General features: G+C 40.1%; 47 protein-coding genes and 7 tRNA genes. 18 read left to right on the top strand and 36 right to left on the bottom strand.

Annotation, left to right across the window (positions count from 1 at the left end):
* Window positions 1-341 precede the first annotated feature (341 nt).
* The 7 genes from WCS89_03780 to WCS89_03810 all read left to right on the top strand — a co-directional run bounded on the left by WCS89_03780 (window position 342) and on the right by WCS89_03810 (window position 6,943).
* Entirely contained in the window at window positions 342-1,289 is a 948-nt protein-coding gene (locus WCS89_03780; GenBank protein ID MFA6554599.1) for an ABC transporter substrate-binding protein, read from the top strand.
* A gap of 10 nt (window positions 1,290-1,299) precedes the next feature.
* Window positions 1,300-1,947 carry an ATP-binding cassette domain-containing protein gene (locus tag WCS89_03785; GenBank protein MFA6554600.1) on the top strand — a complete coding sequence of 216 codons (648 nt, stop codon included), beginning with the start codon at window positions 1,300-1,302 and terminating at the stop codon, window positions 1,945-1,947.
* Window positions 1,944-2,756, top strand: a complete 813-nt coding sequence (locus WCS89_03790; GenBank protein ID MFA6554601.1) for an ABC transporter permease — start codon at window positions 1,944-1,946, stop codon at window positions 2,754-2,756. Before WCS89_03785 ends, WCS89_03790 begins: the two co-directional genes overlap by 4 nt.
* Before the next feature lies 1 nt (window position 2,757).
* A complete protein-coding gene (locus WCS89_03795) occupies window positions 2,758-3,240 on the top strand; it encodes a GNAT family N-acetyltransferase (protein ID MFA6554602.1) in 483 nt (160 codons plus the stop codon).
* Entirely contained in the window at window positions 3,237-3,692 is a 456-nt protein-coding gene (locus tag WCS89_03800) for a hypothetical protein (GenBank protein ID MFA6554603.1), read from the top strand. Before WCS89_03795 ends, WCS89_03800 begins: the two co-directional genes overlap by 4 nt.
* Window positions 3,693-3,708: 16 nt before the next feature.
* Window positions 3,709-6,168: a hypothetical protein gene (locus WCS89_03805; protein MFA6554604.1), complete on the top strand. Its 2,460-nt coding sequence runs from the start codon at window positions 3,709-3,711 to the stop codon at window positions 6,166-6,168.
* 70 nt (window positions 6,169-6,238) lie between these two features.
* Complete coding sequence (locus WCS89_03810; protein MFA6554605.1) at window positions 6,239-6,943, top strand: tripartite tricarboxylate transporter TctB family protein; 705 nt, start codon at window positions 6,239-6,241, stop codon at window positions 6,941-6,943.
* Between the two features lie 499 nt (window positions 6,944-7,442).
* Here the strand turns inward: WCS89_03810 and WCS89_03815 are convergent, their stop codons facing one another.
* Window positions 7,443-7,976 carry a hypothetical protein gene (locus WCS89_03815; protein ID MFA6554606.1) on the bottom strand — a complete coding sequence of 178 codons (534 nt, stop codon included), beginning with the start codon at window positions 7,974-7,976 and terminating at the stop codon, window positions 7,443-7,445.
* Window positions 7,967-8,212: a hypothetical protein gene (locus tag WCS89_03820; GenBank protein ID MFA6554607.1), complete on the bottom strand. Its 246-nt coding sequence runs from the start codon at window positions 8,210-8,212 to the stop codon at window positions 7,967-7,969. Before WCS89_03820 ends, WCS89_03815 begins: the two co-directional genes overlap by 10 nt.
* A gap of 59 nt (window positions 8,213-8,271) precedes the next feature.
* Between WCS89_03820 and WCS89_03825 the strand changes: the two genes are divergently transcribed.
* From WCS89_03825 to WCS89_03845, 5 genes are all read left to right on the top strand, one after another.
* Window positions 8,272-9,528: a recombinase family protein gene (locus WCS89_03825; GenBank protein ID MFA6554608.1), complete on the top strand. Its 1,257-nt coding sequence runs from the start codon at window positions 8,272-8,274 to the stop codon at window positions 9,526-9,528.
* A gap of 100 nt (window positions 9,529-9,628) precedes the next feature.
* Window positions 9,629-10,726: an STAS domain-containing protein gene (locus WCS89_03830; GenBank protein ID MFA6554609.1), complete on the top strand. Its 1,098-nt coding sequence runs from the start codon at window positions 9,629-9,631 to the stop codon at window positions 10,724-10,726.
* On the top strand, window positions 10,716-11,054 hold the full coding sequence (locus WCS89_03835) for an STAS-like domain-containing protein (GenBank protein ID MFA6554610.1): 339 nt from the start codon (window positions 10,716-10,718) through the stop codon (window positions 11,052-11,054). Before WCS89_03830 ends, WCS89_03835 begins: the two co-directional genes overlap by 11 nt.
* A complete protein-coding gene (locus WCS89_03840; protein ID MFA6554611.1) occupies window positions 11,054-11,665 on the top strand; it encodes a hypothetical protein in 612 nt (203 codons plus the stop codon). The genes WCS89_03835 and WCS89_03840 overlap by 1 nt, the downstream gene beginning before the upstream one ends.
* Before the next feature lie 436 nt (window positions 11,666-12,101).
* Complete coding sequence (locus WCS89_03845; GenBank protein ID MFA6554612.1) at window positions 12,102-12,272, top strand: hypothetical protein; 171 nt, start codon at window positions 12,102-12,104, stop codon at window positions 12,270-12,272.
* Between the two features lie 901 nt (window positions 12,273-13,173).
* On the opposite strand, the gene WCS89_03850 is transcribed toward WCS89_03845, so the two are convergent.
* A complete protein-coding gene (locus WCS89_03850) occupies window positions 13,174-13,392 on the bottom strand; it encodes a hypothetical protein (protein ID MFA6554613.1) in 219 nt (72 codons plus the stop codon).
* Window positions 13,393-14,052: 660 nt separating this feature from the next.
* Window positions 14,053-14,123 (bottom strand) — tRNA-Gln (locus WCS89_03855).
* Window positions 14,124-14,357: 234 nt separating this feature from the next.
* Between WCS89_03855 and WCS89_03860 the strand changes: the two genes are divergently transcribed.
* Window positions 14,358-14,969, top strand: a complete 612-nt coding sequence (locus WCS89_03860; protein ID MFA6554614.1) for a hypothetical protein — start codon at window positions 14,358-14,360, stop codon at window positions 14,967-14,969.
* Between the two features lie 54 nt (window positions 14,970-15,023).
* On the opposite strand, the gene WCS89_03865 is transcribed toward WCS89_03860, so the two are convergent.
* The 10 genes from WCS89_03865 to WCS89_03910 all read right to left on the bottom strand — a co-directional run bounded on the left by WCS89_03865 (window position 15,024) and on the right by WCS89_03910 (window position 21,333).
* Window positions 15,024-16,799: a CTP synthase gene (locus WCS89_03865; protein MFA6554615.1), complete on the bottom strand. Its 1,776-nt coding sequence runs from the start codon at window positions 16,797-16,799 to the stop codon at window positions 15,024-15,026.
* A 152-nt stretch (window positions 16,800-16,951) separates the two neighbouring features.
* Window positions 16,952-17,128, bottom strand: coding sequence for a hypothetical protein (locus tag WCS89_03870; GenBank protein ID MFA6554616.1), 177 nt, complete (start codon window positions 17,126-17,128; stop codon window positions 16,952-16,954).
* A 199-nt stretch (window positions 17,129-17,327) separates the two neighbouring features.
* The gene (locus WCS89_03875; protein MFA6554617.1) at window positions 17,328-18,284 is read right to left on the bottom strand and encodes a permease-like cell division protein FtsX; all 957 of its coding nucleotides are present in this window, start codon (window positions 18,282-18,284) and stop codon (window positions 17,328-17,330) included.
* A gap of 157 nt (window positions 18,285-18,441) precedes the next feature.
* The gene (locus WCS89_03880) at window positions 18,442-19,113 is read right to left on the bottom strand and encodes an ATP-binding cassette domain-containing protein (GenBank protein ID MFA6554618.1); all 672 of its coding nucleotides are present in this window, start codon (window positions 19,111-19,113) and stop codon (window positions 18,442-18,444) included.
* A 122-nt stretch (window positions 19,114-19,235) separates the two neighbouring features.
* Window positions 19,236-20,159 carry a PCRF domain-containing protein gene (locus WCS89_03885; protein MFA6554619.1) on the bottom strand — a complete coding sequence of 308 codons (924 nt, stop codon included), beginning with the start codon at window positions 20,157-20,159 and terminating at the stop codon, window positions 19,236-19,238.
* 5 nt (window positions 20,160-20,164) lie between these two features.
* Window positions 20,165-20,240 (bottom strand) — tRNA-Thr (locus tag WCS89_03890).
* Between the two features lie 111 nt (window positions 20,241-20,351).
* Window positions 20,352-20,424 (bottom strand) — tRNA-Thr (locus tag WCS89_03895).
* Window positions 20,425-20,489: 65 nt separating this feature from the next.
* A tRNA-Asp gene (locus tag WCS89_03900) sits at window positions 20,490-20,563 on the bottom strand.
* The gene (locus WCS89_03905) at window positions 20,554-21,216 is read right to left on the bottom strand and encodes an LAGLIDADG family homing endonuclease (protein MFA6554620.1); all 663 of its coding nucleotides are present in this window, start codon (window positions 21,214-21,216) and stop codon (window positions 20,554-20,556) included. The genes WCS89_03900 and WCS89_03905 overlap by 10 nt, the downstream gene beginning before the upstream one ends.
* A gap of 43 nt (window positions 21,217-21,259) precedes the next feature.
* Window positions 21,260-21,333 (bottom strand) — tRNA-Met (locus WCS89_03910).
* 149 nt (window positions 21,334-21,482) lie between these two features.
* Between WCS89_03910 and WCS89_03915 the strand changes: the two genes are divergently transcribed.
* Both WCS89_03915 and WCS89_03920 read left to right on the top strand, forming a co-directional pair.
* Window positions 21,483-21,554: transfer RNA gene (locus tag WCS89_03915), tRNA-Met, on the top strand.
* Window positions 21,555-21,750: 196 nt separating this feature from the next.
* Complete coding sequence (locus WCS89_03920; GenBank protein ID MFA6554621.1) at window positions 21,751-22,140, top strand: hypothetical protein; 390 nt, start codon at window positions 21,751-21,753, stop codon at window positions 22,138-22,140.
* Window positions 22,141-22,233: 93 nt separating this feature from the next.
* On the opposite strand, the gene WCS89_03925 is transcribed toward WCS89_03920, so the two are convergent.
* From WCS89_03925 to WCS89_03970, 10 genes are all read right to left on the bottom strand, one after another.
* Window positions 22,234-22,830: a hypothetical protein gene (locus WCS89_03925; GenBank protein ID MFA6554622.1), complete on the bottom strand. Its 597-nt coding sequence runs from the start codon at window positions 22,828-22,830 to the stop codon at window positions 22,234-22,236.
* 267 nt (window positions 22,831-23,097) lie between these two features.
* Window positions 23,098-24,552 (bottom strand): Asp-tRNA(Asn)/Glu-tRNA(Gln) amidotransferase subunit GatA, encoded by a 1,455-nt coding sequence (gene gatA, locus WCS89_03930; protein ID MFA6554623.1) that lies wholly within the window; start codon window positions 24,550-24,552, stop codon window positions 23,098-23,100.
* 42 nt (window positions 24,553-24,594) lie between these two features.
* Complete coding sequence (gene gatC / locus WCS89_03935; protein MFA6554624.1) at window positions 24,595-24,882, bottom strand: Asp-tRNA(Asn)/Glu-tRNA(Gln) amidotransferase subunit GatC; 288 nt, start codon at window positions 24,880-24,882, stop codon at window positions 24,595-24,597.
* A gap of 207 nt (window positions 24,883-25,089) precedes the next feature.
* Entirely contained in the window at window positions 25,090-27,231 is a 2,142-nt protein-coding gene (gene ligA / locus WCS89_03940) for an NAD-dependent DNA ligase LigA (GenBank protein ID MFA6554625.1), read from the bottom strand.
* A gap of 38 nt (window positions 27,232-27,269) precedes the next feature.
* Window positions 27,270-27,833: a hypothetical protein gene (locus WCS89_03945; GenBank protein MFA6554626.1), complete on the bottom strand. Its 564-nt coding sequence runs from the start codon at window positions 27,831-27,833 to the stop codon at window positions 27,270-27,272.
* 1 nt (window position 27,834) lies between these two features.
* Window positions 27,835-28,299: a prepilin-type N-terminal cleavage/methylation domain-containing protein gene (locus tag WCS89_03950; protein MFA6554627.1), complete on the bottom strand. Its 465-nt coding sequence runs from the start codon at window positions 28,297-28,299 to the stop codon at window positions 27,835-27,837.
* Window positions 28,300-28,305: 6 nt separating this feature from the next.
* On the bottom strand, window positions 28,306-28,995 hold the full coding sequence (locus WCS89_03955) for a type II secretion system protein (GenBank protein ID MFA6554628.1): 690 nt from the start codon (window positions 28,993-28,995) through the stop codon (window positions 28,306-28,308).
* A 14-nt stretch (window positions 28,996-29,009) separates the two neighbouring features.
* The gene (locus WCS89_03960) at window positions 29,010-29,606 is read right to left on the bottom strand and encodes a prepilin-type N-terminal cleavage/methylation domain-containing protein (protein MFA6554629.1); all 597 of its coding nucleotides are present in this window, start codon (window positions 29,604-29,606) and stop codon (window positions 29,010-29,012) included.
* Between the two features lie 48 nt (window positions 29,607-29,654).
* Window positions 29,655-30,458 carry a prepilin peptidase gene (locus WCS89_03965; GenBank protein MFA6554630.1) on the bottom strand — a complete coding sequence of 268 codons (804 nt, stop codon included), beginning with the start codon at window positions 30,456-30,458 and terminating at the stop codon, window positions 29,655-29,657.
* Window positions 30,459-30,461: 3 nt separating this feature from the next.
* Entirely contained in the window at window positions 30,462-30,929 is a 468-nt protein-coding gene (locus WCS89_03970; GenBank protein ID MFA6554631.1) for a type II secretion system protein, read from the bottom strand.
* 139 nt (window positions 30,930-31,068) lie between these two features.
* On the opposite strand from WCS89_03970, the gene WCS89_03975 reads away from it, so the two are divergent.
* Window positions 31,069-31,602 carry an NYN domain-containing protein gene (locus WCS89_03975; GenBank protein MFA6554632.1) on the top strand — a complete coding sequence of 178 codons (534 nt, stop codon included), beginning with the start codon at window positions 31,069-31,071 and terminating at the stop codon, window positions 31,600-31,602.
* 193 nt (window positions 31,603-31,795) lie between these two features.
* On the opposite strand, the gene WCS89_03980 is transcribed toward WCS89_03975, so the two are convergent.
* The 9 genes from WCS89_03980 to pilM all read right to left on the bottom strand — a co-directional run bounded on the left by WCS89_03980 (window position 31,796) and on the right by pilM (window position 39,802).
* Window positions 31,796-32,320 (bottom strand): type II secretion system protein, encoded by a 525-nt coding sequence (locus WCS89_03980; GenBank protein MFA6554633.1) that lies wholly within the window; start codon window positions 32,318-32,320, stop codon window positions 31,796-31,798.
* A 144-nt stretch (window positions 32,321-32,464) separates the two neighbouring features.
* Window positions 32,465-33,676, bottom strand: a complete 1,212-nt coding sequence (locus WCS89_03985) for a type II secretion system F family protein (GenBank protein MFA6554634.1) — start codon at window positions 33,674-33,676, stop codon at window positions 32,465-32,467.
* A gap of 54 nt (window positions 33,677-33,730) precedes the next feature.
* The gene (locus WCS89_03990; GenBank protein ID MFA6554635.1) at window positions 33,731-34,789 is read right to left on the bottom strand and encodes a PilT/PilU family type 4a pilus ATPase; all 1,059 of its coding nucleotides are present in this window, start codon (window positions 34,787-34,789) and stop codon (window positions 33,731-33,733) included.
* A gap of 35 nt (window positions 34,790-34,824) precedes the next feature.
* Complete coding sequence (locus WCS89_03995) at window positions 34,825-35,226, bottom strand: response regulator (protein MFA6554636.1); 402 nt, start codon at window positions 35,224-35,226, stop codon at window positions 34,825-34,827.
* A gap of 43 nt (window positions 35,227-35,269) precedes the next feature.
* Window positions 35,270-37,003: a GspE/PulE family protein gene (locus WCS89_04000; GenBank protein ID MFA6554637.1), complete on the bottom strand. Its 1,734-nt coding sequence runs from the start codon at window positions 37,001-37,003 to the stop codon at window positions 35,270-35,272.
* A 13-nt stretch (window positions 37,004-37,016) separates the two neighbouring features.
* A complete protein-coding gene (locus tag WCS89_04005) occupies window positions 37,017-37,349 on the bottom strand; it encodes a hypothetical protein (protein MFA6554638.1) in 333 nt (110 codons plus the stop codon).
* Between the two features lie 5 nt (window positions 37,350-37,354).
* Entirely contained in the window at window positions 37,355-37,960 is a 606-nt protein-coding gene (locus WCS89_04010) for a hypothetical protein (GenBank protein ID MFA6554639.1), read from the bottom strand.
* 4 nt (window positions 37,961-37,964) lie between these two features.
* Window positions 37,965-38,648 carry a hypothetical protein gene (locus WCS89_04015; protein ID MFA6554640.1) on the bottom strand — a complete coding sequence of 228 codons (684 nt, stop codon included), beginning with the start codon at window positions 38,646-38,648 and terminating at the stop codon, window positions 37,965-37,967.
* Window positions 38,649-38,704: 56 nt separating this feature from the next.
* The gene (gene pilM / locus WCS89_04020; GenBank protein ID MFA6554641.1) at window positions 38,705-39,802 is read right to left on the bottom strand and encodes a type IV pilus assembly protein PilM; all 1,098 of its coding nucleotides are present in this window, start codon (window positions 39,800-39,802) and stop codon (window positions 38,705-38,707) included.
* A gap of 65 nt (window positions 39,803-39,867) precedes the next feature.
* Between pilM and WCS89_04025 the strand changes: the two genes are divergently transcribed.
* Complete coding sequence (locus WCS89_04025) at window positions 39,868-40,593, top strand: phosphoribosyltransferase family protein (protein ID MFA6554642.1); 726 nt, start codon at window positions 39,868-39,870, stop codon at window positions 40,591-40,593.
* A 137-nt stretch (window positions 40,594-40,730) separates the two neighbouring features.
* Here the strand turns inward: WCS89_04025 and tyrS are convergent, their stop codons facing one another.
* The 3 genes from tyrS to WCS89_04040 are packed head-to-tail and all read right to left on the bottom strand — an operon-like array spanning window position 40,731 to window position 43,312.
* The gene (tyrS, locus tag WCS89_04030) at window positions 40,731-41,927 is read right to left on the bottom strand and encodes a tyrosine--tRNA ligase (GenBank protein ID MFA6554643.1); all 1,197 of its coding nucleotides are present in this window, start codon (window positions 41,925-41,927) and stop codon (window positions 40,731-40,733) included.
* A 17-nt stretch (window positions 41,928-41,944) separates the two neighbouring features.
* Window positions 41,945-42,223: a DUF5652 family protein gene (locus tag WCS89_04035; GenBank protein MFA6554644.1), complete on the bottom strand. Its 279-nt coding sequence runs from the start codon at window positions 42,221-42,223 to the stop codon at window positions 41,945-41,947.
* Window positions 42,224-42,283: 60 nt separating this feature from the next.
* The gene (locus WCS89_04040) at window positions 42,284-43,312 is read right to left on the bottom strand and encodes an RDD family protein (protein MFA6554645.1); all 1,029 of its coding nucleotides are present in this window, start codon (window positions 43,310-43,312) and stop codon (window positions 42,284-42,286) included.
* A gap of 148 nt (window positions 43,313-43,460) precedes the next feature.
* On the opposite strand from WCS89_04040, the gene WCS89_04045 reads away from it, so the two are divergent.
* A tRNA-Ser gene (locus WCS89_04045) sits at window positions 43,461-43,547 on the top strand.
* The last annotated feature ends 125 nt before the right edge of the window (window positions 43,548-43,672 follow it).

Here is a 43,672-nt window from a genome sequence, read left to right on the forward strand (position 1 = left end):
ATATCCCTGAGCTTCAGAAGACTATGTACGCAACTATTATCAGCTAATGATTTTACAACACGCTAAATCGTGGCAAGAGAATGGAGCTCGCTCTGCAACCTCAGCAGATTGCCCAAAGAGTATTATTGCCCATTATCTCACGTGCAAGACCATAAGTGTCCGGCTTGTAGCTTGGCCGCCCTTTGTTTGGCTAACCGTTCTGCGTGGCGCATGCAATCCGATTCTTCCCGGTATCGGGAGCTTAACCATATAAAAACCTTGGAAATTCTTGAAGTACAGCGCGTAGCCTATCAAAAGCTTAGGCCTTTACACTAAGGCGATATCTTGCTAACATAATTAATATGAAAAAGACAATTTTCACAAATAAATACGTGTGGCTTTTATTGTTAGGGACTTTATTACTTTTACCTGTTTTGATAATGTCCATCAATAATTCAAAAAAAGCATCTCCTTCTCAATTGTTAAAAGTAAGGATTGGCTACATTCCAATTTTGGACTGTTCTCAGATCTACGTAGCTAAACAACAAAATTATTTTTCTCAAAACGAACTTGATGTCGAGTTAGTTCCTTTATCAAGCGGACCAGCAATTATTCAAGCGTTGTCGTCAGGGGCCATCGATATTGGCTTTGCAAACTTGGCAACCATTGTGTTTTACGAACAAACATCACCGCGTTTGAACCGTTTGTCCGGAGGGACACGAATGGATAAATATTATTCGGAAGCTGGGTTGGTTGTTTTAACTGATTCTGGAATTGAAAAGATTGCTGACTTAAAAGGAAAAACAATCGCTGTAAATAGCCGTCGCAACATTGTTGACCTAGCCGTATTGAAAGCAATAAAATCTGCTAGGTTGTCTGCAAATGATATCACGTTAGTAGAAATTCCTTTCAAAGATATGGAAACAGCCATTCGAGCTAAAAGAATTGATGCTGCAACTTTGCCGGAACCCTTTCTTTCGGTTGCTTTAAAAGGTTCCGGTCTGCGGAATCTCGGTGATCACTTTGCAATCGCATTTGGTGAACTCTATTCAACCGGTTACTACGCATTGCCTAACTCACGAATAATAACGCCTGAAGTTATCAGAAAATATGATCTTGCTATTGCAAAAGCTACAAGTGATTTAAACAATCCAACAGATAAAACTTATGAGGCTATATCGGCTGTCACAAAACTTCCACCTGATATCTTAAAATCGTCTGGTAAACCCGAATATGTTATAAACGTGCCCGAGATTGCGTATGAGAAAATGAAAACATGGCTAAAGGAAGAGAAACTTCTAGGAAATTAAACTATCACCTATGATTCTGAGTTTTAAAAATGTTTCATTTGGTTATACCACTCAATCCGAAATTATAACGAATGGCTCGTTTTCATTAACGACTAAAGGGGAGAGGCTTTTTATGGTTGGGCCTTCCGGCACAGGCAAATCAACCATCATGAAGATTGCATTGGGATTACTTCAACCCAACTCAGGCGTAGTGGAAAATAAGGCAATTCACCCAATTCCAATAATGCAAAATTTTAACGCTTCTTTGCTTCCTTGGCTAAGAGTGAGAAGTAATTTGCTCTTTGGTATTGCCCCAGGTCATGAGTCTCTATTTGAAGCCGTCGTTTCGCTATTCGAGATTGATTCACTTCTTGAATCACGACCGACAGAGCTTTCTGGAGGACAATTACAGAGAGTTCTTTTCGCTCGGGCTTTATGCCAGAAACCTGATTTAATCTTGGTTGATGAACCTTTTTCCCATCTGGATTTACCTTCCACTAATAGACTTCTAATCCGACTAGGAGAGTATCTAAGCGAACACAAGATCAGCGTATTTTGGATTACGCATCGCCATTTTGAGGCAAAGGCTTTGGCTCATCGTATCATTCATCTTGAAAACCAGACTCTCCGTCCACTGCAACTTCAATTATTGGCTGACACCCAAGTTTTTACAACATGACCGTAAATTATAGTGGAAAAAAAATCCTACGTAAACTTCTTCCTGTTTTTGGAGTAATCGTATTTATAAGTATTTGGGAGGTTAACTCTTATTTCAACCTTTATCATCTAATTGCACCAAGTCTATCCCCAACAACCTTTCCTTCTTTTTTATCAATCTCCGAGAGGTTGTGTGAAATAGTCGCATCAGTAGACTTTTGGAACGCAGCCCGAGTTACCGTCGCACGCACATTGGCTGGATTTGGAATTTCAATGCTTTTGGGGACGGTTTTGGGATTATTAGCGGGACGCGTTCAATTGATTGGTGTTTTGGTAAATATCCCTGTTGAGTTTTTTCGCAACCTCCCAGCCATCGCTGCTATGCCAATTTTGATTTTATTCCTTGGAATTGGAACTTCGATGAAAGTGGCTCTTTGTGTCTTTGGGTCATTGTTTCCTATTTTAATTGCTACAACAACGAGTATGCAAAATATCAGTGAGGACATTCACATTGCGGCACGTTTTTACGGGTGGAGCGGATGGCGACTTTTATTCATTGTATTATTACCCTCTGCTCTTCCCGAAATTGCGGCTTCCGGACAAACGGCTTTGTCTATTTCTCTCATCTTGGCTGTAATGGGTGAAATGCTAATCGGGGGTGATGGTCTTGGTAGCATGATTGTAGATGCGGAACGCACATTTAATAACCTAAACCTCTACGCTCTTGTTATGGCACTTGGAATTTTCGGTTGCCTGCTGGCATTTGGTTTACGATTAATAGTTAATCGTTTGATTTTTTGGAAAGTAAATATAAATTGGCAACAGAGTTAGTATGATGCACGATAATAATAAAACAAATTGGACTATCCGTAAGGCAATTGAAACGGACTCAGATGCCGTCTGCGAATTACTGTTCCTACTGAAAACAATGTATGGCAGCTCCCACCAGAACACCCTCCATGACTTTTTACCCATTTATTTACCAGTTGTGAAGCAGGCAATTAGTCTAACAGAAAACCATATTGTTATTGCAGAGAAAAATGATGGCTACCTTATAGGATTTATTAGTTTGTCTGTTCGTACTGTTTTGCGCAACCCGACTCCCATCGGTTCGATTGAGGAAATATATGTGCGTACTGAAAATCGTAGAAATGGAGTCGGAACTGCTCTATGGAGAGCGGCTGTTGATTATTTCATGAAAACAAGAGTGAGAAGAGTTGAAGTAATTACATCTCTAGCACATCCAGGACAAAGACCATTTTCAAAAGTAATAGGAATGGAATGGTATTCTTCTGTACATACTATTAATTTATGATTTCTCCAGCAAAAAGACTTTTACAAGGCGCATTACTAGGCGATGTAGTGGAATCAATGACAGGACACGATATTATCGTTAAACGTAGTCCAAATAGATTTTCCAAGGTAGATAATGAGCAAAAAACAAAATGCTCATATTCTACGCAAGCCTTTTCTGGTCTCACAATAGTTGGTGTAGCTAAAGTTTCTTGGGAGGGAAATTTGGATTACTATCATTGTATTCTTAATTCAAGAATGAGACATTACTTGAAAAAGACACGTTCTCGCCCCGTTATTACTTATTACGATCCCACAAAAGCAATATTAAAACGCAGTTTCACTCACAGAACTCGATTTGGCACACTCCACATCTGCGAAAGGCTATACCTTAAAAGGATTCGCTGTCTTACCCCCTCAGTAAAAAGAGCAAGAATTTCTGACGCTGGACGTGTAGCCATTAAGTTAAACTAAAATCATTTTCCAAAAAATGTCAACAATGAGTTATCCCACCACCGAAGATTGGAATTTTGTTATTACTCCTGGTACCAAAAGTTCAGAGATGAAAACAGGTCGCCGTCAGGTGTTTGATTGGGTACATAAATTATTTCGCTATGGGATCGAAATGAATAATCCTTCTCATTTTGATTTCTCAAATCCAGCAGAACAAAACAATATAGCAAATTCCGAAATACAACAGGCAATCACTTCAAACGCTCGCGTTAATGATTTTTTCGAAACTCTTCGTAATGCAAAACTACAATCCATTGGAATTCACAACGTGGATCCAATTGCAGGACGCGTTTCTAAAATATGGAGTCGCGTTAAAATTTCGAGGGATTTTGATTCCGCCAAAGCAGAAGTTTATGCAATTGTTTGGAATCGTCTTTATCGTAGGGTGTTTCGTCCAAATGCGACACTAATAAACTCAATCGAGTGCCGCGTTTTGCCTTGGCAAGACAAAGGTCTTTTTTTTCGAACTTGCCCTTGTGTTAGTCACAATAATAGTGATTGGTTTTCACAATCGTTTTTTGTAGATACTATTGCACTTGCCAGTAAATTAAAAGATATTATCGAGAAGTTTGTAATATTTCCCAATAATTTAAACGGTCGCTCAAACGAGGAAGAGATCTTTCAGCATGCATGGAATAAACTTAATGAAGAGAATTTTATTCCTCAGTTAAATCGTGTAGCGAATAAATTTGTTGATAAGATTATTGATGATAAAAATGCTAGGAACGAACTTTTTGAATATTTAATGAAATCAGTAGGAGGTTCTGTTCCTTCTGCATTGCAAAATATCAACAAAAATGATCCTCAAACTTGGCATGCCGCGCTTGACGTAATTCAAGCACTTCAAAGTAGCATTCTAAGTCAACCAGCCTTTTGCGATGAAAACGGTTTATGGATGCGTCGTTATGAAATAAATACCCGCTTGTGTATTAGTAGTAATGCTAGCATATATTTTATCTTTGGTTTAGCTAAACACAGTAAAAATGTTGACACCCTTCTGGATTTGGCTGAGCGAACTCTCGGAGAACTTGCTATAACAATATCTAAATCTCCGCACATTAAATTACCAACTTTAAAAAGTGCAAAGCCTTCATATTTCGTGAAAAGCGTATTACAAGAGTTGCAAAAACATGAAGTTTCGATCAAATTAAATCCAACTAAAGCGCCTATTGAATATGAATATTACATTTCTGGTCTCGAACGTTGGTTATGTATAGTAGAAATACTAATGCGCGAAGCGAAACACGAAGGTCATCCAATTACCTATAACTTTGGTTATGGTTCGCTTGCCTATGCTCAATCTCATCTTTATAACTATGAATCGCCTCCATCTCGTCTGGAAAGATTACCTTCCGTTTTTGAGACAACAACGTTCGATGAGTATGTTCTTAGATTGGTGAGCTATATTAAAGGTTTTTACAGCATTTTCGGTAATCGTCAAGATCGTGGTCTTTGGTTTAATGAACTTGGCGAGTATTGTGGAATATATGAAAGCGCTGAAAATAAGTCATTTGAAGAGACTCAAATTTCTCCGATAATCATATCCGCCCATGAAGAAACAGTAATGTTCGGAAAAATTAACGGGGATGGCTTTATTGATATCTTAGATCATTCTAAAAATCAGATTGTTCGTATTAAAAATGGTGAGATTATTGATATGGCTCAGGGCGATGTGCGGCGGATAGCTGCGATTAATAAATTAACACACGCAAATGTATTTCCACATTCCTATCGTGAAGTAATTAGTTTGCTGGTTAATCAACTTGTAGAGCAACTTCAAAGGGAAACCCATGGTACATGTTTTGTTATCTCAATTAGCGACCAAAAATTTCAAAACAACAGAGACTATTGTTTGCCAATTGAATTACAGGCAAAAACGCTTGTTCAACACTTTAGTCGCTTGTCCCCTCCTTTTCTTTCCCAAGAACAACTTAAAGATTATGTCAAAGCTAAGGCTATTCCACAAAGACACCTTAAGTTTTTTGCCGAACTAGCTAATTTGGACGGGGGACTTTGGTTAAGGTTAACCGATACAGGATTGGAAGTGCAAGCTGCACAACAATTTATTCCTTTACTAAAACTGGGAGCAATTTATCGTCCGATTGATTTACACATGGATCTTAATAAGCTAGACGAAGGAGAGGTGCTTGAAACCTCACTGCCAAAAAACGAAACAAACCTTTTCACTAATACTAATAGTTTGAAAACATTTTTTGCTGCATTAAAAGGTGATCCAGAATTACAAATTCAAGGTAAAATACAAAATTATGTAGATGCACTTTCGTTCCTGAACCACTCAGGCACAAAAACACATTCGCTTTGGGGGTTAAGCATGACTGCTAAGGAAAAGTGCCTTTGTGTTGTTTTATCATCTGATGGAAATGTCTATTTATTTTATGATGGAAGAGAATTTGTGCAGCTTGAAAAAACATCTTGAAAGGCAATATAGTAACGTAATAATATCAAGATGAATTAACGGTAAACATAATATTTATGATGTTAGACATATGTATCGTTATTTTATAAAGAAAAAAGCGGACGTGATCAGCCATTGGTATTCACTTATCCCCAGCTTTAACACTTCCACCAGAGAGTTTTACGATGCCATCGAGAAGGAGTTAAAAGAACGCCAGGTTCCCGGATTGGAGGTTTTCCATATAGATTTTGCCGAGGGCGGTATGTTGTCACAAAAGCGCGAATACCTTCGCATGACCCGCGAAAGGTTGGTGTTCGATATTTGCGCTGCCCCGTTTGGCAACTCATATTTTTTCAGTTGTCGGTTTGCTGAAATTCCCGCCGTCATCCAGCTTTGGCAACTGGTAGTGGTGCTGATAGCCAGCTTGGTGATTATGGCATTGGCACTCAAATTCTTGGGGTTCATTCTCGGTACGATCGTATTGTTCGGCGGTCTTGTTTTCCTGATATACTGTCTCCGCAATGCTGTGGCAATCGGATTGCAGGATCTGGATGCCACCCTCATCAAATCTCCCATCCTTGGTCCAATTTACGAAAACTGGTTTCGTAAAGAAACCTACTATCGTGAAGACACCCGACTCATGTATTGCGATACCGTAAATGCAGTTGTAAAAGCCAAAGTTGAAGAAACAACAGGTGCGAAAGGAATAAAACTGGTGAGGTTCAATGAATACAGTCCCATTCTTGGTGAACTCTACAAGCCGACCACCGTATCATTGCCCAAGGAACCATCCTAACACTTCATGTCCCGGCTTGACGAACAACTAAGTGACCAATTCCATGTCTGGGAACAGCGTGGACGCGGTTGGCAAGTTTTCTCCGAACCGGTATATCCTGAACCGCCCTTCACTCCCTTCAACGGCAATGAACTCATTCCACTAACAAATGATGATTACCCGTTCAAGGAACACATAGAGGACGTGTTATGCCGACAGACACGACGAACAGGAATGTTGCTCAACAGCGATGAATTGACTGGTTTTGTGCATCTACCATCAAGCGCCGTCCGTTCTCCGGTAGTCTTGGCGCGGAACTGGCGGCACGAGTAGCGTATTACCAGCCTGACTCGTTCATTGCACATTTAAAAACCTTGCCAGCAACTGTCCCCAAGGATTCTGCAAGCACTCATCACGGTTACAAAGTAAAACGGTCGGCACCAAAACTAACCCTGGAGGAACAACGGCAACGCGAAGAATTGGCCCATAAAATGATGGCCGAGGCTTTGAGGTCGAAGCATTAAAGTTGCTTCAAAGAAGAATCAATATATGCTGCAAAATCTTGATTTTGCAGCAGTTTGGATTTGATCCAAACTGCCTTTGGAATTGGAAGGGAGAAAAACACCTTCACATCACGTTTCAAACCTTCCTGTTTGGTAAGTAATTCGTCCTCAAGTGCTTCATGGACACTGCTCGTATGTGAAATGACCATGTTTACGAATGTTTCCTCAGCCGGTGTGACTGGCTGTTGTGATACATCTGCCTTAGGATCAATGACCCTCACAAGTTCCGGATGATTGAGGAATTCTTTCCACACATCACGGTAATTGGCGGTGATAGCCAAGAGATTGGCAATCCTTCGGGTTTTGGTTTCCGAATGTAAGGAGAAAGCCGTGAACAGCAAACTGCCGACGATACCGATCGTGCTTGTGAGGTTGAACCAATTGTCAGCAACCCATTGGCGGACCCCACCTGGTCCAAACAAAGCTCCGATGGTCACCACACCAGCAGTTTCCAGCACTGCTTTTTTTGCCTTTCGATTGGCTAGACGCAATCGGGGATATCTCGCTTGGCATTCACCAACAGGTTGCGTGGCAGGCGAACAACACGTTCATCCGGACCACAACCAGCCGTTGGTGGCAAGTGTGGGACGGCATCAGCCGTGATGTCGATACCGATCACGGCGAAATCTCCGTTATCAAGTTCCCAAATATCTGGACAGCCGAAGCAACCAACTGTTCGGGCTCCGTTGGCGTGCGGGTCAGGACCAATTCGTTTAGTAAAAGTCATGCAGTACTCTAACTATAGTTAGATGCTTTGTCAAGTTCATACAGCGTTATTTTTCTAAAATGACGACTGATAAATCAAAACAGGCGATTTGCTCTCAAGTCGCTCACATTTTGCGACAGGAACGGGAAAAACAAGGCCTCTCTATGAATCTGGTGGCTGAACGCGCTGGCTTGTCACAGCAGATGAAGGATATTGAAAGCAAGCACATCACCGGCCTGTTGTTTTCCAAGCTCGCCCGCCTGTCTCGTAACCGACGTGAACTGGAGGATTTTTCAGACTTTTTCAACAAGCATCAAGCCGACCTCATTTCATTAAGCGAAGCCATTGATACGAGTACTGCCGGTGGCCGGATGTTCTTCCATCTACTTGGTGTATTTGCCCAATGGGAAAGAGAGGAAATCACCGAACGTGTTAATGCTTCCGTTTTGATTCGTGCCAAGCTTGGTAAATCCATCAATGGCAGTGCCCCCTACGGTTACCAATGGAAAGAACACAAATTAGTTCTGCAACCCGAGGAAGCCACCATCCGCCGGAAAGCCTATGAACTATTTCTACAATTCCGTCGTAAAGGCCAGGTCGCTCAGGTATTGAACACCGCAGGATACCGCACCCGTGAAGGTGCCATCTGGCGTGACACCTCAGTTGGGCGTATTCTGGATGAATCCAGCGCCAAAGGCTTTTATGCGTTCAACACAATACGCCACACCGGAAGCTGGCGCAGTGAACCCAAACCGGAAAGCGAATGGGGTAAAGTCCAGTGTGAACCCATTGTTTCAGAAGAGCTTTGGAATCAGGTAAATCAGATTATTGAAGAACAGTTAAAATCATGGAAAAAACCTGGCAAACCGCCGGTACATCTCTTCAGTGGTCTGGCACATTGTTCATGTGGCCACAAGATGTATGTCGCAGCCAACAACCCTAAATACTTCTGCCGCAAATGTTGTAACAAGATTCCCATCGTGGACTTGGAAAACGTTGTCCGTGAAGAATTGAAGACCTTCTTTGGTCAACCGGAACGGATTGCCGGTCATTTGCAGACGGCCAGCCAAAACTTGGTTGAGAAGTCCTCATTGTTGGAAACCCATCAACGAGAAATCCAAAAAGTACGGGATGAAATGAAACAAACCCACCGCCTGTACCTTGATGGTGAGATCACCTCCAAAGGCTTTGGAGATTTCTACAAACCTGCCGAAGAACGCCTAAACCAGCTCATGGCCGAACTACCCAAACTGGAAGCCGAAGTGGATTTCCTCAAGGTCAACAAACTTTCAGCAGATGACGTACTCCATGAAGCCAGTTCCCTGCACGATAGGTGATGGTCACCGCCCGGGGGTGGCTGTTGCCGGTTTTTTCTTTTGGAAGCATGAATGTTATCATTAACAAAGTTTCAGGAATTGGCATTTTGTTCTGCCGCGCATGAAGAGATACACTCAAAGCCTAAGACATCGGCGATATATTCGCAGAAGGGCCAAACGCTCACTTGCTGCACGCCTCCGCTTCAAACATTACCGTCGGCAAAAGAATAGGGAAGAACTTGGGTTGCCAGATCCCGCATTAAAACTTCGTCACCAGTTTCAGCACAACGCTATTCCATTTACAAAGGTTAAGGCTCCGGAGATTTTGAGTCTTATTCGTAGCCCCGAAGAAGTCGCGAAATTTATCGCGCAGTTAAAAGATTGTTTTGACACAAAAAAACCTGTCTTTGTGGCACTTAGCCATGTACGGGAAATTGACTACGATGGTATCACTGTACTTCTCTCGGTTGTTGTTCGCTTTAAATCCAAACGAATTCAATTTAACGGGGATTATCCACACGATATGCACGTGCGAAAGACGCTTGAAGAATCCGGGTTCTTTCGTCATTTGCTAAAGAGCAAGTTCGACGACCAAGATACATATGATTTGACGAGCAAAAGTTCAATCCATACACATGCAATGCGGAAAGTGGATTCTAAACTTGGTGAAAAAATCATCGAGTCTGCATCCAAGGTTGTTTGGGGCGAGAAACGACGCTGTCCAGGGGTTCAACGCACATTGATCGAATTAATGCAGAACACAAATAACCATGCATCACTAGAAAGCGAAGAGGAGAAACATTGGTGGGTTTCTGTGAGGCATAACCAAAGTGATAAGCGGGTCGAGTTCTCCTTTGTGGATTATGGCGTTGGAGTATTTTATAGCCTCAAGAACAAACGGTATGACAGCAAATTCTTTGGTATTCTTGACGTTCTTTACAATCGAGTCCGGCACGGTAATAATGCCGACGTGCTTAAACTAATATTTGAAGGCGAACTACATCGGAGCGCCACAGGAAAAACTTATCGCGGTAAAGGGCTTCCAGGTATTTACGAAGCTTTTCAGCGCAATAAAATTTCTAACTTCGCTATGATAACAAATGATGTTTACTATAATTCTCGTGAAAAGGAATTTCGTATTTTAAAAAATGAATTTCAGGGAACGTTTGTCTATTGGGAATTGACCACACAAAACGACTCATTACCACATGAAAATTAAAGTTGCAACCGACTTCACCACTGCACCAGGGCCTCGGATGATTTGCGAAGGCCAATTCTCTGGCGAGGAATTTCGAAAAACTTTAGTATTCCCAAAAGTAAGCGAGGCCATTTCTAAAAAGTGCAAGTTGACCGTAGATCTTGATGGCGCTTCGGGCTACGGAACGTCCTTTTTAGAAGAGTCATTCGGAGGGTTAATCCGAGAAGACGGGCTCACTCTTGACACCATTGACTCGGTCATTGAATTTATTTCAAAAGATGAACCTGCACTTCTTGTCGAGATCAGAGAGTACTTACAGGAAGCACAAGCGGAGAGAGGAGCGAACTAATGAATGGCCGATCCATTATTATTCTATCAATTGCGATCGCATTCCTCATTGGCTTTTTATTCGGCATAATTGCTTCTCACGCAACACTATTAACGTTTGATACAAGACTTTCGTTTGGTGACGTAATCAAGGCAGTCGTTACACTATTGGTGGCGGTGCTGTTAGCTTCATATTTACAAAGGCGGGCACAATCGAATAACAAGGAAAAGGAAATTCTACTATGTCATCTGGAATTGATATTAGATGAACTCAAAATGTTTGAAAGTTTTAGAGAGACGAAAGGCGGAAAAGTTACTGAAATTGCCGCTTCATTGAAACGATTATCGATTGCATTTAATACTCTCGCAGACATCCTCAGAGAACTGCAATATCCACCAGTTGTAATTTCAGCAGTTAATTTTGCACCTCTGATTTCGGATTTACGCCACTTGAGTACAGAAACTCCAATCACGAAGAAGATAGCGAATCACGCAAAACGGACCAAGTGTAGTTCTGAGGTGCGTAATGGGATAATCCAATGGGCAGATGAAAAACGAACTCTTTTAGATAATAAGATTCAGGAAATGAAAACGTCCATCCTCAAAGCCAAAATCAGTATTAACAGAGTCTGAAAACTATTGGCCCGGTGTTTTATTTTAATTTCTAATTCGCTTTCCATGCTTCTGCGAAGTTAGGTTGTTACGTTTCAGAAACTACAATTATATGTTTCATTTGGGATGTTTAGATTTTTTACGTTGAGATAAACGTTTGATGCAACTAACAGTCATAGGCTGTCAGATGGCATTAACTGTCGTAACCAACCATCAGAATCCTGTTTCCGAGATCGACGTAACAATTGGGCTAATTGGTAGAGGTAGGTTTTTTTGCACCTCTTTATTATTAAATATACTGACGAATTTTGCCAAGGGGGGAAGTCTAAACCGATCAAAACACAAGATCGAGTCAATATTCGCACATTTTTGAACGTATTTTTTATTGATCAACCTTGCCAGACCCGTCAATTTCTCCCCCCTTTGTTCATCCCACATGCACCAGTAAAGTAGTGACATGAATACACCACAACAATTAAGTCGCGAGGCTATTGAGGAGTTTCGAGTCATTTACCAGGAGGAGTTCGGCAAGCGTCTTTCAGACGATGAAGTGCAGGAAATCGCTATGCGTTTGCTGCGTTTCTTTGGAATTCTTACTCAGCCATTACCTGACGAACCGGGAAACTAAAGTCCACTTTGCCAGCGAGCATATTGACGTATTCCGTTGGTGCGTTAGCATGAGTGTGCGTCACATGGACGCCGCTTCCCTTCATTAAATCCACATCACCATGCCTGGTTACTTTATCTATTGCCGTAAATCATCAGAAGCCGAAGACCGGCAGGTTCTTTCCATTGAATCCCAAACCCGTGAATTGGAACAATTAGCGACAAAGTTGAATTTGCCCATAGCTGAAATATTGACCGAGTCAAAATCTGCCAAAGACCCAGGGCGACCGGTGTTCAATACCATGATGCAGCGCCTTTACCGTGGGGAGGCTGCTGGAATCATCTGCTGGAAACTTGACCGTCTGGCACGTAATCCCGTGGATGGCGGTTCCATTATTTGGGCCATAAAGCAGCACGGCATTAAAGTCATGACCCCAGCGCAAAGTTATGCTCGCGAGGATGATAACGTCATCTTGATGTACATTGAGTTTGGCATGGCTCAAAAATATGTGGATGATTTGAGCAAAAACGTAAAGCGTGGACTCAAAACCAAGATTGAAAACGGCTGGTATCCAGGCGTCGCCCCGGCAGGCTACCTAAACCATACCAATAAAATGACAGGTGAAAACACCTTGATCAAGGACCCGGAGCGTTTTCCATTAATCCGTCGCATGTGGGATTTGATGCTAACCGGCCTCTACACCCCTCCCAAGATTCTTGAGATTGCCAACAACGAATGGGGTTTTCGCACAAGGCCAACGCGCCGTATGGGTGGTAAACCACTATGCCGTAGCGCCATTTACCAGTTTTTCACTAAACCCTTCTATTACGGTTGGTTTGAATATCCCCTTGGCAGTGGTCAATGGTATCAGGGAAAACACGAGCCCTTAATCACCGAAGCCGAGTATGACCGAGTACAGGTATTACTTGGCCGCAACGGAACACCACGCCCACAATCGCAACATGAATTTGCCTTTACCGGCCTTATCCGTTGCGGTGAATGCAACCGGATGGTAACCGCCGAGGAAAAACACCAGCTCATCTGTATGAACTGCAAATACAAGTTTGCGTACCGCCAGCACAATGACTGCCCACGCTGTAAAACGCCGATTGAGAAGATGACCAACCCGAAGTTCCTTCATTACACATATTACCACTGTACAAAAAGTGGTCGTCCGACGTGCAAGCAAAAATCTGTGAGCGGAATTGAATTGGAGAAGCAGATCAACGCATACCTGACGCGTATCCATATTTCCAAGAAAATTAAAACCTACTGCATACAATATCTGCACGAACTGTTCGATCAAGAAGGAGTAACACGCCAGGTAATCATTGAAACCCAACAAAAGGCATACCAAAATTGCATACAGGAAATTGACAGCTTGGTTGGTCTAAAGACCTCGCATAACAATGCCGATGGAAGCCAGTTATCAGACGTGGAGTATGGAAACAGACGCGCAAAGCTACTCAAAGAAAAAGCTGCTTTAGAGGAATTGCTTCGTGATGCCGGACAGCGTATCGAGCAACAACTAAAACTCTCCGAGCAAATCTTTGAATTCGCATGTACCGCTCAGGAACGGTTTGCCAAAGGCAATACAAAAACCAAAAAAGAGATGCTTGCAACTTTTGGATCGAACCTAACTTTGAAAGACAAAATGCTTATAATTGAAGCCAAGGAACCGTTCTTCATCCTGGAAAAGTCCAACACTGGTGAAAACCTGGAAACCATGCCTATCGAACCTGAAAATATGGTTCTGCCACAAAGTCAAAATGGTGTAAGAACTGTTTCGTATCTAAGACGGCTGCGGGACTTGGACTCGAACCAAGATAACATCCTCCAGAGGGATGTGTCCTACCATTAGACGATCCCGCAAATTGTAAAACAAAGAACTATATAGAAGTCACCTAATCGTGATACCCAATCAGGAGGTCCTCCGAAGCTCGTGTGTTACGAGCGAAGGAGACCCATTAGACGACTCGTCCTTCCGTAGCTCGCGATTAGCGAGCGAAGGAGGATCCCGCAAAATTGCATAACTAATCCCCTATTCAACCATTGCAGAATACCTCAAAAAGGAGTATAAAACAATAAGAAGGGGGGAACAAAGCTATGAACAGAAGCGTTGTCCTTACTAGTCAAAATGTCTTCGACAAAGACAAATTAGTCAAAATTCTCGAATCTCACAAAGTAAATCACAACTTATGGGGCAGAAATGGTTGGAGATCATTGGATGACCTCATCCGTTATATGACCCACGACCAAGTGACATTGAGCGATGGTGATCCAGAAGAAAAGCTCACCCTCAATGTATATGCCGCTGTAGTCTTGGTCCTATTCAGCGACAAGTCTGGTGACTACGAATTATTCGAGGAACAGCAAATCAACGAAAGAGATGGTCGCCGTGTAGTCCGAAATTTCAGAGGTATTGCCGAAACGATGAGGCAAACTGAAACGGTGGAGCAATCTGCAAGACGTTGTTTGTCGGAAGAACTTGGGTTCGCAAATCCGACGAAATATGAACTTTCAGAATTACTCCGCATCCATTGCCTAGGCCCTGTAGAATCCGAAAAATGGGCAGGGCTTAGGGCGATATATCACCGGCACATATTCCTGTGCAAGATTGGACCAGAATTGCATCGCAAGGACGGATACACCGAAGTTGATAACGGCTGGAAGATCTACTTCAAATGGCGTCCGAGAGAATCAGAAAGTCTCATCTGAACCCCACATCAAGAAAGCTCACCCCCTCAAGGTGGGCTTTTTACTATGCCGAGGTTATTTCTTATTAACCCTATTCCTCTTTGCCGAAGCCTTCATAAACTCCGTGAACAAAGGATGTGGTGAAAGTGGTCTAGCCAAGAATTCTGGGTGAAACTGAGTACCGAGGAAGAAAGGATGTTTCTTGCGAGGTAATTCTGCTATTTCCATCAAAATACCGTTTGGAGATTTACCAGAGAATACCAAACCACCTTTTTCCAATTGTTCTATGTATTCAAGGTTAACCTCGTAACGATGCCTATGTCTCTCATATATAACCCCATCATTCTCTTTATCCTTGTGATCCAACTTTGCACTTTGCATTTTAAACTTTGCACTTGTATAGGCTTCTTCCGCAATACTTCCCTTCAACAAATGCGCTGGATACTGACCAAGTCTCATTGAACCACCATAATTTCCTTCAGCAATTTTCTTTTTCTGATCTGGCATAATATCTATGACCAAGTGAGGTGACTTTGGATCTATCTCTGCAGTATGAGCACCTTTCAAACCCAAGACATTTCTAGCGTATTCTATAGTCATGAGTTGCATTCCATAACATAATCCAAAATATGGAATTCCTTTTTCTCGGGCATATTTGATAACATTCAATTTTCCTTCAATACCAGACTCCCCAAATCCACCTGGAACGATAATCCCGTCCATGCCGTCCAATTGTTTGTACGGCGAAATCTGTGGCTCGTTATTGTCGTGCGATTCCATTTTGCACTTTGCACTTTGCACTTTGCACTCCTCGAAGTCTCTCGCATTAACCGTATGAATAACCGGCTTCACACCCACAGCATAAGCAGAGAATTTGATTGCTTCCAAAACAGAAATGTACGAATCAGAAAGAATGAAATCGCCCGTATTGAAATATTTTCCTACAATAGCAATATCAACCGTATGTTTAACATTATTTTTAATACCATTAGCCATCTTTTTCCAAGCTTCAAATTTATGATCTGGCTTAGCCTTTGGTAGATTCAATGTTTCCAAAATAATCTCACCTAGATGATCCTTTTCAAAATTTATTGGAACATCATAAATACTCTTTATATCTGGCGCAGAAATAACCCTCTTTGATGGAATATTACAAGCAGTAGCAATCTTCTCCTTACGACGATCGTCTATAGGTATAGAAGCGCGAGCAATGACAATATCCGTAGTGACGCCATAAGAAGCGAGATGGTTGACCGCATGTTGAGTCGGACGAGTTTTCATTTCACCCAAAGTTCCAGGGATAGGTAAATACGAAACCATTATGAAAATAACATCATTCGGATGACGCATCTTGAGTACACGAGCGGCTTCAATGAACATAATGTTCTGATAATCACCGACGGTACCGCCAACTTCAATTATAGAAATATCTGACTTATTTACCTTGGCAGAATTCTCAAAACGACTGACTATCTCATCACGGATGTGAGGAACAGCTTCTACGCATTTGCCACCAAATTTGAGAGCTCGCTCCTTCTCTATAACATGCTTATAAACCATTCCACTAGTGATGTAATCACTTCCTGTAAGATCACGGTCCAAGAAACGTTCGTAGTTACCCATATCCTGATCTGTTTCCAATCCTGAGTTCAAAACAAAAACCTCACCGTGTTCGGTGGGGTTCATAGTACCGGCGTCGACATTTAAGTAAGGATCAACTTTGACTAGATTAACTGCGAAACCTTTGGTAGAGAGAAGCATTCCGATGGACGAAGTCGCTATTCCCTTACCCACTCCCGACATCACTCCTCCAATTACAAAAATATACTTGTGATGATTTTTCTTTTTCATTAACACATTCTAATAAAGAACCTTCCATCAAGCAAGCTGACTTTGACTAGATCGTCCGCCAACTGACGGATCATTAAATAAAATTACCCCCGAGGAACTGGATTCCTCGGGGGGTTTAGATTAACGTTACCTTTTTCCAGGGTTCGGAGGAATTAGGTGACGAGGTACCGCGCGCCAGTTGATTGCATCATGGAAATCGGACAGATGATCAGACCACCTCCTTTTTCCGTATAGACGTTCGCAGGCGGCGCGGTATTTTCGGCGGTTGACGTGATGGTAGTAATCGAACTACCAGGTGGCGCATGAGCGCCCATTAACTGTTTTTCCATACTGTTCTGCCTTTCGTTTTGTATTAACGATTGACTACACACCAGCTCTCTCTTAAAACATCAAAAGAACTGGACCGGTATTAATGTTATTACCATCTGAAAATAAAGTCAACAGGTTGTTATACACAATAACCAAACATCAATAACCAACCGACCATCGTGGCATTTTGGTTATTGGTGTTTGGTTATTGGTTATTTTTTAGACCTTCAAATACCTCCTAGCTGCTATATAACTAGAAACACCACCTAGAATAATACCTGCACCTACTATAATAAGGAAAATTTGAGAGAAGTTTTGAGTGAAATAAGTTGAGAGGACATTTACGACTAGAGAAAAATCAGAAGCTATCTGCACTCCAGCAAAGCGCAATATAACCATGTCGCTCCAATAAGCAAAGCCTGCCATCAAAGCCAAAGTGATAACTGCGCCGATGACTCCATACATTATTCCAGAAACAACTAGCGGACCACGGACATAAATATTACTTGCTCCGACCAATTTCATAACTGAAATTTCATCCTTGGCGGTAAAGACAATGAGACGAATCGTATTGAAGACTACAATGATAGCAACGATGACCAAAATCAAAGCAATAATAGAACCAGATTTTTCTACAGCCGGAATAATCCTACTCAACCTATCAATGATAAGTTTATTTTCCTGATAATTGATCTTACCTATAATAGGAACTCCCGAACTATCTATCGGATTTTTATTCTGCAAGAAAGTTGTAATACTGCCATATTGCCCAGGGTTCTTGGCACGAATATTCAAAACAGCTGGAAATGGATTGTCACCTATTTCCTCCAACCCTTGCATAATGAGAGTATTGTCTTGCCACTTTTTCTTGAAAGCATTCAAAGATTGGTCACGAGAAACATAAGTAGTTGAAGCAACTTCTGGCAAAGCTCTTATATCTTTTTGTAAAGCCAAAATATCCGCTTCTGGTGCTGATAAAGAGAAATAAACGTTGATATCAACTTTTTCCTTCACATCAGCGATGAGTGCTCTACCGAATGCTCCTGTGAATATGATAGCTCCGAAGGCACAAAGAGAAAGTGTCACCACTACAATAGCAGCAAAAGAAAGAAAACCATTTCTCCAGAAATTAACAAAACCGGTACGAGTTATGCGTTTGAAGGTAGTGAAGATCATAAGATGATTATATCATGCCCTGTGTCATCCAGTGTGTCATTCCCGCGAAGGCGGGAATCCAGGATTATTACGAGATAATAGTTTATTATAATTTATTTGAAAACGGATTTTGTGGTAATATCCTGGATCCCCGCCTTCGCGGGGATGACGACAATAGCTATTTTCCCGCTTTCTCATCTCTCACAATCCTTCCATTTTCCATAGTAATAATCCTTCCCTTCACCGTATCCATAACCCCCTTATTGTGAGTAGTCAAAAGAATAGTTGTACCAAGTTCATTGATCTTTTGGAGAATATTTATAATTTCATAAGTATTGGCTGGGTCAAGGTTACCAGTTGGTTCATCAGCAATGATGATGTCTGGCTGAGTAACGATGGCTCTGGCTATAGCAGCACGCTGTCTTTCTCCTCCTGATAATTCTCTAGGGAAATTCCAAATCTTGTGACCGAGGTTTACCAATTCCAAAACATGAGGAACATCAGAAGCTACCTCACTATCGGTTCTTCCAGCCGCTTCCATAGCGAAAGCGATATTTTCATAAATAGTCTTGGTTGGAATAAGACGATAATCTTGGAAAACTGTGCCTATGCGACGGCGTAGTTTGGTCATATCTTTTTTACCCAACTTATGAACGTTGGTGGATTCAAAAAATACCGAGCCACCACTAGGCCATTCCTCACCAATGAGCAATCTCATGAGCGTAGTCTTGCCCGCTCCAGAAGGACCGATCAAAGTAACGAATTCCTTTGGTTCTACAGCAAAACTAACCTCATGCAAAGCAACAGTTTTGTCTGGGTAAACTTTGGAAACTTTGTCGTAGTAGATCATACGGTTAGTATAACAGAAATTAGGGTCTATAAACTAGATGATAAATAACCAAACACCAATAATCAATAACCAACCGCCCATCGTGGCATTTTGGTTATTGGTGTTTGATTATTGATTATTCACTAGTTTTCCTTCTCCGCCATAATGAACTCCTCAATCTCTCCTTCCAACACCTTCTCAACTTGATTTGTCTCATAATCTGTACGATGATCCTTGACCATCTTGTATGGATGTAAGACATAAGAACGAATCTGATTGCCCCATTCTATAGAAGTCGTAGAAGATATCTGCATACCACGTTCTTTTGCGACCCTAACCTCCTCAGCATGTTTCCACAATTTGCCACGCAAAATATCCATGGCCTTCTCGCGATTTTGAGCTTGGGAGCGTTCTGAAGTGACGTGAATAGAAATACCAGTAGGTTTATGCAAAAGACGAACAGCCGTTTCCCTCTTATTTACATTTTGACCACCAGGACCGCCTGACTTGGCAATACTGACTTCAAGATCATTATCAGAAATGACAATATCATTAGCGCTAGCCTTCTCTAATTTTGGAATGACTTCAACCAAAGAAAAAGATGTATGACGTTTGTCATTTGCATTGAATGGTGAGATACGAACCAGACGATGGACTCCGGATTCATTCTTGAGAGAACCAAAGACTTTACCCGCACCCTGCGTAGCTTTATGCGAAGCAGGGCCTGTAATTTCAATAGTTATATTGCGGTACCCTCCATGATCATTTTCATTACTATGAATAACACTCCAACCCCAACCTTTTGTCTCACAATATTTCCTGTACATTCTGACAAGCATTGAAGAAAAATCTTCTGCATCGTCACCACCCGCACCAGAAAGCACGGTCATGATAGCGTCACCCTTATCGTATTTACCGATACCTTCCAAACTGTCCTTGAGCCCCTGTAATTCTTTAATCGTCGCTTGTGCCCTATCTTTATTGGACCAAAAATCCGGCGAACTTATAGCCGTTTCCAATTCCGCAATTTTCTTTTCTATATTTTCTTTTGTTGAATTTTCTTTCATATAAATGGAGCCGAAGGCCAGAATCGAACTGGCGACATCCACTTTACGAAAGTGGCGCTCTGCCAACTGAGCTACTTCGGCACTACTCCGCTCCTGATCGGAGCTTCGAAGTGCAGGCACAACTAACTGGCCTGCCCCTCGAAGCCCACACTATTTCCTATCACACTCATGACTCCCTGGGGCGAAGAAGGGAGCCGACGTCCGGGATTGAACCGGAGACCTCGCCATTACCAATGGCGTGCTCTACCAACTGAGCTACATCGGCTTATTGAATTGACAAAAACCTATTCAATACTACTTCGCTCCGGAAAAACCGGAGCGAAAGGAGTGCGCGCCCGATGGGGTTCGAACCCACGGTCTATCCCGTGACAGGGGATTGTTTTAGCCAGCTAAACTACGGGCGCATATTGATAAATTTCTCAAAAACAAGCTTTTTTCTATTAAGAAAAAGGCTATGCGGTATAGTATACATGATTGTGAATAATTTTAAAGCATCAAGAGTACTCAAAGATAATCTGCTACATTTTTTAGATTTTATAACATTTAAAGACCCGCCCTTAATTCCCCTGTTTATTAATTGTCTATGTAAGTCACCTAGGAAACAATTGCTTGCAGAAGTAAAAGAAGCTGTAATAACATTTGTGGGCTTTTTTCTATTTTTATTATGAAGACCAACCCAGACATTTCCGTCACCATCAAAATAACCTCTTACAAAATCATTGAAATATTTTGCAGGTACATTTGGTAATTTCATACGTCTTGATTTATTGGGAGTTAAACCTTTTTCTACTAAGTCATTGAACAAATCTTTACTACCTATCTGAATCCTATAAACAACGCCTGTCTCTGATTTCCTCTCTGAAATTTTATGATCTGAACCAATTGATTGAACAATAGACACTAATAATTGATAATCTGCTGTATATATTGCCACAAAATATGTACCCCTCTTCGTCTTCACAATATTACCATCAGCAAAAAGAAACCCTAAGATATATGCCATATCTGAAGTCCATTCTTTAAAAAAATCTTTATTAATCTTCTTTAAAATTGGCATATCAAAAAGAAACCATGTTGGTTACGATTAATTATTTATAATGTGCCGACGCCTGGACTCGAACCAGGGACCTTCGCTTTATGAGTGCGATGCTCTAGCCACCTGAGCTACGTCGGCATTTACTTATTCTTTCTAGCCAAAACAGACCCCTTTAACCCCTACCCCTTTACAATAAACGAAAAACTCATTGTATGCAATGATTGACTAGGCTGTAGATAAGTACCTATTGCATTATTACCCTATTCATGGCAAAATTGACCAATCATCGCGGGGTAGAGTAACGGTAGCTCGTCAGGCTCATAACCTGAAGATTGTCGGTTCGATTCCGACCCCCGCAACAAAAATTTCGCCTCAAAAATAGTCTTCCTTATGGGAGACTGTTTTTGTAACTGATACCCCGGGGTATCAGAATTATGATTTGATAATAACATCCTACCCTCCCACCTTCCCATGTGCTACTATGCGTTTTAGATAATCTACATCCTTCTATCAAACACGTAGGCGGATCAAACAACCAATAACAGAAAGGTGTTTATGACAATCAAACAGTTCTCATTATTCATTTGCGGTCTAGTATTGCCGATGATATATCAGAGGAGTAAATTTGCGCTCAACCGACTCGGTTTCTACAGCACTCCATTCCGTAATAAAAGTGGACTCAATATACACCATGGTCACTGGGGTTTCCTGATCGCTCTTGCATCAATGGGTATGTTAGTCTTCGGATTTCATAACGTTGTATCAATCGGTCTGGCCGGATTGGGTTGGGGTCTGATGCTAGATGAGATCATACCTATGCTCAAAATGCCATCCCCTGGTAGAAACATAGAACTTGATATCTATGCAAAAACAAAAGATGTAACCATTATTCTCATAAGCATCCTAGTGGTTATCTTTACAGCTCTTCTTTTCTTTTTAAGTTAATCCAGCAACAAGTAACAAAAAAGCGTCATCTGCATGGCGCTTTTTCTTTGCAAAAATTGTCGTCACTATTCCCTAACCCCTAACGACTAATCCCTAAATATAGTAGAACTCCTCAAAAACCTTCCTATACATTCCAATAATATTTTTAGCTTCATGATGATTCAGAGCAAAACCCGGTTCGTGAGCAATCTGGTTTCTAATCTTATGAGCTTCCCAAGCCTCATTCAAAGACTTCATATCACCCGTCGCTACCCTCTTTAACTTTTCACCAATACTTTCTCCACGATACCCAAGCTTGGTCAAAAGATCATCAAGGATAATATCTGCTTCCATAATAGCCTGTTTCCAATCATTTGGATTATTAGATGCTATATATCCCAAAGCATTTGTCCAACGATGTGCCATGAGAGTGTCACCGTTATCAACGGTCTCAAAAGCTGGTTCAATCTTTTTATCGAATATCTCATCTTCTTTGTTACGAATAGCTTTCAAACCTTCAACACAATAAACAATACCAATAATAAAGAATACCGACAGTGCCAAAGACACTCCAACAATACTTCCAAAAGAAGATTTCAAAAAATTATCAATCCACGGAAAAATACTTACCAGCCAATGACCGACAGCAACAAACCAGTTTGAGAAATCTGGTAAAAGAGGAGGATTGTTTGCAATAACCTCTGGGGACATGGGTGTATTATAGCATTGCGTGTCATTCCCGCGAAGGCGGGAATCCAGGATGTAACCAAAAAAATCTTTCAAATAATTAAAACGGGTTATTATCTCGTAATAATCCTGGATTCCCGCCTTCGCGGGAATGACAACAAAAAGCAGGCTTCCGCAATTCCTAATTACTAATTTTTAATTTCTAAGAAAATTCCAATAACCAAGCTCTAATTAGACATTGGAATTTGATCATTTCTTAGAAATTAGTAATTAAAAATTAGAAATTCTCTCTTAATCCTCTCCCAAAAACTCTTTCCCCGCCCTAAATAGAGTTTCTTCTCCTCCATGACGTGCCGTAAGCTGTAAACCTATTGGTAAACCGGATTTACCCAAAAATGAGTCTGGGCACGGTACAGAAATAGCTGGCATACCAGTGATATTTGCGGTTACTGTAAAGATATCTTCCAAATACATAGCTACAGGATCGTTGGTCTTCTCTCCTATCTTGAAAGCTGGCGAAGGAGCCGTAGGAGTAGCGATGAGGTCAACCGATTTGAAGGCTTCCAAGAAATCTTCTGTGATCATATTGCGTACAGCATTTGCTCGGTTGTAATATGCATCATAATATCCTGAAGATAGAACATAAGTACCGAGTAAAATACGACGTATAACTTCACGACCAAATCCAGCACGACGTGTTTCAAAATAATCATCAACTCCATTTTTACCACTTACATGCATACCGTATTTCACCCCATCATAACGAGCCATATTGGCAGAGACTTCGGCTGGCATGACGATGTAATAGACCATCAAAGCATAGGAAATATTTGGTAATTTTATTTCTTTTATCTCATATCCTTTTTGTTTGAATAATTCCAAAGATTTTTCAAAAGCACTCAGAACATCTTTGTTGATACCATCACCACCTAGGAAATGTCTAGGAACTCCGATGACGAGTTTCCTGTCCTCCGAAGCTTTAGCGAAGGAGGATGCACTTTGCACTTGATATGTCTTTTCATCAATAGTCGTACTATCTTTTATATCCTTACCACGAATAACATTAAATACTGCCTCCACATCTTCCACGGTCTTCCCTATAGGTCCGATCTGATCCAAAGAAGAACCCATAGCGATAGCTCCGTAGCGAGAAACTGCCCCGTAAGTAGGCTTCAGACCTACTACTCCACAGAAACTAGCTGGCTGACGAATAGAACCTCCTGTATCGGTTCCAAGTGAGAATAATGCACCATCCATCGCTACAGATGCAGCCGAACCCCCAGAAGAACCACCTGCCACCCTAGTCAGGTCACGAGGATTTTTTGTCACACCATAAGCAGAATTTTCTGTGGAACCACCCATAGCAAATTCGTCCATATTGGTCCTGCCGAGGAAAACTACACCTTCAGCTTTGAGTTTGGTAATAACAGTTGCATCGTAAACGGCATGATATTTTTCTAAAATTTTAGAACTAGCACTAGCGATCTTTCCTTGTATCAAAATGTTATCCTTGATTGCACAAGGTATACCTGTGAGAAGTCCGCCTTTACCAGCTTTTATCAAGACATCTGCTTTCTTCGCAGATTCTAGAGCATCAGCAAAAACTTCTAGATACGCATTGACATCTTTGTTCTTGCTAGCAATTTCATTTATATAAGCCTGAGTCAATTCAACTGACGTAAAATCTCCCTTTTTGAGAGCTTCATGTGCTTTTTTTATTATCAGGTTTTTTATATCAATTTTCATAATTTTCTTTTCCAAAAGTTATACAATCAAATAGATTATAGATTATTGTTCAATTATCTTTTTAACCGCTACAAAATCCCCCACTCTTTGTGGAGCTTCATTCAATATTCCTTCCCTGTCTTCCATGGAGATAGGCTCTGCAATGTCAGGTCTTGCTACGTTTTTCACCGCACCAACGCGACCTTCAGCGTCCATAGAAACCTTAACTTTTTTGAGTTGATCAATATATGAAAGAATGGAATCAAACTCTTTCACCAAAGATTTCTTATCTTCTTCAGTAAGTTTGATACGTGCCAATACTGCCAAATGTTCAAGTTCTTCTTGTTTCATGATGTTTGGATTCTAACATATTGTGGCTTTTCAGCGAAACAGTGCATCGCCCGTGTCATTCCCGCGAAGGCGGGAATCCAGGATTATTACGAGATAATAGTTTGCTATAATTTATTTGAAAACAGATTTTGTGGTAACATCCTGGATTCCCGCCTTCGCGGGAATGACACAAAAAACACTTTCACTGGAATGACAACAAGATAATAATCAATTCTTTTTCCCTATCATCTTCAAAAACTCCTCCTCACTAATGATTTTGACTCCCAATTCCCTAGCGGTGTCCAATTTGGAGCCAGCTTCTTCGCCGGCTACAACATAAGAAGTCTTTTTGGAGACTGAACTGGAAACATCTCCGCCGTTCTTACGAACCATCGCTTGAGCCGTTTCGCGCTCCAAAGTCGGCAATGAACCTGTAAAGACAAAAGATTTGCCTTCCAAAATCCCACCAGCCGAATCCTCTTCTTGAATAACTACATATTTGAGTAAGTTTGAAACCAATTTCCTATTATCAGAATTCTTGAACCATTCATAGATAGATTGCGCCACAACTTCTCCTACACCATAGATAGATTGGAATTCCTCTTTTTTGGCAGAAATGATCTTTTCTATCACGGCAGTTCCGTCAAAATTTTTAGATTTAATTCCAGTACCATTTTTCAAATTATTTTGGAAATGTTTTGCCACATCGTAAGCGGTCTCTTCGCCAACTTGCGGAATAGACAAAGATGACAAAAATCTTGCCAAAGTAATATTTTTTGATTTTTCAATCGCTACTATCAAGTTATCAGCGGACTTTTCGGCAAAACGAGGTACATTCAAGAGGTCGCCTTTTTTCAAAGTGAAAATATCATCAAAAGTAGAAATGAGTCCTTCTTCAATAAGTTGATTCAAAATCTGTGGACCCAATCCATCTATATCAAAACATTTTCTAGAAGTGAAATAATGGAACCTGCGCTTTTGTTGTTCAAAAGAATCCTTTGAAACACAACGCCAAGCAGATTCACCGAGAACTCTTTCAATTTTACCGTCACCACCACAAGCAGGAACATGTGTTGGCCATTTGAAAGGCTTTTCTTTGCCAGTACGCATCTCGGTTACGACTTGGACAATATCTGGGATGACATCACCAGCTTTTTGGATAATGACGGTATCACCTATTCGTACGTCCAACCTCTTGATCTCATCCTCATTATGTAAAGTAGCTCTAGAAACTGTTGAACCAGCCACGCGCACTGGTGACAAAACCGCTACAGGAGTGATGACTCCAGTTCTTCCAACTTGAAAAACGATATCTTCCAAAATAGTGGTGACCTGTTCTGCTGGAAACTTGTAAGCCACACCCCAACGTGGAGATTTACCTGTATAACCGAGAGCTTCTTGGATTTTTCTAGAATTGATCTTGATCACAATGCCGTCCAATCCATAATCCAACTCATGTCTTTTCTTGGTCCAATTCTCATAAAATTCTTGTATTCCTTTCAAGCTATCAAAAACTTTGAAATGCTCGTTGGTTTTGAAACCAAGCTTAGAAAGAAGCTTGAGCTCCTGATCCTGAGTGATTATGATGTCCGCTCCGTTTCGCCCCAACTCAGCAGAGTGGAGACGACTCATCGTCATTCCGTCTATATCATACATAAAAGCATCCAACTTTCTGCTAGCTGTAACTTTCGGATCCAACTGACGCAAAGACCCCGCTGCCAAATTTCTAGAGTTAGCAAAGAGTGCTTCCCCATCTTTCTTGCGCTGTTCATTTATTTTTTCCAATTCTTTTTTACCGATCCAAACTTCTCCAACCGTTATCAAGGATTTTATCTTCTCAGAATTATTTAAGTTCAAAGGAATACTTCTGATTGTCTTCGCATTCAAAGTAACATCTTCACCGACCGTACCATCACCGCGTGTGGCTGATTGAATCAATTTTCCATCTTCATAAGTGAGCACCACTTTGAGTCCATCTATTTTGAGCTCACAACAATATTCCAATTTTTCTCCGGACAAACCAGCCTTGTCCATAAAATTCTTAACTTTCTCATCCCATTTTACGAGTTCATCAAAATCAAAGATATCATCAAATGACCACTGCCTGACCTTGTGTTTGACCTTGGTAAACTCTTTGAGTGGCTCACCACCTACACGGTCTAGCACACTTCCGGAGGTGAAACCTCCGTAACCCTGAAGCCTCGCTTCCGGATACTCTCTTTCCAAAGATTCCAATTCTCTAACCAAAGAATCATAAGCTTCATCCGTTATCTCTGGCTTATCTAGAGTATGATACAAACGACGATGACGCTCTACTGTCTTACGTAGAGTATCCGCGCGCTTTATTATATCTTTCGCTATTTTGACCATAAACTAAGGATACCAGAAAAATGGCCATATCGGGAGGTCTAATCAAAATACTTCAACCGTATCGTTCTTTCCAAGGCTCTCGGATTGATCGGTCCACCTGAGTTACAAGGTTTACTATCTCCGGCACTATAACCACTTGAATCAATTATTACCCTTTTTCCATTAGAAGAGTTGTAACCAGAAGTAACAACAATTTTTACACATGTCCTATCTGGATCGGTATTATTTGGAAAATAAAAAAAGATTGGGGCTGATCGATACACTTTACCTATAGGACTATCGTTTAAACCCGTATCAGCGTCTAGATCATCAGGATTAACTTCACTATAGGCCCCTGATTTTGTTTCCAGATTACATGTAATAATCGCATTTCCCCCTAACACGGGGTCGACTTCAAGATTTTTCTCCATTTTTGCCCCAACTGCACATTGAATACCACCATCAGCTGCATATACAGCGACAGTAGAATCCCTTGCCGAAGAAGAGAGTATGAACTGCTTACGGCTTATAGAAAGGATGAAAGCTGCGATAGAAAGGACTACCGAAGAAACGATAATTGAAAACAAGAGCGTATATCCTTTTTTATATTTTGAATAATTCATACTATCTAGGATAATTGGTCAATAATTCTTGTAACTTAACCTGATTTTCAATCAATCCAGTCTTCCAAGAAACGACAACCGTGGCTAAAACTTCATTTTTGTAAGAAGAATCGTAAGTCATATAATAATGCCTAGTAAATGGACTTGGAACATCAGTTATTATTGGTATAGCACAAGCACTACTCAAATCAACACACGTGGTAAACTGCGACGGGGTTACGTTTGAATCTCGTGTCCAAGCAACATTTGAAGAATTCTTAAACAAAAGGTTATCTTTCATATTATTCAAATATTCCAAACCTTCTTGAGCAAAGTTAACAGCCATAGATTGATCACGTGCACTTATAGCAGAAGTATAAGCTTTATTGGCTACAGTTAGTGGTCCAGCAATGGCGATCATAAGCACACTGATAGCAACCAGTGTTTCTATCAACGTAAAACCATTTTTGTAGTGTTTATTTATCATATATCATCAATCAATCATTCTTTGTGATACTCCTGTGCGAACATCAAAATAATTCCTTTCTTTTTCTTTATCTCCAGAATATCCAGTAAATCCTACCATCGCCCATGGATATTTAAACCCTGTTAACGGCTGTGATATTGAAAGTTTATACCCTGTAAGGGTTATGCTGGAAGAATCAAATATTTCAAAAGCAGTGCTCTCTGAAATTGTATCACCGCAACTTTCTTGTTGTTCTTTTTTTATTTTAAACCTAGGCAGTGAGAAAGCATTGTCCTTAACAAACCAGTAACCGAAGAAAAGTTGACAGAGTGGATTAGTTGAATCAACTTTTGATGATTTGAATATAATACTCTGTATATCTGGTGCAGGTGGAGATGCTGTATCTATATCACAAGCCGAATAGGTCAGCGTGCTACCACTAAAAGAAGTTTCTGTACTACAATGATAATTTGTTCCATAACGCATTTCTCGGGAAATAGATTCTAGTGTGTAATTAACATTGTTCATAACTGATTGCATAGCTTGAGCCTGGCGATTTAGGCCTGTAATACGTACCAAAGATCCAACTGCGATGACAGCGACAAAAGAAAACAGTCCGAGAGAGACAACCATTTCTAGAAGTGTAAAACCCCTCTTTGTCAGGTTTGAATATGAACGATTTTTCTTATTTTTTATATCTGCAATTTGGTAAAACATAATGATATTGTACTTTAATTAACCAAGATTTGTCCTACACTATTCACTTCAATCGTATGAGTTGCACTACCATCACTAGATGTTATTTCAATCTTTATATATCTATCCGTGCAAGTATAACTACCGATAGACGGCGTAACACAAATGATAGCTTCTGGATTTGGACGCTGAAAGATAACGTCTACCGTACCTGTTATTGGAAACGTACAAGCAATATCAGTACATAGTTTACTAACATAAGCCCCTCTTTTAATATTGTAATTTTTTTCTAATGCTGGCACATAAGTCCCAGAAACGCGTGTATATGAATACAAACCAAATTTCTTTGCTTCCGTTGTATCTATATTTTTAAACCTCACCCCGTATGCCGAACCAAAAGTCGGCGTACCAGTATCTACAACCTTCACACTAAGACCGTAAGTCTGCGCCTGTCTTATGGTCAAAGCGATATCATAAGCAAGATTTGTGAATATAGTTCCAGAATAAAAATTGTTATATTTTGCCAAGGTAAGCACGGTCATAAAAACGAAAATACCTATAGTGACCATAAGCTCAACAAGAGTGAAGCCTCTGGAATGAAAGAACCTTTTGTTTGAAAATAGAGAACTCATTGAGTATATTATAGCACTGTGCACCATTCCCGCGAAGGAATACAAGGGCTATAGATAAGACCAGACAATCTCTTTGAGTAAAGCAAAATCCATGACTTGAATCTGAAACAACAAAACCAAATACATACCAAGGATCAAATACGGACCAAAAGGAACTTCGGTTCTAGGTTTGAAGGATTTATAAGTTACAAGTAACCATGTGACCGAAATAACAGCCGCTATCCAAAAAGCTAAAATAATAGAATTCGCTCCCCCATTCAGACCGAGAAGCCAACCTATACCAAGAACTAATTTTGCATCACCGAGACCCATCCATGTACCCTTGGAGATAAGCCAAGTCAGAGCAAACGGTAAAGCAAGTACTGGTCCAGCCAACAAAGCACTTACAGTTGGAACATGTAACCAAGAACTACCCCCTACACAAAGCCCTATCAATGAAACAAGGACGAAGGCATAGACAAATTCATCTGGAATAATCTTGTGTTTTATATCATAAACAGAGATAACTAAGAGTAAACACGTAATGAACACGTACAGAGCCGTAGAAAACATCGCAAGTGGTGTTGTTGGTGGGAATGTGAAAAAAATCAAGACAAAAATAACCCCAGCACAAAATTCTACTAGTGGATATTGCCAAGAAATCTTGCTTTTACATTTCTTGCAGGCACCTCTTTGGAAAATGAAACTAAATAGGGGTATGAGCTCTTTCCATGTCAACTGGTTACCGCAAGTCATACACTTTGAACGACCACCAACCGTGGTGCCAGTATTGAACCTCAAAGAAACAACGTTCAAGAAACTACCGACGATGGTACCAAAGACGAATGTAAGGATGAGAGAAAGATTGTCCATGTATTACTTTGGTCCTACGCAGTAATCCTTATCTGTAGGATTACAAGTTTTACTACCATAAAGATCTACCGATAAGCCGTCAACAATAGCGCCATTAGGAGATTCTAATGTGGTGTGTAAGACGTAATCTAAAGGTGTAGTAGCATTATCAACTGCATAATCATAATTACTAGCAGAAACTGGGTCTTTTGGGATCACTGCTATAAAAGTAGCCAATGTAACTCCAACTGGACAGTTAGTATGAGTAGCAGTCAAAGCAAGAGTAGCCGGATAAACTCTACACCTATCAAAATACTGTTCCAAAGCCAACTGAATCTGAGAAATATCCGAAACTCTCTTACCGTCACGAGCCTTACCACGAGCTCCAGAAACACTTACGATAATAACACCAGTAAGAATGGCAATAATAGCTATCACCACCATAAGTTCAACGAGCGTAAAACCCTTATTATTTGAGAAGTATTTTTTCATGCAGTAATTATAGCACTCTTACTTTCAAGGTCTACCCTTTACTAGATTGAACCGCCAGATGATAGATAGCTAAAAATCTTCATTGTTTCTTCATAACTTTTTTATCAGGATTTTAACTCGGTTTGATAAAATACGAAACATGAATAACAAGATTATTGCTTACATAGATGGAGCCAATCTCCATAAAGCTACAACGAGACTTGGTTGGATGGTTGATTATAAAAAACTATACACATGGCTTTATGAAAAATATCACACCTCAGAAGCTTACATTTTTATAGGACGAGTTGATAAATATCAGAAACTTTACTCAAAGATGGAAAATGCTGGTTTTACTCTTATTTTCAAAGAAACGATAAATGATGAATACGGGCAAATAAAAGGAAACTGCGATGCAGATTTAGTTCTATACTCAGTCAGGCACGTATTCGAATATTACCCAAACAAAGTCATTTTAATATCTAGTGATGGTGATTTCTCAAGTCTTATATCTTTTCTAAAAGAAAAAAGTATTGAAATAACAATCATATCCCCTAACAATAGATGTTCATTCCTCTTAAGAAAACTGAACGTCTCAATACTTTATTTAAATACACAAAAAATATTCCTAAAATTATCCACTCAACAGCAACCCATAAAAGAAAAAGCCCTCGATGGGGACGAAACCCCATAAAGGTCTTCTTCATAGTAAACAAATATAGTTTACCAAAAATAACACCTCTGTCAACCACTTTTTAACTATATCCCACCTCACTTTAATTCACCCTAACCTATCAAGGTGAGGGTTACACATAATATAAAACCTACCCTTTATACGCAAACCACCCCGCATATTGCGGGGTGGTGAGAAAACTATAAAGACTAGACTATTCTACACAAGCACCACCAGAAACTTCTAGTATAATACCAGCCTGATCAATTGTTGCAACGGTAATTGATTTTGATTTACCTGTACTATCAACACACCAACCAGAGTTAGCAGTGGCAGCGGTAGCACCCTTCATAATTACAGCAACCGCCCAAGCTGTACCTCCAACAGTAGCTGAACATGCACCAAAACTTCCTGTAGCATCTGTTGCCCCTTTAATCTGCGCTGCTACCGTTGTCTGACCAAATATGTTAGCCGCTCCAGAAACAGGACATGCAGCCGCTGCCACCGCTGCTGGTGCACTAGCTGAACACGTTGTACCTGTATTAGAATAACAACCCATATCACTATATACAATTTCTGCCTGAGATCTTATACTTGATAAATCTGCTTGTGCTGCAGCATTTGCTCCTTTACTTCTTGCACTTCCCAAACTAACCAAAACTACAGACGCCAAGATACCAATAATAGCGATAACGACAAGCAATTCAATAAGGGTGAAACCTTTTATGTACCTTTTCATATTATAAGATAAATTAATAATTACTAACTTGTTAATAAACTAACCTGTTATAAGGTTGTTGGGGTAATTATAGCACCTCCAGAGAAAAGCTATGCAATAACAACATGTGGATAACGGGTGAAAAACACTTCCCTCACAAAAGCCTTATTGTGCCCCAGCAATATTGTAAATAGGCACTAGGACAGCAGCCAACAAGACCGCAACACCTCCACCAAGAAGCACAATCATGAGTGGTTCAATGAGTGAAACCAGAGCATCCACAGCAGTCGTAACTTCACGAGCATAAAAAGCGGCCAATGTTTTCAAAATAGTACCAACCTCCCCTGTCTCTTCACCAACCCTAGTCATTTGAACCATTATTCCTGGGACTTCATGAGGGTGACCTGAGAGTGCTTCAGAAAGATTTTTACCACCTTTGACGTCGTTGACAGCGTTTTGCATGATACCCTGATAGACTTTGTTATCAATAATATTTCCCGTCAATTCCAAAGCTCTGACAATAGGAATACCAGATGAAAGCATTGTATTCATATTATCGGCAAAACGAGAGAGATAGAGTTTACGGAACAAAGTACTAACATAAGGAATTTGCAATTTGAAATGATCAAAGGCCATACGACCAGTCGGTGTGCGTATGAATTTGATAAGGAAAAATCCTGCTACAACTGCTACTGCCAAAATGACGAAACCATACGACACAAGGAAATTACTGATACCGAGAATTATAGTAGTGTAAATAGGTAAAGCTGTACCACCTTCGGTCAAAATACCACTGATCTTAGGAATAACCATCGTAAACATGAGTATCATAACCGTAAGAAACGTTACAAAAACGAAAGCTGGATATATCAAAGCTCCACGAACCTTGGAAGTCAGAGCGTATGTTCTGTCCAAATAAGCAGCCAAATATTCAAAAATCTCATCTAGTTTACCAGACTCTTCACCAGCCCTTACCATACTCACATAAAATTCACTAAAAACTTTTGGGTGTTTTTCCAAAGCAGCTGATATAGAACTTCCACCTTGAAGATCGTCTGCTATAACCATGAGTTTAGAACGAAGCAGACTGTTTTCTGTTTCTCCAGAAAGAAGTCTAAAGACTCTCAAAGCCGAAACCTGCGCTTCAAACAAAGTAGATAACTGACGGGACAAGATGACAACATCTTTACTTGATACGCGATCAAAGATAGAGATCTTCTTTGAAAAAAAAGAACCATTGGAAGTAGCCTCTCTTATAGAAGCCAAGACCAATCCCCTTCTTTGCAGAGATGAAATGGCAACATCAACGTTGATGGCATCAATAGAGCCAACTTTTCTTGCACCTACATTATCTAAAGCTTCGTAATTGAAAAGCATAATCTTTATTTGCGATTAATCTTAACTCTTAACTCCTACCTCTTACCTCTTTCTTTATATCATTCTCTCCAGATTCTTCTGATTTAAGGAATTTTGATAAGCATTTTCTACAGTTATCTCTCCCATCCTGACCAATTCTGCCAAGGAACGATTCATATCTATCATACCTTCTTGGGAACTTGTCTCAATGACCGTATTCAATTCATGGGTACGACGCTCACGAATCAGGTTTGAAATAGCGGTATTGTTGATAAGCAATTCACAAGCTGGCACTAGACCACCAGAAATCCTAGGGATAAGACGTTGAGAAAATACTCCAGACAATGAACCTGCCAACTGGACACGTATCTGATCCTGCTGATTTGGTGGGAACGAGTCAATGATACGATCTATAGTCTGTGCGGCATTGTTAGTATGTAAAGTTGAGAAGATGAGGTGACCAGTTTCCGAAGCAGTGACCGCAGTTGCGATAGTATTGATATCTCGCATTTCACCAACCATACAAACATCTATATCCTGACGAAACATTGCCGTCAGAGCATTTGAAAAATCCGGTGCGTCTATCCTTATCTCCCTCTGATCTATGATGGATTTCTTTGATTCAAATTGATATTCTATCGGATCTTCAATAGTCAAAATGTGTTCAGATCTTGTTTGATTGATCATCTCTATCATCGTTGCCAAAGTAGTGGTCTTTCCTTGACCGATAGGACCTACAACCAAGAAAAATCCTTGGGATTTCCTAGTAAACATTTCCAAAATAGGTGGGAGATTGAGCTCTGACAATGTCCTGATGACCTTTGGAATCAATCTAAGAGCAATAGAAACATTACCTTGGTGGAAATAAACATTGCCTCTAAAACGAGCATCTGAAAGATTGTATGAAAAATCAACCGTCTTTTCTCTTTCCAAAATCTCTTTATTGGCAGGAGAAATAAATATATTCAAAAAACCTTTCATATCGCTATCAGTAATGACCGCCTCTTTCAAAAAAGGTATCAGGTTGTTTGAGACTCTTATGAAAGGCGTTCGTCCAACCGACAAATGCAAGTCAGAGGCTCCCCCTTTCAAACAAAGACCTACTAGTTTTTCAATTTCTTTTTTGTAATCCATAATTATAATAACCAAACACCAATAATCAACTATTTCTAACTCTTTTTACTAGCGCAAATCTTTTCAACTTCTTTCAAAACTTCTGATGGGATCGTGGTGGCCTTTACTATATATCCATCAACAGTCATCTTCTGAGCACGAGCAACGTCGTCCGAAGAACCCTGATTGGTAAGCATTATAACTACCGTTGACAGCGGAACCAATTTGTCTTTTCTAATATTCATTACCATTTCAAGTCCATCCATACCTGGCATAACAATATCTACAAGCATAATATCTGGAATGTAACCTTCATGAAGCATTTTCAATCCAACATCTGTAGAATTGGCGACTTTGACATCGTAGCCAGATTTGGTGAATTTCATAGAATACATATCCAACAAAAAGGTATCATCATCAACAAGTAGGATTTTCTTTTGTGAAGGTTGGTTTGTCATAATAGCTTTATTATACACCCTGTATCATTACTACGAAAGCTTGCTAAAGCTTATTTACCTCCTCAAACGGTATCTTCTTCTCAAAAGCCTTGACTATGGCACTCTCACGCATAGAAAGCATTCCTCTCTTACGAGCAATAGCCAATATTTCACTCTCAACTGGATTGGTCAAAATTGCATTTTCTATTTCTTTATCCATAGCGAACATTTCAAAGACAGCCATACGTCCTCTTGTTCCCTTTGGACAATCTGGTGTCGCTTTGATTTTGCAAACCGTATCAGAAAAAGGTATTTCTTTTTTAAATTCAGCCGGCAAATCTGTAAAGTTACGGTCAATGAGAGCTTTGATACTACCCTCCACAGGTACAACTTCTCCGCCGTTCGGACAGAGAGTACCAGCTAGACGTTGAGCAATAGCGAGAATGAGAGTAGGTGCAATAAGGTATGGATCTACACCCATATCAATAAGACGAGGAATAACACCTGCAGCATTGTTGGTGTGCAAAGTTGAAAATACCAAGTGACCTGTCAAAGCGGCCTGAACAGCCAACTGTGCAGTCTCTTTGTCGCGGATCTCTCCAACCATGATTATGTCTGGGTCTTGACGAAGTGTTGTACGCAAACCAGAACTGAAGTCATAACCAATCTCTGGACGGACTTGTGATTGACTCACTCCTTCAATCTGATATTCAACTGGGTCTTCTAGAGAAAGCACGTTATAACTCTCACGATCTACTTCACTCAAAATAGAATACAAGGTTGTAGATTTTCCTGAACCAGTAGGACCTGTGATGAGGATCATTCCATAAGGAGAACCTATAGCTTTACGAACCATATCTAGATTTCTTGATGACATACCCAAATCATCTATAGTTCTTATACCTTTGGCTTGGTCAAGAATACGCATTACAACCTTTTCCCCATAATAAGCTGGAAATGTAGAGACACGAAAATCAATACGTCTACCATCTATGCGAGCAGAAAAACGTCCGTCTTGTGGCTTACGCTTCTCATCAAGTTTCATATTTGAAAGCACCTTGATACGAGAGACTACTGCTGAATGGACTTGTGCAGGTAAGACCAAACTTGTATTCAAAATACCATCCACACGAAAACGCACTCTGACAGATTCACGCATATGTTCTATGTGCACGTCAGAAGCTTCCCCTTCCACAGCATATCTGACAATAGTAGCTACAATCTTGACCACCGGAGCGTCCTCGGTGATCATCTTTTCTTCTTCGTCTTCTTTTTTACCAGTCTGAGGTTTCACTCCTCCACTTTTCTTTTCTACTTTACCAGTCTCAACAGAAAGCTCTGTCTCCAATTCTGAAAGTGCTCTTGTAACTTCTCCAGTCAAACCTTTGTACATCTCTACAACCTTATTGAAATCATCCGGAGTAATCAAAAATACTGTATAGGGTATATTTTTTTTAGTTGCCAAAAAATTCAAAGCATCGCGAGCCTCCATATTGTCTGGGTCAACTATACCGACCTCAAGAGTACCGTCTACAAGACCGATAGGTGCAAAATGATAATGAACAGCTGATTCTTCTGGTATATATTCCAAAATTTCAAAAGGAATATTTACCCCAACGAGAGAACGTATCGGGATATTCAAAAATTCACCACGAGCAACCAAAATATCCTCTGGTTTGACACCGTGTGAAGCCAAAGCTTCATCAATAGAAACGCCACTAGACGTTTGCTTGCGCACCTCGCCAAGGTCTGTCTTACTAATCAGTTTTTTCTGTAAGAGAATATCTAGGACTGACATATCATTTTTTGTGTTAACGGCTCAGTGAAGACGTGGCGACTCTAGATAATGGTGCAAAAGGATTTGTTCTACCAACTTGAAGGACTGGAATCTCTATAGAATAATCTATCAAGGTTCTGTAAGCGGGTTCATTGAAAAAAGTACTGTCAACTTTCAATGAATTTATTTCACCAAGTAATTTGAAAACGCGACTACCGACAGCTTGACTAGCATCATCAGTCTGTTCCAAAGTTGTACCAACAGGAGTTTGGGTACCACTCCAATAGAAATAACCAATAACAGAAATTATGACTATAATCGCTATTATGATGTAGGGCATTTTTGATGGTTTCTGATTGTTATTCATGTGTTTTATTGACTACGCAACCAATATGTCTGAAGCTCTACATTCCAATCATAAATCCCATCATCCTTGGCCGTCAGAGATATATGAGTGATATCCAATATACGCAGACTAGATTCAAGAGATTGCAAGAAACTGATGAATTGTTGATACGAAGCGCTCACTCCAAAAGAAACTGTAACCTTATCCAAGATCAAGTTTGGAATATTTCCATCAATCGCATTTTGATTGTTGAGGTTTATGGAACCAGTTGTCTTACCGGTAGAATTTTGACTAACTTTTTTCTCCGCTCCCAAAGTTGAAGCCTTTATACCCTTCAACAAAAGACTGTGACTCAAGCCGACGTTATTTAGATCAATGATCAAACGGATATTATCAATACTCTTTGGTATAACTTTATCCAATTTTGCACGATCATCACCAGAAATCTTTTTGTAATCCAACAAAACCTTATCACGAACACTGATAAGATGATTGGCACTTTCTATAGCAGAAATATACTGCGAATTGGAAGCTTTGACTACACCAGCTTCACCAAGAATACTCCTTGTTATTGTGAAATAAAGGCCAATTGCGAGTATTATCAAAATTGTTGCATAAACGTTACGATTCATATATTTATGGTGTTGTTAGAGGATCCGTAGAGGTACCAGAGACATTGTTCAAACCACTTTCAATCGTCCTCTTGTATGACAAACTACCTGGGTCTATCTCTGCAGAAAAACCGAAAGATACCGTTCCATTGGAATCAAGAGTAGGATCAAATAGGATAGGATTTTTTACTATTTTGGATAGATTGTATTCTGAAAGTTGACCCAAAATATCCGATTGGAAAGCCACTGACTCCAAGCTTGTACCATAACCTTTCATACTGACACTAAAATTGCCTCCACTATTTGCTGGTGCTTTGAAATCCATGCTAAGGAAACGGACTTTCTCTATTGTAAATTGACCGATAATATCAAAGATGTTTGACATCGCAACGTGATTGCTCAAGAGATTTCTAGCTGAATCAATCTGAATATTTACCTGCTTCAAATTTTCAATCAAATTGAGATCAAATTGTTTTTCCTTTACTGCTAATTCTGTTTTGTATGATAGGTTCGCTGACTTGAGATATAACTTCCAAAAATAAGCACCAGCAACACCTCCAGCAGAAGCCAAGAAAGTTATTACTGCAATAGCCATGAATATACTAGCTCCGTGGGCTTTTGGTCTTTGTGAGAATCCGCCACCAAACCCACCAACGACTGGTGCTGACTGTTGTTTGGGTATAAATGAGGTTTGGAATTTTGTTTCCATAATGTTCCCTCTCATTATACCAGTAATAACCTAAATAGAGATGTGTATAAGTATAATTATTCCAATTCTGACAGTCTACGCAAGGCTGTACCGATAGCAACGGTAAATTCTGGACCTGCACGAGAGAATTCTTCTGCCAAAATAGCCGGTGTTTCCAGTTTACCAAACGGATCAGCATATACCACCTCAGTTTGAAAACTTATCTTAGCCAAATCAGTAAAGCCTTTTAGGAGTACACCTCCACCAGTCAAAACTATTTTGCTTACATTCTTGCTATATTTTTTCTGATAGGCCAAAAGAGCGCTATTGGCTTCGTATAACATGTAGTCTAAGTTTACTGTGATAATCTCAGTCAATTCTTTGAATTCTGGACCTCCTTTTAAGCCATGAGTACGCTTCAAGCTCTCTGCTTCAGCTATGGAAATAGACAAAGCCTTAGAAAGAGCGAGCGTGATATCCTGACTGCCTTTATTGATAATATGAGAAGATCGGAGTACTCCACGTTCTACAATATAAAGTTTGGTTGAACGAGCACCCATATCAACTATCATTGAAGTAGCTACTCCCCTATCAAGTGCAGACCTGATTGAACTAAAAATCTCCACTTCATAAAAACTTGGTTGCAAACCACTTCCTCTCATTATTGATTGATATTCATTTATAAAATCGTTATGAATAGCGATGACCAATACATCTCGTCCCTGTTTTTCAGGCTTTGCAGTCTCATTTTCGGCTACATAAGACTCTTCACGCGGAATTATTGAATAATCAAGAAGGACCTCATTCAAAGGTACTGGAATATATTTTCGAGCTTCTATAGTAACAACATCTTTGATTTGTTTATCTGATATTGGTGGAAGACTGATAAAAGCTGTCAGACTTGCCGACAAAGGCAATGACGTGCCACAAAGAACTGTTGTAGTCTTTGATTCTTTGAGGATATCTCTGACTGCTTCAGCCATTTTTTCAGATGGAAGCGCGACCGATCTCCCTACTTCTACCCCAGCATAAGGTCCGAGAGCCAATTCACCATATGTTTGCAAAACCGCCCTACCGTGTTTCTTCTTTATTTGAACAATCTTAATAGATGAAGAACCTATATCTACGCCCAGAACACTTGTTTCTTTTTGGAAAAATGAGGAGAAAAAAGACATGTTCTCATTATATCTTGAAAAGATTAAATATGGAAAGATTGATATTGTGATATTCTTTGAACAATATGCTCAATCTTTACCGAATAATCATTGACGCCTTATTCCCTATCTCCAGTGCTGATAAGGAGCTTTTTTCGTATACACCAGAGCAAGCCTTCAAAAAGCTACCACCGGCACCACTATCTCCTATTTCTTATACTCATTCAATCTTTGCATATAAAGATGAATTGGTAACAAGATTGGTTTGGAATATAAAGTACAAGAAATCTGAAAAAGCTGTAAAAATTGGCGGTTATGCTTTGTATCAAAATATCGCGAGGTATCACTTTCGCTCTGACGAGCTACAGCGGAACGAAGTAGACATCAGGAAAATCACCCTGATACCGATTCCTATAACATCAAAACGCAGAAAAGAACGTGGTTACAATCAATGTGAATTACTTTTAGATGAAGTGAAATTATTGGACATAGAAAATAAGTTAATTATTCGCAAGGATTTATTGGAACGTATTCAACATTTATCCAGACAGACATTGAAAAATCGCGAGGAGCGACTGGAAAGCGCCAAAAACATATTCGCAGTAAATGAAAAGACGGTACAGATGATTAGAGACTCGCAGATCAGCGTTATGGACGATTTGGTCCATAAAGAAAATCAAATCTCCCTTAGAAATATTCCTTTAATTGTAATAGACGATGTAATAACAACTGGAAGTACTATGAAAGAAGCAATGAAAACTCTACGAGAATTCGGATTTAAGAACGTAAAAGGAATTTCTTTGGCACATTGATGTGTCGTCCCCGCTTTTGTGTCATTCCCGCGAAGGCGGGAATCCAGGATTATTACGAATCAATAATCTATATTCTGTGGTAACCATGGATTCCCGCCGAAGTCTATCCTCGGAGAGGACGGTAAATGACAACAAAATTAGACCAACACCTTCACAAACCTCCTTTTTCCTATTTTGAGAATAGTCGTAGCAATTGGAGCAAAGTTTGGATCGGTAATTTTTGTATCGTCTTCTAACCTGATAGCGCCACCTTCTATAAGCCTACGCCACTCGGCTTTGGATGGAACAATACCTGCTTTGATCAGAATTTCTGGTAAAGATTCACCTTTTGTAATCTTTATCTCTTGAACATCTTCTGGCACGCCACCTTTGGAAAAAGTAGCGATAAATGATTCCTCGGCAGATTTTGCACTGGCTTCTCCATAAAATCTTTTTACGATATCAGAGGCAATGATGGCTTTTGCATCTCTTGGGCCTTTTGCCATCAAAGCATCCTTTTCGGTCAAAGGAATACGTGTGCAATGCAAAAATAGTGGATCAATCATCGGGTCTGGCAAAGCCATAACTGCTCCGAAAAGTTCATTTGGAGGAAGATTGATGAAAACACCCGTGCCGTTGGATTTAGACATGAGCTCCCCTGTTTTTGGATTGGCAATCAAATTTAGAGCGATGACAAACTTATCTTTATTTTTCAATCGCTTGAGCAAAGTACGTCCAGCCAAAGCGTTGAATGTCTGATCTGTCCCGCAAATCTCAGCATCAACATTCATAGCGACACTGTCATAACCTTGCATGAGTGGATACATAAATTCATGTAAATGAATCGGCGTATTTTCTTTGAGACGCTTCGCGAACATATCACGCTCCAACATTTGTTGAACTGTAAAATTGGAAGCTAGATTGACGACATCACCAAAAGAAAGTTTAGACAACCATTCTGAATTGTAAGCGATCTTAGCAGGATTGGTTGGGTCATCAAAACTTATGAGTGGCTTGACCTGATCCATCCAACCAGCAACATTGTGTTTGACTTCTTCATGAGTCAACTGCTTGCGAGTAGCACTCTTATCACTAGGATCTCCGATCTGAGCGGTGAAATCTCCAAAAAGAATGATGATCTCATGACCAAGCTGGCGCAATTCTTCCATGAACATAATGTTCTTTGCGTGACCAAGGTGAAGTGCTGTGAAAGTTGGATCAAAACCGATGTACATTTTCAACCTCTCCCCAGAGAGCAATCTTTCTATAAACTCTTTTTTTGTAGGTAAAATATCAACGACCGCACCTCGTGTAAATATTTCTTCTATTCTGGACTTGTCAGTTATAGTTTTCATAAAAATCCCTTTACTTACTAAACCTGAGGCGTTGTATTACTCTCCGTACTCTTTGGTTCAGCAAACTTGTGCCACTTTCCTACTACGAAGAATAGGTATACGAGCTCAAGAATACCGATAGTGTTGATGACTAGAAGAGCGATAAACCACCACTTCTCATCTCTACGAGCTGCATGCCACAAAGCATAACCTTTGAGGACAATAACGATAATTCCTATGATAACAGCTACTGCACCTAGGCCTATAACTGTTACTGGACTGACACTAAAAGACTGACCGTACCATGATTGCATCATAATGATAAATATAGGCTGATAATGAGTGTATTGTAGCATGGATTATGCTACGGGTTTTAGTTATATAAGACCACCGCACGAAGCTTTTGATCCCATATCAACTGCCATACCTTCACCCGAATAACCTTCATTGTCTATACAATAACTAGAACCTGGAGTGCTTAATTTTGCTGATACAGCATAACTTTTATCTTCTGCATAACAAGTTACCTTTGTATCCGTCATGTTTGAAATAATTGCTTGAATATTTTTATCTGCAAACATACCTGATGAACAATTATTTGCTGTAGAATAAGAATTATTATTGATAGAATAATAGATTTCAGCATTTGCTCTAATACTCATTATATTTGCCCTCGTTCTAGCATCTCGTCCTTTCTCACGAGCAGTATTGAGTGAAACTAATACAACAGAAGACAGAATTCCTACTATCATAATAATTGGAAGGATAGTAGCTATGATAATACCGACGATTAAACCTGCCTTATGTGATTGTGATGGATCTTTATAAACTACAACACTATGAGCAAACATGTCATGGACCGCTCGTTTCCTCTCGGTGAAACCTGCAACAATATAACCAATACCCAAAATAATACCTGATGCAAACTTTCCAACTGTCTCACGTAAAACAACTTTCTTTAAAGAAAGTTTTTTAAGATCATCTGATTTTACAGTTATTCCAACCAACATTTTTCCAAGAGTTGCACCCTTGTAATATGTCATCAAAGAAAAATATATCCATAACACCAGCAAAGGTACCGTGTAACCTATGAACTCATCCGCACCATTAGAAATTTTAATTCCTATTGAGGTAATAACCACTGCAACAACTATCTGTATAATAATAACTGGAATAATAAGAATGACCTGATCTACCATAAAAGCAACAAACCTAATCCAAAAACCTGCATATTTAGCTGGAGCTGTTGGTATATTTTGACCAATCCCCAAAGAAGAGAAAGCCTCGTTAATATCTGCCAAAGACCATCCCCCACCAGAAGTAGCTAGATTACTTTGTATTGTCTCCCTACTCAAACCTAGAGCCATCTGTTGCTTGATATAATCAAGCAGTTGCGTATTAGCCATGTTGATTTACTTATTGTAATAAAAGTTATTAACTTTAAGTATGATAGCACAGATTTTCTTTTTGATAATTCGCCCATTCTATGCCAGAATGGTCAAACTAAAACCTTTGCTCGACAACTGAATTCTAACGAGCTTCGGCATATTAATTGGAGACGTGGTGGAGTGGTTTAACATACCTCTTTGCTAAAGAGGCAGGGCCTTAAAGCCCTCGAGGGTTCGAATCCCTCCGTCTCCGCAATGATACGTACCCCATTTAGTAGACACTAACTTAAGTGTTTACTGCTTTCTTTTGTTAGAATTAATCATTAACAAAAGAACATGAGAACAATATTTACAAGCGAACAAATTGCAGAATTAAAG

The sequence above is a fragment of the Candidatus Paceibacterota bacterium genome (assembly GCA_041666915.1).
GTDB lineage: Bacteria > Patescibacteriota > Minisyncoccia > Phycocordibacterales > PALSA-1337 > C7867-002.

Excerpts from the sequence above, each read along its gene's own strand:
- WCS89_03780 (MFA6554599.1), top strand. The coding sequence starts at position 342 with ATGAAAAAGACAATTTTCACAAATAAATACGTGTGGCTTTTATTGTTA.
- WCS89_03785 (MFA6554600.1), top strand. The coding sequence starts at position 1,300 with ATGATTCTGAGTTTTAAAAATGTTTCATTTGGTTATACCACTCAATCC.
- WCS89_03790 (MFA6554601.1), top strand. The coding sequence starts at position 1,944 with ATGACCGTAAATTATAGTGGAAAAAAAATCCTACGTAAACTTCTTCCT.
- WCS89_03795 (MFA6554602.1), top strand. The coding sequence starts at position 2,758 with ATGATGCACGATAATAATAAAACAAATTGGACTATCCGTAAGGCAATT.
- WCS89_03800 (MFA6554603.1), top strand. The coding sequence starts at position 3,237 with ATGATTTCTCCAGCAAAAAGACTTTTACAAGGCGCATTACTAGGCGAT.
- WCS89_03805 (MFA6554604.1), top strand. The coding sequence starts at position 3,709 with ATGTCAACAATGAGTTATCCCACCACCGAAGATTGGAATTTTGTTATT.
- WCS89_03810 (MFA6554605.1), top strand. The coding sequence starts at position 6,239 with ATGTATCGTTATTTTATAAAGAAAAAAGCGGACGTGATCAGCCATTGG.
- WCS89_03820 (MFA6554607.1), bottom strand. The coding sequence starts at position 8,212 with ATGACTTTTACTAAACGAATTGGTCCTGACCCGCACGCCAACGGAGCC.
- WCS89_03825 (MFA6554608.1), top strand. The coding sequence starts at position 8,272 with ATGACGACTGATAAATCAAAACAGGCGATTTGCTCTCAAGTCGCTCAC.
- WCS89_03830 (MFA6554609.1), top strand. The coding sequence starts at position 9,629 with ATGAAGAGATACACTCAAAGCCTAAGACATCGGCGATATATTCGCAGA.
- WCS89_03835 (MFA6554610.1), top strand. The coding sequence starts at position 10,716 with ATGAAAATTAAAGTTGCAACCGACTTCACCACTGCACCAGGGCCTCGG.
- WCS89_03840 (MFA6554611.1), top strand. The coding sequence starts at position 11,054 with ATGAATGGCCGATCCATTATTATTCTATCAATTGCGATCGCATTCCTC.
- WCS89_03845 (MFA6554612.1), top strand. The coding sequence starts at position 12,102 with ATGAATACACCACAACAATTAAGTCGCGAGGCTATTGAGGAGTTTCGA.
- WCS89_03850 (MFA6554613.1), bottom strand. The coding sequence starts at position 13,392 with ATGAAGGAACTTCGGGTTGGTCATCTTCTCAATCGGCGTTTTACAGCG.
- WCS89_03860 (MFA6554614.1), top strand. The coding sequence starts at position 14,358 with ATGAACAGAAGCGTTGTCCTTACTAGTCAAAATGTCTTCGACAAAGAC.
- WCS89_03865 (MFA6554615.1), bottom strand. The coding sequence starts at position 16,799 with ATGAAAAAGAAAAATCATCACAAGTATATTTTTGTAATTGGAGGAGTG.
- WCS89_03870 (MFA6554616.1), bottom strand. The coding sequence starts at position 17,128 with ATGGAAAAACAGTTAATGGGCGCTCATGCGCCACCTGGTAGTTCGATT.
- WCS89_03875 (MFA6554617.1), bottom strand. The coding sequence starts at position 18,284 with ATGATCTTCACTACCTTCAAACGCATAACTCGTACCGGTTTTGTTAAT.
- WCS89_03880 (MFA6554618.1), bottom strand. The coding sequence starts at position 19,113 with ATGATCTACTACGACAAAGTTTCCAAAGTTTACCCAGACAAAACTGTT.
- WCS89_03885 (MFA6554619.1), bottom strand. The coding sequence starts at position 20,159 with ATGAAAGAAAATTCAACAAAAGAAAATATAGAAAAGAAAATTGCGGAA.
- WCS89_03905 (MFA6554620.1), bottom strand. The coding sequence starts at position 21,216 with ATGCCAATTTTAAAGAAGATTAATAAAGATTTTTTTAAAGAATGGACT.
- WCS89_03920 (MFA6554621.1), top strand. The coding sequence starts at position 21,751 with ATGACAATCAAACAGTTCTCATTATTCATTTGCGGTCTAGTATTGCCG.
- WCS89_03925 (MFA6554622.1), bottom strand. The coding sequence starts at position 22,830 with ATGTCCCCAGAGGTTATTGCAAACAATCCTCCTCTTTTACCAGATTTC.
- gatA (MFA6554623.1), bottom strand. The coding sequence starts at position 24,552 with ATGAAAATTGATATAAAAAACCTGATAATAAAAAAAGCACATGAAGCT.
- gatC (MFA6554624.1), bottom strand. The coding sequence starts at position 24,882 with ATGAAACAAGAAGAACTTGAACATTTGGCAGTATTGGCACGTATCAAA.
- ligA (MFA6554625.1), bottom strand. The coding sequence starts at position 27,231 with ATGGTCAAAATAGCGAAAGATATAATAAAGCGCGCGGATACTCTACGT.
- WCS89_03945 (MFA6554626.1), bottom strand. The coding sequence starts at position 27,833 with ATGAATTATTCAAAATATAAAAAAGGATATACGCTCTTGTTTTCAATT.
- WCS89_03950 (MFA6554627.1), bottom strand. The coding sequence starts at position 28,299 with ATGATAAATAAACACTACAAAAATGGTTTTACGTTGATAGAAACACTG.
- WCS89_03955 (MFA6554628.1), bottom strand. The coding sequence starts at position 28,995 with ATGTTTTACCAAATTGCAGATATAAAAAATAAGAAAAATCGTTCATAT.
- WCS89_03960 (MFA6554629.1), bottom strand. The coding sequence starts at position 29,606 with ATGAGTTCTCTATTTTCAAACAAAAGGTTCTTTCATTCCAGAGGCTTC.
- WCS89_03965 (MFA6554630.1), bottom strand. The coding sequence starts at position 30,458 with ATGGACAATCTTTCTCTCATCCTTACATTCGTCTTTGGTACCATCGTC.
- WCS89_03970 (MFA6554631.1), bottom strand. The coding sequence starts at position 30,929 with ATGAAAAAATACTTCTCAAATAATAAGGGTTTTACGCTCGTTGAACTT.
- WCS89_03975 (MFA6554632.1), top strand. The coding sequence starts at position 31,069 with ATGAATAACAAGATTATTGCTTACATAGATGGAGCCAATCTCCATAAA.
- WCS89_03980 (MFA6554633.1), bottom strand. The coding sequence starts at position 32,320 with ATGAAAAGGTACATAAAAGGTTTCACCCTTATTGAATTGCTTGTCGTT.
- WCS89_03985 (MFA6554634.1), bottom strand. The coding sequence starts at position 33,676 with ATGCTTTTCAATTACGAAGCTTTAGATAATGTAGGTGCAAGAAAAGTT.
- WCS89_03990 (MFA6554635.1), bottom strand. The coding sequence starts at position 34,789 with ATGGATTACAAAAAAGAAATTGAAAAACTAGTAGGTCTTTGTTTGAAA.
- WCS89_03995 (MFA6554636.1), bottom strand. The coding sequence starts at position 35,226 with ATGACAAACCAACCTTCACAAAAGAAAATCCTACTTGTTGATGATGAT.
- WCS89_04000 (MFA6554637.1), bottom strand. The coding sequence starts at position 37,003 with ATGTCAGTCCTAGATATTCTCTTACAGAAAAAACTGATTAGTAAGACA.
- WCS89_04005 (MFA6554638.1), bottom strand. The coding sequence starts at position 37,349 with ATGAATAACAATCAGAAACCATCAAAAATGCCCTACATCATAATAGCG.
- WCS89_04010 (MFA6554639.1), bottom strand. The coding sequence starts at position 37,960 with ATGAATCGTAACGTTTATGCAACAATTTTGATAATACTCGCAATTGGC.
- WCS89_04015 (MFA6554640.1), bottom strand. The coding sequence starts at position 38,648 with ATGGAAACAAAATTCCAAACCTCATTTATACCCAAACAACAGTCAGCA.
- pilM (MFA6554641.1), bottom strand. The coding sequence starts at position 39,802 with ATGTCTTTTTTCTCCTCATTTTTCCAAAAAGAAACAAGTGTTCTGGGC.
- WCS89_04025 (MFA6554642.1), top strand. The coding sequence starts at position 39,868 with ATGCTCAATCTTTACCGAATAATCATTGACGCCTTATTCCCTATCTCC.
- tyrS (MFA6554643.1), bottom strand. The coding sequence starts at position 41,927 with ATGAAAACTATAACTGACAAGTCCAGAATAGAAGAAATATTTACACGA.
- WCS89_04035 (MFA6554644.1), bottom strand. The coding sequence starts at position 42,223 with ATGATGCAATCATGGTACGGTCAGTCTTTTAGTGTCAGTCCAGTAACA.
- WCS89_04040 (MFA6554645.1), bottom strand. The coding sequence starts at position 43,312 with ATGGCTAATACGCAACTGCTTGATTATATCAAGCAACAGATGGCTCTA.